The organism is Pseudomonas sp. EA_15y_Pfl1_P101, from assembly GCF_963970835.1.
GTDB lineage: Bacteria > Pseudomonadota > Gammaproteobacteria > Pseudomonadales > Pseudomonadaceae > Aquipseudomonas > Aquipseudomonas tritici.
Genome location: NZ_CAXAPA010000012.1, coordinates 1 through 57,671 on the forward strand (window position 1 = coordinate 1; position 57,671 = coordinate 57,671).

Below are 57,671 nucleotides of genomic sequence, written 5' to 3' on the forward strand. Positions count from 1 at the left end.
TGCGCACGCCAGCCAACAATAAGCTGCGCATGGAAGACCTGCGCGGGCAGGAGCACATCAAGCTCAGTACCGAGCACAGCGGCAAGAGCCAACTCAACCTCGGGCACCTGGTCGATGCGCAGAAGCACAAGCGCGGTGAAGGCTTTGAACTGCGCACTGATGGTTGGGGTGCGATTAGGGGTGGGAAAGGGTTGTTTATCAGTGCTGATGAACAGGGTCAGGCTCGGGGTGAGCAACTCGATATGGAGGCCGCTATTGAGCAACTGGAAAGCGCCTTATCACTGGCTCGCTCCATGGCTCAAGCTGCCCGTAGCGCTGAAGTGAAGTCCAACGATACCGAGAGCCAACTAGCTTTGGTTGAGGCACTCAAGGGGTTGGTACAACCAGGTGTTCTGCTGCATGCACCAGCGGGTATCGGCGTGCTCAGCCCTAAAGCCGTATGCCTGTCGTCCGGTGGGGAAAGCGTGGGCATCATGGCCGCCCACAACACTGACATCAGCGCCGGGCAAGACATCACCGCAGCCGCCGAGGGCGGCGTCAGCGTGCTCGCACAAACTGCCGACCTGCAACTCAAGGCCGCTCAAGGCAAAGTCGAACTGCACGCTCAGGGCAACGACCTGCACGCTCTGGCAAAGACCGACATCAAGATCGAAAGCGTCGAAGGCCGTATAGAAATCAGCGCCCCGCAAGAGCTGGTACTTAACTGTGGTGGCGCCTACATCCGTCTCAAGGACGGCGATATAGAGTTGGGGGCACCCGGAAACATCTATCTCAAGACTGCCAATGTGCAAAAGCTTGGCAGCGCCAGCCTTAATACCCCGGCGTCACTGTTGCCGTCTGGGTACGCCGGCGGCTACACCTTGAAAGACGAAGCCCAAGCACCGATGCCATTTGCTCGCTACCGAGTAACCACCCAACAAGGCGAGGTATTCAGCGGGGTGACTGACAAGGACGGTCTGACCATGAGCGTCCACACCTTGGTGCCAGGTGGCTTGAAGATTGAACTGCCAGAGTCCGAAAAATGGATCAGTTTTTCTGCCCCGCCTGAATTGAATTACGAAGGCATAAAGTGCACTGCGACGATGGATGACGGAACGGTTCTACAGGGTGAGTTTGATAGTGAGAACAAAGCGAGTTTTTATTCTTTTACCGGAAGCTCCTGCATAAAGTTTGAGGTGGAACGTCTGAGCGATCAAGAAAATGTACCCAGTGGTGCGGAAAGTCTACTAAGAAAATTGGCGAAATAATCAAAATGGTAATTTTGAAGATTTTTGCATTAATTATTTTTCCATTTCTTATGTTTTTCGCTTCTGCAGGAGTGAATACTTATATTGTGTGTCGAGATTTGAATAAGGTTTTAGATAATTTTAGAGAGAGTATTATCGTCAGCTCTTATGGGGATATATGGCGTGATGGCTCGTTTTTGACGCGCTTTACATTATCTTATATCGTGATGGGAAGTGTGATTTTTTCTGGTAAGCATATTCGTAGTGGAATGTTTAATCCTAAAAAACTTGCTCGCTTGCCAGGCGCTATAAGGTTGCGCATGAAGTTGTCTGCTGGCTTTTTGGTGGGTGCGTTTTTATGGGTTATTTTAGCCGTTGTCGTGATGGAAGTTTTGAAGATAGCCTGAAGCTGTCATATTTTTTATCATGGGTTTAGTGATTCTGGTGGTGTAATTTCGGTGTCGCGGTTGTCGTCGGGTTATGCTGGTGGTTATACCCTGAAAGATGAAGCTCAAGTACCGGTTGTATTGGATTATGCGAGTAAGAAGTGTACTGCGATCATGGGCGACGGAACGGTTACAGGGCACGTTTTATAGTGAGGGTAAAGCGGGTTTTATTATTTTTCCGGAATCTCTTGCGTTCAGCTGAGAGTGGAGGACCTAGAGTGTCAAGAGTCTGGAGTCAGCGGCGCGGAAAAATATAAAATAATATTTCTGGGTGAAGATATGATTGTTTTGAAAATGTTCTTCCTGTTTTTTTTCCTGCATTACTGTTTTCTGCATCTATAGGGGTGAATCTTTACATTGTTTATCGTGACCTGGTCAAAGTTCTGGATAATTTTAAAGGGAGTGTTGTTGTAAGTTCTTATGGTGATATGTGGGGGCGCGGCTCGCTCTATGCGAGGTGCACATTGGTTTCCATTGTCGCTGGTGGCTTGGTGTTTCCTCGTAAGCATCTTCGTAATGGTACGCTTGATCGTCAAGAGTTTGCTCGTCTATCTGGCGCTATCAAATTTCGTATGCGGTTGTATATTGGACTTTTAGTGAGTGCGTTTTTTTGTTTTTTTCTGACGGCAATCGTATTGGCGATTTTGAAAGAAACTAAATGCTGTTAGATTTAATGTTTAATGGCTGGATCTGAGCGGTGAAGGTTTTTTATTGGTGCGGGAACGTTATTAAGGACATTTGCGGAGTGTGTTATGGATGTTTTTTATCGGGATTATTTGGCTGGAACGGATCATCTGATTGACGATGAAGCTCTGCATCAGGCTCTTCAGTCACTAGAGGGCGCTGCCCTTAAGTTTTCTACGGATGTGATAAGTGATGCGAAACAACGCGATAACTACAATCGCAATGTAAAAAGGGTCAGGGGCGAGGTGCTAGCTCAAGTGAAGGCCGGTGAAGTTTCGGTAAAAGACGCAGCGGAGTTTTGCTATGAAGCGCGTAATAAGATTATGGCGGAAGTGAGAGCAAAAACATCCGTGCACGGGCTGGCGGTTGCGGAGGATCGAAAAAAAGTTCCAGCCAGTCTCGAAAAATTATCGGATGAAAAGTCCATTAAAGAATTTGGTGAAAAGTTTGCAGAGCTTGATGATAAGCGAAAAAAAGCAATGTACTACGAAATCGTGGAGTCCTCGGCCAGACCAGCCGCTAAATTCAACACGCTGAATAAGGTACTGAAGGTTTCGGGCAAGGTTTTGATTGTCGTTACGATCGCTTATGCAACGTATGAAATTGTAAATGCTGATAATAAACCTAAAGAGGCATTTAAGCAGGGTGCTGTTATTAGTGGTGGGATCATTGGAGCTTTTCTTGGAAGTGCGGCCGTAATCCCGTTGTGTGGTCCAGGCGCACCGATTTGTACTGTCGGGTTAATGTTGGGCGCCGGCGTTGCAGCAGGGTGGGCGGCCTTAGAAGCCACGGAGTACTTTGATGAAGAAATAGAGGAATTCACTAAATGGGGCGTGAACTAATTGATTGGATTGAACGAATTCCCGTTCGCCCAATAACACTCTTTATATAAGGACCGTCATGAACGACACCCTGCACCGTACGGACACCCTCAACCCGCGTAAAGACGTGATCGGGGGGAAGCAGAAACAGCATTGGGTCGAATTCCAGCTGCTGGACGAGCAGGGCGATCCCTTGGCGAACATGCCGTATCGCGCGGTGAACGACGCCACGCGCGCGGCGTGTGCCCCAGAGTGCGCAGGTCAAAGCGATGCCCAAGGCGTAATCCGCATCGACGGCCTGCACCCGATACCCATCACGTTGCTGATGACTGCTGATCCCCTGGCAGAGCAATTGCAAACCCGTCGTCTGCGCGCGCAGCGGTCTGAGCCGCCCCGACCTGTAATCGGTGACCGTTCTCCGCTGTATGGTCCGCAGCGTTCGGGATTCTCTCCGATAGAGAAGCAGGCGCTTGCGGCAGGCCATGTCTATCATTACCTGCGCATCGGCCAACTGTGCGACCAATTACCAACCTTTGACCCGCCTGTCATAGACCCGAAGCGCCCCCCAGCCTTTCACTTCCCGGATCAGACATACAGCGGTTTCACTGTTGATTACGAAGCACTGAATCGCCGTCACGTACTGGAAGTATGTCCCCTCCGTGCATGGTCGTTGGTGCTGCATCACCAACCTGAATACAGCATGGCCAACGCCTATAACCTTGGACTGATGGCCAACCTGTCCTACAGCGTCGCCGCCCAGAACATGTTGAAGCAGCGTCCGGACTCCGACCCCAGTACGGTGTCAGGCTCGGTGGAGGAGTTCTTTTTCCGTCAGTGCCTGGACTTGTCGCGTACGCCGGAGATGATCGACCCCAAAGGGACACGTCTGCCGGCACTGGTGGTGGACGTACCTTTTGACCAGCGTTACACCACGGCGGTCATGCTTGATTCGCTGACGGCCGAAGTACCGCCGGATGAGCCGGACATCCCATGGCACATCATCGAAAACACCCAACTGTTCTATTTCATCAACCAGACTCAGGTGGTGGTGGCGTGGCGTGGAACTCAGGAACCCATGGATTGGGTGACCGATGTGATGTACCGCCCGATGCCGGCCGATGGCAGTGGCTGCGACGTGAAGTCATCGTGTACGCCCCTGACTGATGTCGGCAGCGCGCATTACGGTTTCTTGCAGTCGTTTGAGGTGGCTAAGAAGCTGTTTCCAAAAGATTTTGATGACATTCAGGAAGCTTTGGAGGGTAGGAAGTTATTTATTTGCGGCCATAGCTTGGGCGGTGCCCTGGCACTGATCCACTCCGCAGAGCTGAAAGATCTCAATCCGCTGCTCTATACCTACGGCATGCCTCGCACCTTCACGGCCAAGGCACTGGAACGTCTGAAATCAGTGATGCACTTCCGCCATGTCAACGATGCGGACACCATCACCAGCGTACCGCCTGAGGCGGAGCTGGATAACTGGCTATATAGCGCCTTTGGCCCGCTAGGTCCCAGCCTCGGATATATCTGGTCCGTGGGTGAACTGGCGGCCGGAAAGCTGATCCGCTTTGGTGATCCCTACTGGCATCATGGGCAGATTGCGATGTTCTACCGGGCTGATCAGCATGTGGAATCCCGGGGCTCCAACTATCCTGCCTATCGCAGCAAAGAAGGCTTGGGCGCGCCCTACCACACCACCATTCTTACGCGTTTGCCGCACCGCACGCGTATCTATCTGGTACCCAGCCTGAACGATGAGTTCAGCCGTTTCGCCAGTGAGGATCAGAAGACCCTGATCCGGTCATTGAACCGGGAAAGCCTGGTGCGTTTCTTTCCATCACATACCAACCCCGAGCGTAGTACTTCGCGCAGCAGCCCGTGGGATCACTCGATGATCCAGGCTTACCTGCCCTTCTTGCACAACCAGTTGCTGGAGTTGAGCGACCCCGAGCGGCCGTTGCAGCGCAAGGAGGATCGGGCGAAGTTCGAGGAGCAGCTGTATAGGCAGGGCATCCCCGAAGAGGAAAAACATCGTAATGAGCAGTTTCTCGCCTTGCAGAAATTGTTACCCATGGCATTGCACACGACCCGAGAGCTGGAAGGTGGCACTGAAGCCCTGCAGCGTTTTTGCCGCGAGCGCGAATTCGGCGTGATGATCGAGATCACCCAGGCCTGAAGCAGTGTTCTGATACGCCGAAGACAGTCAAGCGCTTCAGTTATAGGGAAAGAAGTTAAATCATGAATATTCTGATCCATCACGAAGGGACAAAAGTATGAATGCTTCCCTAAGCCGCATGAGCGGCGTTCTGTTGCTGCTATTCAGCCTCAGTGGCTGTGCCCAGAACAGGACCCTGTCGCCGCCACCGGGCGGCGAGCAGGTCAGCGTGACGATAAAGGTCCCCGAGAACCTTGCAGCAGAACCTATGCGAGTGATGTACCGCTCAGAAAAGTGCCCGATCAAGCGATCCGGGCCGGACTGGACCAGTTATGAAGAAGATGGCTATCTCTCCACCACGGTACAACCGCAACGGCAGGGGCAGAGCGACGTGTACGAAGCGAAGCTGCCCATCAATGGCGGTGGCAGGTGCCAGTGGCAACTGAGTAATGTGACCTTTGGTGTCACCTACGCCAACACAACACACTTTGGGGAGAACGTTAAAGCGGGCCCTGGGGGTGGGGTGATCGTAATGTTCGATCAGCATCTGCCACAACGACGTTCTGCGTTTGAGCCGATTATAAAGGTCAGTGGCGACGCCCTGATTAGCAAGGATTATTACCCCTGGGTTAGCGAACGATTCATTGGAGGGCATAAAAAACTCGCTTGGCTAGTCGGTGAGGGTGAAATGTATTCGTACTATCGCGCCCCAACTGCTCGAAAGGTGACGTTCGAGCCCTCGCTGCATGCCAGCTACGTCGTTTATTCTTTAGGTTCGAAGGTGCATAAAGTGGGCGTCTACCCCGAGCTCACCTACCCCGATGGCAGTGTTACAGCGACTGGCAGCAAGCCAAGCTTCAAGAAGCTGCAAACCATTCGCCTGGCTGCGGAGAAGGCTCGATGAATCGCATGCCTCCTTCTATTCAGACCTTACCATCAACTCTTAATGTTTTATCCCTAATGTCGATTGGTGTGAGGATTATTTTATAAAGGCTAGTCATGTATTTGCATTGGAGTTGCGATGTTTTATTTGGCATTAATTGCGGGCGCTGCCCGGTCTCGCTTTAAAAATATTTCGAGAGTTAGTCTAGGGGTGGTTGCGTAAAGCGTTTAAAATTCGGGATTTTAGGATTTATTGTCGGACTGCAATCGGGCTGTGCAGCAGTAGGTGCGGTAGTTATGAATGGTCCGACTTGCCCCTACCAGGGAGTTCACCTGGATGTTCACGCAGCAACTGACTGGAGTATGATTAAGGGGACCTACGGTTTAGTTATTCCCTTGGCTATCATTGACTTACCTTTTTCTTTTGTTTTTGACACGCTTACCCTTGGATCGGCTTTAGATGCTGATAATGGGGCGCTGCATTGTCCGCGAAACTATACGTAGCGCTTAGGCGCTGGAAAGTTAAAGGTAGTGCATTTTTGGGATAGAGTTATTTTTATTGGTCGAGACCATCCCTATAACGAATGGTCTGATCGTTTTTATGGAAGCCTATCTTTCAATGGGCGAGTTTTGGAATATTTTAATATGCCCCAAGGTTTTGTTTTATTGGGTGATAAAACCACCCACGGCGGAGAAGTCATATCGGCCTCATCCACGACTATCGTTCATGGCAAGCGAGTGGCATTGGTTGGCGACGAGGTTCGTTGTCCGCTGCCGGGGCATGGCGTAAACCGGATTGTCGATGGCTGCCCGGACTGGTCTGAGGATGATCGGGCGATGGTGGTCAACGGCTGCCGATGTGAGTGCGGTTGCCAGGTGATCTCCAGCGCCCCTGATTGCGGGCTGGGTTAACCATGGGCTGGGATCGTCATCCACCCGAAGTAGTGGAAGCTCCAGAGCCCCCTGTGCTGGGCCGTTGGGTATTGGCGGCAGTCGTGGCGGTGCTCGCCTGCGTGCTGCTGTTTTTGTTGCATGCCTCCGAACGTATGCCGCTACTGCATACGTTCAATATCTGGGTATTTTCCGGCTCGCCGTTGCTGGTCTGGTTACTGACGTTTGGTACTCGTGCCCATGCCTATGGAGGAGCACTGAGCCGTTACCAGTTTCTTGAGGAGGAGGCGCAAGGTGCACAACAGTCCTGGCAGGGCTGGGCGCAGCGCTACCTGGCAGTGTCTGCCAGTTGTGTGCTGTTGCCGGATCAGGTGTCTGCCAGCGTACTGACTCAAACTCCCTCTGGCTTGCCTCCCCGTACAGGGCAGGCACGGCGTATTGCGGCCTTGCCTGTACAGGCGGAGCGCGCGCAGACCGGATTGCAACTGTTGATCCTGGGACTGGCGCCGGCACTGCAAGCGTTGCCGACGGGCCAGGAGCTGCGGGTCACCCTACTGAGCGATGTCGATCCCGGGCAATACGATGCCTTGCGTGATGCCTTGCAGCAGACGTGGTCCACCACAGTTAGCCAACCTCTACCAGCGATGATCACTCTGGCTGGCGAATTGTCATACCGGTGGATCGATGAAACGTTGAAGACTGCGAGCGCAGCCATCGAGTTGATTCTGGTGCTACAGGTACACGGTGAGGAAGCGTACTCCGACGGGCTTGCAACCTTGCTTTTATGCCCGGACAGCCTGGCACTCGCCTTGAAGCTACCTGTGACGGCTGGCTTGTTACGGCCAATGCCGTTGGACATCGACGCGCTGGACAGCGAGTTTCCGCTGTTCCTGCAAACTCAGACAAGTGCTTGTCAGGCGACCGGCTTGTTGGCCGACTACGCGGATTGGCTGCCACTGACCGGCAAAATGCTTGCTGTCGCAGGTGGTCATGACGCGTCGCTCAAGGTGGAGTCGCAGTGGATTCAGGAGAGCCTGTGTGGAGTGTCGGGGCCGCTCGGTCACTGGCTGGTGACTGCGCTTGGAGTGGAAATGGTCCGGCATCAGCGCAAGCCTTTGTTGGTCTTGGCCCAAGAAGAATCGCGGCACTGGATTAGCACTGTTACCACGGGAGAGTTGGCATGAAAGCTTGGAGTAATTCATGGCGTCGCGCGGGCGCAGCAGTGTGGATCATTACACTTGTAACCGCGCTGGGCTGGGTGATCTGGAAATACGGTGATCGGATAGGGTTAGTCGAGAATCACCATAAGCTGTTCGCTTTTTTACTGATCATCACCATCGCGATGGTGGGCAGTTTGGTACCACGGCTGTTGGCGCATCTCAAACGCCAAAACCACCAAGAGCAGGGTCGCACGGATAAGGTCTATGCCCCAACAGACGCACAGATGGTTTTGCCTCGCCAACCAGTTGTTGATCTCTCAGCGCTGCGTGACCACCTGCGCGAACGCTACGGCCTCTTCTGGCGCCGCCAAGTTCGCCTCCTATTGGTCGTCGGCGAACCCGAGCAAATCGACGCCATCGCCCCGACCCTAACCGAACAATGCTGGCTGGAAGGCCAAGGCACCGTCCTATTGTGGGGCGGTAGTACCCATGAGCCGCTGGATCAGTCATTCCCTCAGCAATGGGCTGGCCTGAGCCGCTGGCGTGCGCTCGACGGCGTGGTCTGGGCACTGAACAAAACCCAGGCTGCCGATGATGCCGCGATGGGCGCGGGCGTTCGCCAATTACAGAGTCTGGCCCGCAGCCTGAGCTGGCAGTTGCCGTTGTACCTGTGGCAGGTCTGCGACAGTGAGTGGCCCCAGGACACCCGCAAGGCACGGCCGGTAGGCTGCTTGTTGCCGGCCCGCTTTGATGCGCAGGCGTTGCAAGGTCGTTTGAATAGTTTGCTGGAGCCTTTGCGTCGCGAAGGCCTGGCGCAGATCAACAATATGATGGGCCATGACTTTCTGCTGCGCCTGTCCCGGGATTTACAGGGCGAGGGCATTGCGCGTTGGCGTCACACGCTGGCACCGCTGGCGGGTGAGTTTGCCCGTGGCGTGCCGTTGCGCGGGTTGTGGTTCAGCCTGCCGGTACCGCGCACGAAGCAAGTGGAACATATCTGGTCGGCAGCCCCGGTATGGCGTGGCGTACTTGATGATAAAACCACCAGCGGCAGTCGACTGGGCTGGAGCGTTCCACGCGTCAGTTATGCACTGGTACTGGTGCTGGCTGCGTTGTGGGGGGCAGGCTTGTTGCTGTCGTTTGTCAGTAACCGTGTGCAGATTGCCCACGTGCAAACTTCGTTGGCGGCGTTGCAACAGCCGGGAAACAGCGACGAGCAACTGAGCGCGTTCAACGATCTGGTGCGCGAGCTGGCACGTCTGGATTACCGCGCCAAACACGGCATGCCCTGGTACCAGCGCTTTGGCCTGAATCAAAATCAAGCCCTGCTCGATGCCCTGTGGCCACGTTATGTCGACGCCAACAACCGCTTGATACGTGACCCGGCAGCGGCCAATTTGCAGCGCCAGCTCAACGCCTTGATCAGTCTGCCCCCGGGCAGCGAGCAACGGGCTGAGCGGGCCCAGGGCGCCTACGAGCAATTGAAGGCGTACCTGATGATGGCGCGCCCGCAAAAAGCTGACGCGACCTTCCTGACCAAAGCCTTGACCAACGCCGAGCCATCACGCGCCGGGATATCTCCGGGCCTCTGGCAAGGCCTGTCGCCCACCCTGTGGCGGTTCTATGGCGAGCACCTGGCAGCGCATCCGGACTGGGCCATCAAGGCTGACCCGACGCTGGTGGCACTGTCCCGACAAGTGCTGCTCGGCCAATTGGGCCAGCGCAATGCCGAAACCACCCTGTACCAGCAGGTCCTCGACCTGGCAGCTAACCAATATCCTGAGTTGGGTGTGCAAGGCATGGTCGGTGAAACCGACGCCCTGGCGTTGTTCTACACCGAATCCAGCGTGCCGGGGGTGTTCACCCGCCAGGCCTGGGAAGGCCAGGTACGCCAGGCCATTGACGATATCGCCGAGGCGCGCCGCGAGGAAATCGATTGGGTACTCAGCGACAACCAGACCGACATCGCCACCGAACTGACCCCAAGTGTGCTCAAGGAACGCCTCACTGAGCGCTACTTTCAGGACTACGCCAACGCCTGGCTGGATTTTCTCAACAGTTTGCGCTGGCATCAGGCCAACAGCCTGCCTGATGTGATCGACCAGTTGACCCTGATGACCGATGTGCGTCAGTCGCCGCTCATTGCCCTGATGAACACCTTGGCCTATCAAGGGCAGGCCGGCACTCGCAGCCAGGCGCTGGCCGACTCGCTGATCAAGTCCGCACAAAAGCTGATCGACCAGGACAAGGTGCCAGTGATCGACCAGCAAACCCAGATGCCACGCAGCCCGCTGGATGCCACTTTTGGGCCGTTGCTGACGCTGCTGGGCAAAGCCCCCGAGGGCAAGGCCGATAACGACCGGTTGAGCCTGCAAGCGTTCCTCACCCGGGTCACGCGGGTGCGTTTGAAACTGCAGCAAGTAAGCAATGCACCCGACCCGCAGGAAATGACTCAGGCTCTGGCGCAGACGGTTTTTCAGGGCAAGAGCGTGGACCTGACTGACACCCAGTCTTACGGTAGCCTGATTGCTGCCAGCCTGGGCGCGGAGTGGAGTGGGGTCGGCCATACGCTCTTTGTGCAGCCGTTGGATCAAGCCTGGCAGCGGGTTTTGCAACCCTCTGCGGCTGGGCTCAACAATCAGTGGCAGCGGGCAATTGTTACGGACTGGCAAGGCGCCTTCGCCGGCCGCTACCCGTTTGCTGACACCGCCAGTGACTCCTCGCTGCCGATGCTGGGGCAGATGATCCGCGCCGACTCCGGGCGCATCGAGCAGTTTTTGCAGCGCCAACTGAGCGGTGTGCTACGCAAGGAAGGCAGCCGTTGGGTAGCCGACCCTCGTCATAGTCAGGGCTTGCGCTTCAACCCGCAGTTCCTGGCGGCGATCAACCAGCTCAGTCACTTGGCTGACGTGATCTACACCGACGGCGGCATGGGCCTGAGCTTTGAGCTGCAAGGCAAACCGGTGCGCGATGTGGTGCAAACCACCTTTATTCTCAACGGTGTGCAACATCAGTACTTCAACCAGAAAGAGCTCTGGCAACGTTTCAGTTGGCCGGGACGTGGTGACCATCCGGGCGCCAGCCTGAGTTGGACCAGCATCCATACCGGCGAGCGTTTGTTCGGTGACTACCAGGGCACTTGGGGCCTGATTCGCTTGCTGGAAAAAGCGCGAATAACCCCCTTGGACGACGGCGATAGCCGCTACCGCTTGGTCCTCAAGGCCCCCGATGGCCTGAATCTCACCTGGAACCTGCGCACCGAGCTGGGCGCGGGTCCGTTGGCCTTGCTCAACTTTCGCAACTTCACGCTGCCGTCGCAGATTTTTCTCAACGAAGGTGCCGCAGAAGTGCCCTATGCGCAAAACGGGAGTTTTGAATGAGCCTGCGCACCCTGATCACACACTGCTTGGGTGAGCGCGATGCCTTGGCCCTCGGCCGCGACCAGGCCGAACGCTGGCAGCCGTGGCTTCTGCCCATCAGTGCGGACTCACCCGTAGGCGAAGATCCAGGCTATGACGATGACTTCCAGCGCATGCGCGAAGAGGTCAACAAACTGTCCGGGGCGGATGCCGAGCGGGTGGTTCAACTGGCCGAGAAGCTGCTTACTCACACCAGCAAGGACCTGCGGGTGGGGACTTATTACCTGTGGGCGCGTTTGCAAAAGGACGGTGAGGCCGGGTTAGCTGACGGGCTGACCTTGTTGGCCGCGCTAGTGGAGCGTTATGCCGCCCAAGTTCTGCCGACGCGGCCCAACAGCCGCAAGATGGCGTTGGAATGGTTGGCCAGCAGTAAGGTGCTGGACAGCCTGTCGCTATACCCCGAGGTGGTGCGCAGCGAGGCCGAGCGCACGGTCGCGGCCCTGGCCTGGCTGGAGCGCGGGCTTGAGGCGTGGCCGCAGGACCAGCGTCCGGCCCTTGGGGCGCTGTACGGCGCATTATCCGCCCGGTTGACCCAGTCCGGTGGGGTGGATGCACTGGTGCCGCAGCACAGTGTCAGTCATGAGTCGAACGTGCAGACGGCGGCGCCGACCGCCACGGCCATCAAGTCCGGGCGCGACCTGCTGGACAACGGTCGGGCGTTGGCGGGGTATTTGCGCGAACAGCCCCAGGGCTGGCTGGCGGCCCATCGACTGATGAAGAGTTTGCGTTGGGACACGGTACACCAGGCACCGCCTGAGGAAGCCAGCGGTAATACGCGTCTGGCGTCACCTCGTGGCGATTATCGGGCACAACTCAAACGCCTGTACCTGCAACAGAGTTGGGCTGAATTGCTCGATCAGGTCGAGCGGGTGTACGCCGAGGGGGTGAATCATTTCTGGCTGGATCTGCAGTGGTACCTGTACCAGGCGCTGAGTAAACAACCGGCGCCACAAGACAGCTGGGCCGATATCGTCAAGCGTGATCTGGGGATGTTTCTCGAACGTCTGCCGGGCTTGGAACTGTTGCACTGGAACGACGGTACGCCCTTCGCCGATGAGACTACCCGCGACTGGATCACCCAACACGTCAGTGGTAATCGTGCCCAGCAATGGCTACCGGCACCGAAGGCGGTACTGACCACGGGAGACGCTGACATCCTGGCGCTGGAGGGCGAAGCCCTGGTCCAGGCCGACAACGACGGCGTGGAAGTGGCGCTCGCCTGGTTGGCATCCCGGCCTGGAATACAAACCGGGCGTCAGCGCTGGCTGCTGCGCCTGCTGATGGCGCGGGTAGCCGAGCAATATGGCAAAAGCGATCTGGCCCTGCACCTGCTGGGGGAGTTGGACGCTACCGCGCAGCACCACGCCCTGGCGGTGTGGGAACCAGAGCTGAACTTTGAGGTTAAGGCTCGCCTGCTCAAGCTGTTGCGCATGAAAGCACAGCGCAACGATGCGGACAAACCCACCCTGGCCCGGCGTACCGAGGCGCTATTGGCAGGACTAGTAGCGATTGACCCGGTACGCGCTGCAGTGCTTTGCGGTTAACCCTTATTCATCTGGAATCTTTCTGTGAGCTTGGACAATTTAACACTGCGCTACTTCGATGCCGAGATGCGTTACTTGCGCGAAGCCGGCAAGGAGTTCGCCGAAGCGTTCCCGGATCGGGCGGCTCAGCTCAACCTGGATAAACCGGGCGCGCAAGACCCGTATGTGGAGCGTCTGTTCGAGGGCTTTGCCTTCTTGATGGGGCGCCTGCGCGAGAAGCTCGACGATGACTTGCCGGAGCTGACCGAGGGTCTGGTCAGCCTGCTGTGGCCGCATTACCTGCGCACCATCCCTTCATTGTCGGTCGTCGAGTTGGTGCCTGAGCTGGCGCAGATGAAACGCAGCGAGGCCATCGCCACGGGTTTTGAGATCCTCTCCCAACCCATCGGCCCGCAACGCACACGCTGCCGTTACACCACCACCCAGGACCTAATGTTGCAACCGTTGGCCCTGGAGTCGGTACGACTGGCTTACGAGCCAGACGGTCGTTCTCTGCTGCGCCTGCGTTTTGCCTGCGGGGCGTTGAGCGACTGGAGCCAGATCGACCTCAGTCGCCTGCCGCTGTACCTGAATGCCGACGCACCGCTGGCCAGTGCTTTGCACCAGGCACTGACCCTGAACACGCAGGCGTTGTACGTACGCTTGTCGGGGCAGGAGCGCCAGGCGCTGGACGGTCATTTTGCGCCCAAGGGGTTCGCCGATGAAGATCGCCTGTGGCCCAAGGGCGATAGCGCGTTCAGCGGTTACCAGTTGCTGCTGGAGTACTTCACCTTTCGTGAAAAATTCATGTTTGTGACCCTTTGTGGTCTGGAACAACTGAACCTCACCGTCGGTACACCCTGGTTCGAATTGGATGTGGTGCTGCGCGAGGCATGGCCGCACGAATTTAGTGTGAGCAGCGAACACATTCGCCTACATGCCGTGCCGGTCATCAACTTGTTCCCGCTGGAGGCCGACCCGCTGACCCTGGCGCCGTTGCAAACCGACTACCTGTTGCGGCCTATGCGCTTGCAGGACGGCCACACAGAAATTTATTCGGTCGACCAGGTGACCTCCTCAAAAAACGCGGTGCGCCAGGACTATGTCCCGTTCACCAGCTTTCGCCACAAGGGCGGCATGCTGCGCGACGAGGCTCCTGAGCGTTATTTCCATACACGGTTGAAGCGTTCGGCCAACGGCTTGCACGACACCTGGCTGATCCTGGGCGGTGACGGCTTCGACAAGGATCGGTTGCAGGGCAGCGAAAGCCTTTCCCTGCGCTTGACCGGCACCAATGGGCTATTACCGCGCAAGGCCCTGCAAAGCACCTTGCTCGACACCCTGGTGCAATCGACTCAGACCGGCCTGCGGGTGCACAACCTGTGTGCGCCGAGTTTGCCGCAGTACCCACCGAACCGCGACCGCTTTCATTGGCGCGTGCTCAGCCATCTGGGTTCGAACTTCCTGCCGATGCTCGACAGCGCCGAGGTGCTGCGCGGCACCCTGGCGTTGTACGACTGGACCGGCAGCGAGCTGAATCGCCGGCGCCTGGAGGCGATTGTCGACGTTCGCCATCATCTGGTACAGCGTTTTGAGAAAGGTTTTCTGCTACGCGGGGTGGATATCGAAATCACCCTGGATGCCAATGGCTTTTCAGGGGAAGGCGACATCAGCCTGTTTGGCGAGATGCTCCATCGCTTCTTTGGCCTGTATGCCGACATTCATTTGTTCAACCAGCTCACGCTGATCCTGCAACCTACCGGAAAGTGCCTGCGATGGAACGAGAACCACAGTCAGCGTATTCCCGGCTGAAAGCCGCTGGTTTACTGCAAGCGCTGGACGGGCGGGTCGCTGAGGCCAGCCTCTACCGTTTCTGTCAGTTGCTGGAACAGGCGTTGCCCAATCACCCGCCCTTGGGTAGCACCGCGCACCCGGCGGATGACCCTGTGCGCTTTCGGCCGGACCCTGGTATGGGTTTTCCTGCGGGAGAACTGAAGGCCATCGAAACCGACGAGGACCATCCCGAACGTCCGGCGACGGTACGCACCCGTCTGCTGGGCCTGTACGGCGTCGACTCACCGATGCCGACGAGCTTCCTGGACGACATCGCCCAGCGCCGCGAAGGCCATGAGGCGCTGGAGGCGTTCCTGGATATTTTTAACCACCGGATATTTACCCAGTTCTATCGCATCTGGCGTAAGTACTCCTACCCTGCGACGTTTGAGGCGGGCGGCAGCGATGCGACGTCGCAATGCCTGCTGGGGCTGATCGGCCTGGGGATTCCTGGCACCGCCCAGCAGATCGCCACGCCGATCTCGCGTTTCCTGGCGCTGCTCAGCGTGATGCGCCTGCCCACCCGCAACGCCGAAGGCATCAGCGCGCTGGTCAAGTTACTGGCACCCAACACCAAAACCCGGGTGACGCCGCATTGGCCACAGAAAGTGCCCTTGGCGCAGCCGGCGAGCCTGTCAACAACTCACCCGGTGAGTTTGTCCCAGGGCACGCCGTTGGGCAGCGTCGGCTTTGATGCCAACAGTCAGTTGCACCTGGCGCTGTTCACCGAGGACCTGATTGAGGCGCGTGGCTGGTTGCCGGGCAGCCAGCTGCATAACGACTTGCTGGTGTTGCTGCGGGTCTACCTGGGCTGGCGTTGCACCGCAAAATTGCAGCTGTCGCTACCGATACACAGCCTGCCCAAACCGGTGCTGGGCGGCGCGCCCGTGCTGCTGGGCATGACCGGCGTCCTGGGCCTGGGCAGCGAGGCCTGGCAGATCGGCGAACACGACACCATCACCATCAACCTGGGCCGATACCAAGGCCTGCACAGCACCCCCCAGTACAGAGAGGCACAGCATGTCGCGTACCGTTTTTAATCTATTGAAGGTGGCGCTGCTCGGTGCGTTATTGAGTGGGTGCGGGCTGACCCAGACCGTAACCGACGGCACCGCGTCCATGGCCAAGGCCATTTTCTACAAACAGGTAAAAGTCCTGCACCTGGATTTTACCGGCCGGGCAGCGATGAACACCGACGTGACGGACATGAGTGGTTTATCGGTGCCTACCGTGGTGCGGGTGTATCAGTTGCGCGACAACAAAGTCGTGGGCAAGACGACCTACGACAGCGTGCTGAGCGATGCTGACAACCTGCTGCGCGCTGACCTGTTGGACCAACGAGCGGTGGTGGTTAAACCCGCAGAGGGCGCACAGCTGGATGTGCCCATGCACAAAGACGCCCAGTTCGTGACCGTGGTGGCGTTGTTTCGCACCCCCGATACGCAGATGAACACCTGGCGCCTGACGCTGACCCGCGATGACCTGGACCCGGACCGGGCGCGGGTGATCGAACTGGGCAACAACCGCCTTACCCTGCAACCCCTGGAAAAGGACTAACCGTGAGCGAGCTGAACCCGTCGCTCTACGAGATGCTGTTGCAGAACTTCGACGGCGAGTTGGACCTGTACCGAGTGCGGGAAGAAGACCAGCACACCCTGTCGGTGCTGGACAATCTGCAACGCATCCTCAACAGCCGGGCGGGCTCGATCAGTCACCTACCGGATTACGGTTTGCCGGACATGGGCCTGATCCTGCAAGGACTGCCCGCCGCCGCACATGGGTTGATGGGCACGCTAACGAGCACCTTGCTCAAGTACGAGCCGCGCCTGGCAGCAGTGAATATCGAACTGCTGCCGCAGACCCAACCGGGCCATCTGGAGTACGCCCTGGACGCGCAACTGCAAGGCGGCGAGCGCGTGACCTTCGGTACGACCTTGGCGCCTGAGGGCAAGGTATTGGTGCGTCACCTGAAACGGCAGCACTACCTGCCCAAGCCGTAAACCTATAAGGAAAGGATGCTAGATGACGGCGTTATTTGAAATGCGTATTCGAGTCGGCGGTGACCCGCGTGACTTCGACGGGTTTACTGCGCTGGGTGACGAGATGGCCAAGCTGAGCCACCCGGCGTGTCCGGACGTCGACTGGGCCAAGGTCGAGCAGTTGTGCCTGACGTTGTTCCACAACAACGGCGCAGAGCTGCAAACTGCCGCCTCCTTTGCGCTGGCCCGCAGCCAACGCCACGGGCTGGAGGGCATGGCACAAGGGGTGGCATTGATTGAGGCGCTGTGTAACGAATGGTCACGCGTGTGGCCGCCCATGGCCTCCGTGCGCCTGGACATCTTGGCCTGGTTGTTTGCTCAATTGCAGCCGTTGCTGCGCAGCCTTCAAATAACGACGCAAGCGCTGCCCGTTCTGGAGCGCGTGGACAGTGAGCTGGAGCGGCTGGCCACGCAATTGAATCGCCACGGGCAAGTGCCGTTGGTCACGTTGCAGGCGCTGCGTCATCAGATCAGTGGGCTGATGCAGCGCCTGCAACGCAACGTATCTTCGGGCGAAATATTGCCGATATCGACGAGGGTTCCGCAGCCGGCCTTCGTGATGCCGGTGGTGGTCCTGCCAGTCCATCCTATGCCTGAGGTGCCGCCTGTGGTTTCGAAAACCCGCAAGCGGCGTATTGCCCTGTGGCTGTTTGCACTGGCCGCCACAGTCGCCCTGGCGTGCGGGTTTTGGTGGTGGAGTCAAATGGCAGGAAACGACCAACCGCAACAGGCCATGCCCACCCCGGTGCGCCTGGACAGCCTGTCGCTGTTCGATGCCGGCAGCACTGAACTCAAGCCCGGCTCGACCAAGGTGCTGATCAATGCCCTGGTCAACATCAAGGCCCAACCCGGTTGGCTGATCGTCATCGTCGGGCACACCGACACCACGGGTGACGCCGAGCAGAACCTGCAGCTTTCCTACGCCCGCGCCTCGGCAGTGCGCAACTGGATGCAGCGCATGAGCGACATCCCCAATAATTGCTTTACCGTCCAAGGCGCGGCAGGCAGTCAGCCGATTGCCAGCAATGACACCACGTCCGGGAGAGCGGCCAATCGTCGGGTGGATATCCAGTTGGTACCGCAAGTGGGCGTCTGCGCGTAGTCGGCTGTAGAGGTGGATACCTCCTTGGTTGATTGAGCATGCGTCCACGGGCTCGGGGCACTCTTGGGTATATTGCGGAATAGGGAAAGATCCTCATGTGCGGACGACACGGCGCAACGGCTGAATTCAGTTCACGATGCAGGTGTGAGTTTTGGGGACAAAAATGCGATTTTTTCGAAATTAATGCGACGGACTAACACGTATTCCGGTATGTAAACAAGGTGTGAAAATCATAGTATTTATTAACTTTTTACGATTTATTTTTGTTTTTGTTTAATTAAATCAAATAGTTGGAATTGGTGTTTACATTTTTAGTCGGCATAACGTCAGTAAGCGGGTGATGACGGCTATGTTCGCGCCGATCCTTGGCGCGGTGATCGGCGGTTTTTCCTATCGATGGCTGGGCAAGGAGGAGCCGGGCTGAAGTGAAGTGCATCAGCCCTGTCGATAAGGCAGGGCTGCCCGCGCCTCTTCGGCATACGCCACGACCCCCACCCGCTCGCGCTCGAGGAAACCCTCCACGGCGTTTTTCAATCCGGGATGACGCAGGTAATGCCACGAGCGTGTAATCACCGGCTCAAACCCGCGAATCAACTTGTGCTCGCCTTGGGCCCCCGCATCAAAGCGTTGCAGGCCGTGGGCGATGGCGTAGTCCATACCCTGATAGAAGCAGGTTTCGAAGTGCAGGCGGTCGAATTCCGCCAGGCAGCCCCAGTAGCGGCCGTAGAAGCTGCCACCACCGATCAGGCTGAAGGCCATGGCCACCGGGCGGGCACCTTGTTTGGCCAGGACCACGCGAATCGCTTCGGGCATGCGCTCGGCCAGCAGGCTGAAAAAGGCGCGGGTCAGGTAAGGGGCTTGGCGGCGGATCGCATAGGTATTGGCGTAGCAGGCGTAGACAAAATCCCACTGCGCCTCGCTCAGTTCATGCCCTTGCAACCACTCGAACTCGATGCCCTGCCCCGCCACTTGCTCACGCTCCTTGCGCATCTGTTTGCGCTTGCGTGAACTCAAGGCATCGAGGAAATCCTGGAAGTCGCGGTAGCCACGGTTCTGCCAGTGAAACTGACACCCCAGGCGCTGCAACCAACCCGGTTGTTGCGCCAGTGCAGCATCGGCCAGCGCGTCAGTGAAGTTGATGTGGGCACTGGAGAGCCCTTCGATTTCCAGGTAACCCGGCAGGCTTTTCAGCAGTTCAAAACCCTCCTCGGCATTCGCCGCCAACAGGCGTGGCCCGCTCACCGGGCTGAACGGCACAGCTGTCAGCAGCTTGGGATAGTAATCGATGCCGGCCCGCTCGCAGGCATCCGCCCACCCATGGTCGAACACGTACTCGCCATAGGAATGCCACTTACGATAACTGGGTAATGCTGCCACCAGCCGATCGCTGTCCCAATGCAGCAAATGCTCCGGCTGCCAGCCGGATTGCGGGCCCAGGCTGGCGCTGTCTTCCAGGGCACTCAGGAAGGCATGCCGCACGAAAGGCTGGGCGTCCGGCACCAGTGCATCCCAAATCTGCGGGGCGATTTCGGACAGGCTGTCCAGGCGTTGCAACGGCATGTGCATCCTCACTGATCGGGGGCGTGAAAGCCTCGCGAGTATCGCCTATCGCCGGTCCGAGCACACCCCCGAATCGCGCGACAAGGCTCTAAACCAATAGTTCCGACCCTAATTAATTTGTCATCTAGATGACATCGCTTAGCCACTTCGCCGTCATAAACGATCGTGATACTGACGCCTGTTTTTAGAGCGCCTGGTTCTAGCAGGTGGTTATTTTTCCGTCCCTCATCGGTCGGTTGTGTCCTGGATGGTTTGCCATCCCTCCTCACCTTCGGAGATTGATATGCGTCTTGCTTCCACTAAAACTGCGGCGGTCCTGTGCGGCGGCCTGTTGCTGGCCCTGAGCGTTCCGGCCAGCGCTGCAGTCGACGCTAAATTGCTCGACATGCTCAAGGCCAACGGCCAGATCACCGCTGCGCAGTACACTGAACTGCAAAGCGAATTGGCTAAAGACCAGAAAGAACAGCAGATCGCACGGCAAGCTCAACAAGAGACCAACGAACAGATCGCGGCCACCGCGAAGAAAACCAATGAGCTGAGCAGTTTTGACCAGAAACTGGCCTGGGCTGCCAAGACCCAGCTCAAGGGTGACGTGCGCTTCCGCCACGAAACCATCAAGATCGACGGCACCCCGAACAACGGCGGCAAGGACAAGGATCGTGAGCGCATCCGTGCTCGTCTGGGCGCCTACACCGAGATCAACTCGCAGGTCGACACCGGCATCCGTATCGCCACGGGTAGCAGTGACGACGCCCGTTCCACGAACCAGGACCTGGACGGCTACTTCAACAAGAAGTCGATCTGGCTGGACCTCGGCTACATCGACTACCACCCGGACCAGATCAAGAACCTGCACGTCATCGGCGGCAAAATGCTGCAGCCGTGGGTCAGCATGGGTGATGTGATCTGGGATAGCGATATCAACCCGGAAGGCCTGGCCCTGACTTACAAATACCCACTGGGCAGCAGCACCGAACTGTTCGGGAGCCTGGGTAACTACAACCTCAAGGACAACGTCAACGGCGACGGCGTGCAGTTTCGCAATGACCTGCGCATGACCGCCGGCCAGTTGGGGTCGCGCTTCACCCTGACCGACAACCTGAAACTGACACTGGGCGGCAGTGTTTATGCGTTCCAGAACGATGAGGACAGCCGCTGCCCGACCGCCGGCTCTAGCGCTTGCCTGACCCCAGCCGAAACGGTCGCCAATACCACAGCCGGCAATGCCAGCGAGTACCGCTTGTATGAAGGCTTCAGCCAAATCGATATCGGCGGCCTGGCTGTACCGTTGTCGTTCTATGGCCAGTACGTGCAAAACACCAAAGCCACGGATAAAGACAAGGACACTGCCTGGTTACTCGGTGCCAAGTCCAAAGTGTTCGGCTTCAACCTGGACTACAACTACCGCGACGTACAGCGTTATGCCGTGGTCGGCGCCCTCACTGACTCGGACTTCGCAGGCGGTTTCACCGGTGCACGCGGTCACAAGTTCAAAGTCGGCTACGACATCGACAAGAACTTCGCTATCGGCGCCACTTACTTCCTGACCAAAGCGGACTACGCCAGCGCCGCAGGCTACCGCGATGCCAACGCCAACACCCTGCAGTTGGACGCAGAAGCCAAGTTCTAAAAAAGCAGCTTTGAGCGGCAAGCGACAAGCTTCAAGGAGAAGCGCGTCACTTGCCGCTTTTCACTTGCAGCTTGCAGCTTGCAGCTACATCACTCCCCCTTGAGCCGCTCGGCAGCCAGCCGCTGCGCCAAGGCATCCACACCTTCAACCGGCTCATCCGGCATTATCTTCAGCGTCGCCTGCATCAGACGCATCTGGCGGATAAACCGTCGGCAGTTCGGGCAGAACATCAAGTGATGACGCACCAGCAGACGCTCGCGAAAGGTCAATTGCCCATCGAGATAGTCACTGGAACGTGCCACTTGTTCTTTACAGGTCAGCATTCGCCCGTCTCCTCAAAATGCTCCACCGTGGCGAAGACTTTAAGCCGCGCTCGGTGCAACAGCACACGGACATTGGAGAGCGACAGCGTCAGGAGATTACAGATCTCTTCCAGCTCCAGGCCCTGGCGTTCACGCAGCACCAGCACGCTGCTTTGCAGATCAGACAGACTCAGCAACGTGTGTTCCAGGCATTCACGCAATTCATCTTCGGTCAGCAAGGCTTCCGGGGTGTCCTGATGCCAGGCGTAGGGGGCGACGGCCCAGTGGCCATCGTCCGGGGTGAAACGGTCATCACCAATGGTGCCGTGGGGTGAAGGCAGATCATCGAGCAATACCTCGCGACGATTCTGCTTGTAGCGTCCCTTGGCCGCGTTGGCGGTGATGGTCAGCAGCCAGGTCTTGAGGCTGGAACGCCCTTCGAATTTAGCCAGGTTGCGTACCACCGACAGCCAGGCATCCTGCACGATTTCGTCGGCGTGGCGCTGGCCGACGATGGCATAAGCCACCGCACGCATGGCGCTCTGGTAGGTGGCGACCAACTCCTTATAGGCCCGCTGCTCACCCTTGAGCAGACGTTCAAGCAGGTGCGCGTCGTCCGCTGCTGCCATTGATTAACCTCGATTTCACTGTCGAAATCCGATTCCTGTGGGAGCTGGCTTGCCTGCGATGCAGGCACTTTGGTGTATCAGTCACACCGCGGTGATGCCATCGCAGGCAAGCAGCACCCACATTTGACCGTGATCGACCGGTAGATCAGCGTTTACGCAGGATCACGCTGCCAATCGAATAGCCCGCGCCAAACGAACTGAGCACGGCCACGGAACCCTTGGGCAAATCATCCTGATAGGTGTGAAACGCAATCACCGAACCTGCGGAGCTGGTATTGGCGTAGGTGTCGAGAATCACCGGCGCTTCTTCAACCGTGGCCTCGCGGCCGAGCAGTTTCTTCACGATCAAGTGGTTCATGCTCAAGTTGGCTTGATGCAGCCAGAAGCGCTTCACATCGGCCACGTTCAGCTGGTTTTCAACCAAGTGCACGCCGATCAACTCGGCCACCATCGGGCACACATCACGGAAAACCTTTCGGCCTTCCTGCACGAACAGCTTGTCGGGCGCGCCGATACCCTCTTGCGCTGCGCGATTGAGAAAGCCGAAGTTGTTGCGAATGTTATTGGAGAACTTGGTCAACAGCTTGGTGCTGACCACGTCAAACTGATGCTCGGAGGTGGCCAGGTCGGCGCGCTCGAGGATCACAGCCGTGGCGGCGTCACCAAAGATGAAGTGGCTGTCACGGTCGCGGAAGTTCAGGTGACCGGTGCAGACTTCCGGGTTGACCATCAGGATCGCCCGCGCCTGGCCCAGTTGGATGCTGTTGGCGGCGTTCTGGATGCCGAAAGTGGCCGAGGAACACGCCACGTTCATGTCAAACCCAAAACCCTCGATGCCCAGGGCTTCCTGGACCTCAATGGCGATGGCCGGGTAGGCGCGCTGCAGGTTCGAACAGGCGACAATGACACCGTCGATGTCAGCGGCGGTCTTGCCGGCGCGTTGCAAGGCCTGTTCGGCAGCACCGACGGCCATCTGGCAGAGCACCGACCACTCGTCGTTGCTACGCTCGGGTAGGTGCGGGGCCATGCACTGCGGGTCGAGGATGCCGTCTTTGTCCATCACGAAGCGGCTCTTGATGCCCGAGGCTTTTTCGATGAAGGCTGCGCTGGATTCAGTCAACGCCTGCACTTCACCGCGCTCGATGGCGGCGGCGTTATCGCTGTTGAACTGTTGCACGTAAGCATTGAAAGACTGCACAAGCTCTTCGTTGGAGATGCTGTTGGCTGGGGTGTACAGGCCAGTGCCGCTGATGACGACGTTATGCACGGTCGTTCCTCTAAATCTGTCAGGCAGAAGATATTGGTACCGTCGTACCAAACTGTAAATAGTCCGATTCCGCACCGCGGACACCAAACTGGCATCGCTTTATTCCATCGCGTCGTGACGCTTCACGACGATCCCGGCATTTATAACGGCGAAGTTTGCCACAAACCCTAGGATTTGGCGCCATCTCGCAGATATGCCCATTTTAATGTGGGACCTGCTATGCCTGGAAAACCGGGAAAGGGGTCAGGCTTCCACCAGACTCCATTGCTTGCTCAAACGCTTATCGGAAATCGGCACTTTGGTACCCAACTGCTGAGCAAACAACGACACCCGATACTCCTCCAACCACCAGCGATAGAGCGCCAACTGGGGATCGCGCTTGCCTTCCTGGGCGTGCTTTTTCAGGCGGTTTTCGTATTGCGTCCACAAGCCTCCCATCTCGCCGCTCCACACCCGATCCTTTTGTACTTGGCTGGGCAGTTTTTCCAGGCGCAACTCGATAGCCTTGAGGTAACGCGGCAGTTCCTTGAACCACTGCGCCGGGGTTTCCCGCACGAAACCGGTGTACACCAGGCTGCTCAACTGCTGCTTGATGTCATTCAGGGCCACGGCCTGGGCCAGGTCGATCTTGCCTTTGAAGCACTTCTGCAAGCCATGCCAGAGTTTCAGCACCTCCAGGGTCAAGCGCGCCGTGCGTTCGGCGTGTTCAGTCCAGCTGCCACGCTTGCGCTCAGCCAAGGCAGCCAAACCGGCACCGTCACGCGGCAGGCTGGCTTCGCCTTCGAGTACGCAGGTGTCGAGGCTGGCCAGCAGGATGTCTTCCACCAGCGCGTCGATACGCCCTAATTCGCGGTACATCAGCGCCAGCTCGGTCAAACCAGGCAACTTGCCGCGCAGGAACTTGGCCGGTTCCGCCAGTTGCTGCATCAGCAGACGCTGCAATGCGCGGCGATGCTGGAATTCAGCCTCGGCAGCCGTCGAGAAGCGCCCCTCCTTGACCGTGCCGTTTTCTTCCACCAGCGCCGGATACACCGTCATCGAAAGCCCGGCGATCTTCTGTTGAGTTTTTTCCGCCACCGCCGCAAACACCTTGGCCTCCACCGGCTGCTGGCTTTTCGCGGTTTGCGGCACGGCCAACGCAGCCTGGCTGGCCTCGGCAAAGCGCGCCGTTAGTTCAGCCAGGTCGCGGCCTTCGCCGAGGAACTTGCCCTGGCCGTCGACCACTTCAAGGTTCATCTTCAGGTGGCTTTCCACCTGTTGTGACGCTTCGGCCCAGGCTTCATCGCTGACCCGCGCGCCGGTCATGCGCAGCAGTTCGCGGCCCAACGCCTGAGGCAACGAGCCCTGGCCGAATTCGATGCGTTGCAAAGCGGCCTTGACGAAGTCTGGCACCGGCACAAAGTTTTTGCGCAGCGCCTTGGGCAGGTTGCGCACCAGGGCGATGCACTTGGCCTCGATCACCCCGGGCACCAGCCATTCCAGACGCTCCGGCGGCAAGGCCGGCAACAGCGGTGCCGGCACGCGCAGGGTCACTCCGTCGCGCGGGTGATTGGGTTCGAAGTGGTAACTCAACGCCAGTTCCAGGTCGCCCAAGTGCAGGGTGTCCGGATAATGCGCGGCGGTGACCTCACTGGCCTCGCGGGCCAGCACGTCTTCCTCGCGCATGATCAGCAGTTGCGGGTCTTTCTGGCTGTTGACCTTGTACCAGCTGTCGAAGGTCGCGGTCTGGTGGATCTCTGCTGGCAGGCGCGCATCGTAGAAAGCGTAAAGCGTTTCTTCATCCGCCAGGATGTCACGGCGGCGCGCCTTGGCTTCCAACTCGTCGAGCTGTTCCAGCAACTGCTGATTGGCCGTCAGGCACTTGGCCCGCGACTGAATCTCGCCACGCACCAGACCTTCGCGGATAAACAGCTCGCGCGACACCACTGGGTCGATCGGCCCGTAATGCACCGGCCGCCGCCCGACCACAATCAGCCCGAACAGCGTGATCTGCTCAAAGGCCACGACTTGCCCGCGCTTCTTCTCCCAATGGGGCTCAAAATGGTTTTTCTTGATCAAGTGCCCGGCCAGCGGCTCGATCCAGTCGGCGTCGATCTTGGCGACCATGCGCGCATACAGCTTGGTGGTTTCCACCAGTTCGGCGGTCATCAGCCATTGCGGGCGCTTCTTGCCGATGCCCGATGAGGGGTGAATCCAGAAGCGGCGCTGGCGTGCGCCGAGGTAATCGCCGTCTTCGGTTTTCTGGCCGATCTGGCTGAGCAAGCCGGACAACACCGCCTTGTGCAGCTTTGGAAAGTCCGCCGGCTCTTTGTTGATGGTCAACTGCATATCGCGGCAGATCAGGCTCAACTGGCGATGGGAATCGCGCCACTCGCGCAGGCGCAGGTAGTTGAGGAAGTTCTTGCGGCACCAGTTGCGCAGCGGGCTGGCCGTCAGTTCCTGGCGCTGTTCTTCAAAGCCGCGCCACAAATTGACCAAGCCGGCGAAGTCCGAATCCGGATCTTTCCACTGCGCGTGGGCCTGGTCGGCGGCTTGCTGACGCTCGGGCGGACGCTCGCGCGGGTCCTGGATCGACATGGCACTGGCGACGATCAACACTTCCTGCAAGCTGCCGAGTTTGGCCGCTTCCAGCAGCATGCGGCCCATGCGCGGGTCCACCGGCAGGCGCGCCAGTTGGCGACCCAAGGGCGTGAGCTGGCTGTTGCGGTCGACCGCCGAGAGCTCTTGCAGCAGGTTGAAACCGTCGCTGATGGCCTTGCCGTCCGGCGGCTCGATAAACGGGAAGTCGGTGATTTCGCCGAGGCGCAGGTGCAGCATCTGCAGGATCACGGCGGCGAGGTTGGTGCGCAGGATTTCCGGGTCGGTAAATTCCGGGCGGCCGATAAAGTCTTCTTCGCTGAACAAGCGGATGCAGATCCCCGGCTCAACCCGGCCGCAACGGCCTTTACGCTGATTGGCGCTGGCCTGGGAAATCGCCTCGATCGGCAGGCGTTGCACCTTGGCGCGGTAGCTGTAGCGACTAATGCGCGCAGTGCCGCTGTCGATCACATAACGGATGCCGGGCACGGTCAGCGAGGTTTCCGCAACGTTGGTCGCCAACACCACGCGCCGGCCCGGATGGGACTGGAAAATGCGCTGCTGTTCGGCCGGCGACAGGCGTGCGTACAGCGGCAAAATTTCGGTGTGCTTGAGCTGGGCTTTGCGCAACATGTCGGCGGCGTCGCGAATCTCGCGCTCACCCGGCAGAAACACCAGCACGTCGCCGGGGCTGCGCCGTTCGCTGCGCTCATAAGCGGCGATTTCATCGAGGGTGGCAAGGATCGCCTGGTCAACCGTCAAGTCGTCTTCGACGCGGTTGCCCTCCTCGTCCTGCTCCAGGGTCAGCGGGCGATACCACGTGTCCACCGGGAAGGTACGGCCCGACACCTCGACAATCGGCGCATCGTCAAAGTGCTTGGAAAAGCGCTCCAGGTCGATGGTCGCCGAGGTGATGATCACCTTCAGGTCCGGGCGACGCGGCAGCAGGGTTTTCAGGTAGCCCAGCAGGAAGTCGATGTTGAGGCTGCGCTCGTGGGCTTCGTCGACGATGATCGTGTCGTAGCGTTCCAGGTAGCGGTCGTTCTGGGTTTCCGCCAGCAGGATGCCGTCGGTCATCAGCTTGATCAGGGTGTTGGAATCGCTCTGGTCTTCGAACCGAACTTGATAGCCGACCAACGCGCCCAGCGGCGTAGCCAACTCTTCGGCCACCCGGCTGGCAACGCTGCGCGCAGCGATCCGGCGTGGCTGAGTGTGGCCGATCAGGCCGAACTGGCCGCGACCGATTTCCAAGCAGATTTTCGGCAACTGGGTGGTTTTACCCGAACCGGTCTCACCGGCAATGATCAGCACCTGATGCTTGTTCAACGCCGCCTTGATTTCATCGCGCTTGGCGGCAATCGGCAGGCTGTCGTCGTAGCGAATCACCGGCAGGCTGGCACGCCGCGCCGTGACCTGGGCGCAGGATGCCTGCATCCGCGCAACCCACTGCGCCAGCTTTTCCTCATCGGGTTTCTTGCGCAGCTCAAGTAACTGCCGCCGCAAGCGGTTGCGGTCGGCAAGCATGGCGTGATCGAGGGTTTTGAGCAGTTGGTCGATAGTGGGCGCTTGGTCAGTCATCAGGGCGGCAAGGGTCTTTTGGGTAAGGCAGGCGAGACCTGCACAGCATTAATCGATTGAGTGGGAGGGATTGTCGCAGATTTCGACACATCGGGAGACGTTCCATCACGTGGCGATGGTCTTTAGCGCCCAACCCAATAGCGACTTTTACTACACAGCTGTGGAGGCCCTTCTCACTGTTAAAAAGCGAAAGTCCGATTTGATGGATGAGATATACAGGCTTCAATAAGTCTCCAGGTACGCCTCGCAAATCAGACCGCTCAACCCTGAAAAAGGCGCTTTATATGCCAATCGATTCCGTCACGTCACGCTTACCAAGCTATGAAGAATCCATGCGAGCACAACCGCGTTCGGCAGATACGCAGCCACCGCCCCGCTATGAGTTCCCTCCGGCCTACACGGAAAAGCCGCCCTCAACACCCCCCAACAGCCAAGTCTCGTCGGAGCCGACTACCAACCTGAGGGCAAATAGAATTTCGAACTATCACGTTACAAGCCAAGCAGCACGAGGAATGAGTTTCATGAGTGGTCTATGACGCATTTGGCGAATGGCAAGACAACGCATGACTGTTTTCGTCTTTGACTCTCGAGGATTTTCATATGCCTATCGACTCCAGCCGTTACTCCAACACTTACACCCGTCATTTGCATAATTACGCCGACAAATATCAAGACATTGCTCCTCAATCTTTTTCAACAACTTCCTCTTGGTCGTCAAACCCCACTGGCGCTCACGACGCCTCTACAAAAAACGGATATGAGGGCTATCCGAAACTGACCAATACAAGAGCGAAAGACCTGAACGCGGAGATGCACCTGGCGGGCGCGGCGACGAACCCCAGAAACCCGATAGCCACCGTCACAACCATAAAGAAACCAGACGATCTGAACATCGCGAAGAGACCGAACACAATCACCAAGTTCGTCGTGACTGGAGACGGCCAGATGGTCGTTGCCAACATCAATAAAAATGTAGCGCCAAAGATGGTCTCCCACCCCGCTGTCGCGGAAATGGGGGCCGGTGCCGGACAGTCGAGTAATGTCGTCAGTGCCGGCTACTTGAAACAAACCCTAACGGGCAAAACGTACTTATCCAATACCTCAGGCCATTACCAACCCGCGAAAAATGACATGAAGCCCGCGCAGTACCACTTGGAAAAAATAGGCGTCAAGTCGACCAACAGCAAATTTGGCGTTTTCTGAAGAGCGCTCCCCAAAAATCCGGCTCAGGGACAGATCACACCTTATAAATGATCGCGCTCCCTGCGCCGGTAAGGAAACACATCAATGACCTTACCGGCGCGAATCGCTTCCTGAAGCCCTTTCCAGTAGTCCGCGTTGTACAACTCGCCATGCAGCTCATCAAACAGTTTGCGCTGGCCGGCGTCGGCGAACAGGAACGGCGGGAACTCTTCGGGGAACACATCCAGCGGGCCGATTGAGTACCAGGGCTCGGAGGCCATTTCATCCTCGGGCGTACGTGGTGTGGGAATGTGGCGGAAGTTGGCTTCGGTGAGAAAGCAGATTTCGTCGTAGTCGTAGAACACCACGCGGCCGTGACGGGTGACGCCGAAGTTTTTCAGCAGCATGTCGCCGGGGAAGATATTCGCCGCCGCCAGTTGCTTGATTGCCAGGCCGTAATCTTCCAGGGCCTCGCGCACCTGGGCGGCGTTGGCATTCTCGAGGTAAAGGTTGAGTGGGGTCATCCGCCGTTCGGTCCAGCAATGGCGGATCAGCACGGTGTCGCCTTCCACTTCGACAGTGCCTGCGGCGACTTCCAACAGCTCGGCCAGGCACTCGGGTTCGAATTTGCTCAGGGGAAAGCGGAAGTCGGCGAACTCCTGAGTATCGGCCATGCGCCCTACGCGGTCGACACTTTTAACCAGGCGATACTTTTCGATCACCGTGGCGCGGTTGACGTTTTTCGACGGTGAAAAGCGGTCCTTGATGATTTTGAACACAGTGTTGAAGCCCGGCAGGGTAAACACGCTCATGACCATGCCGCGCACACCGGGGGCCATGATGAACTGATCGTCGGTGGTCGCTAGGTGATTGATCAGGGCACGGTAGAACTCTGACTTGCCGTGCTTGTAGAAACCAATGGAGGTGTACAGCTCGGCGATGTGCTTGCCCGGCAGGATGCGCTTGAGAAAGCCGATGAATTCCGCCGGCACCGGCACATCAACCATGAAGTAGGAACGGGTGAACGAGAAGATGATCGACACATCGGCTTCGTCGGTGATCAGCGCATCGATCTGGATGCCCTGGCCTTCGCGGTGCAGCAGCGGGATCACCAGGGGCCATTGTTCATCGCGGGTATAGATGCGCCCGACGAGGTAGGCGCCTTTATTGCGGTAGAGCACCGAGGAAAACAGCTCGACCTTGAGGTCCGGGTCCTTGCATACCCAGTCCGGCATGTTTTCCCGCAGTTGGGCTTCAAGGCGGCGCAGGTCGGCGGCGAGGTCGGCGTAGGGTTCGCTGAAGCGGTAGTCGGCAAAGATCTGCGCGAGCATTTCCGGGATTTTCCCGGCGGGCGTGTAGGTGCGCGTCTGCGCGGCCCTTGCCCGGCGCAGGCTGGGCCGAGTGGTGTGGATAAACATGCAGCCGTCGCTGATCAGGTCGTGACTGAACAGGCCGCAGAAGATCGAGTTGTACCAGGTCTCGGACAGCTCATCGTCAAAACGCAGGTCGATCAGGCCAATGTAGGCGCTTTTCACCACGGGCCACACATTAATGTCGAGTAAGGCGGCCTCATCGAAGTGCTCGCGCAGGCGTGCGGTCACTTCACTGACCTTGTCTTCATAGAGGTTGATCCGCGCCGCCGACGCCGCCTGCCCCTGCTGCCACTGAGCCTTTTCAAAACGCTCGCGGGCGCCATCGGTGATATGGCGGAAGTGCTCGCGGTAGTCGTCGAAGCCATCAAGGATCATCTGGGCGACAGCGAGGGCGAACTGCGACATGCGGGAAACCTCTATGGGCATCTGGAAGCCCTGAGCTTAGCCAGTGTACGAGTGCAGGAGAAGGGTCATTTTGGGAATGCCTCGTACACCTTCGTTCATTTCGTCCATTTATTTTCAATTTTTTAATTCGACCAATCGGTCAATAAACGCACCGTTTAGTCGCACTGCGTTTTATCTGCACGCTTGAAACGGCGGGCCTTGTCAGCCTGAGCCTGCAACATCGTTTTGCGCACGGGTCTGGGTGAACGACCAAGGGCATCGGATCCAACTAAGGGAAACCCTGATCACTACAGTGATAGCACTTTGATATACAGCGCGCCCTCTCCCTCCCTAACAAGGTCCTAAGACCGATCCGGGAGCAGGATCTAATCGCCCAAGGAGCACTGAGATGTCATTGAGGAACATAAAGATCGGTCTGCGTGCCAGTCTGAGTTTTGCGGTTTTGGCCAGCTTGTTGGTGATCGTCGGGATGTTTGGCCTGGGCCAGATGGCCAAGCTGCGGCAAAGCGCGCTGATCATTGAGGAGGTGTGGATGCCGAGCATCGAGAGCATCCACGACAGCGCAACCTGGTGATCGCCAGCGCCGCCGAGCAACAGGCGCTGGTGGCACGTGATGTGGACCCCAGCCTGGTGAATATTCGCGACCTGTCCACCCAGAACGCCGCTGGCGCCACTCAAACTTCGGCGGCCAGCCAGGAACTGTCGCGTTTAGCGGTGGACCTGAATGGGATGGTGACGCGGTTTGTTCTGTAATCATTAGAAATGTCATGCAACACTCGCCGCCTATTTATGTGGGAGTGATCCGTGAGACCTGTCGACACCCTTTACTTGCTGGGGCTCGCTGCCATCTGGGGCGCGAGTTTCCTGTTCATGCGCATTATTGCGCCGGAAATCGGCACGATGCCGACTGCGTTTTTCCGCGTGTCGATTGCCGCCGCCGGGTTGCTGGTGATCCTGGCAATGATGCGCGTAAGCTGGGATTTCCAGGGCAAGTTCAAGACTGTATTGCTATTGGGGGTGATCAACTCCGGGATTCCGGCAACTATGTATTCGGTGGCCGCCCAGGTGCTGCCAGCGGGTTACTCGGCGATCTTCAATGCAACCACGCCGTTGATGGGCGTGCTGATTGGCGGGCTGTTTTTCAGCGAACGCCTGACGCCCTCGAAAGTCGCTGGGGTATTTCTCGGCTTGTTGGGCGTGGGTGTGCTGACCCGCGCGGGGCCGGTGGCGTTTGACTTGGAGTTATTGATGGGCGCGCTGGCCTGTTTGCTGGCAACCACCTGTTACGGCTTTGCCGGGTTCCTGGCACGGCGCTGGCTGGATCAGCGCGGCGGCTTGGACAGTCGCCTGTCGGCCCTGGGCAGCATGCTTGGGGCGACGTTGTTCCTGCTGCCGTTTTTCGCCTACAGCGCGATCAGCCAGCCTCCAGCGAGTTGGGGTGGTTGGCAGGTGTGGTTGTCACTGTTGGGATTGGGGCTGGTGTGCACGGCGTTTGCCTACATCCTGTACTTCCGCCTGCTGACGTCCATTGGGCCGGTGAGGTCGATGACTGTGACCTTCATGATCCCGCCGTTCGGCGTGCTGTGGGGTGCGTTGTTGCTGGATGAGCCATTGTCCATGGCGCACGTGTATGGCGGGGTGCTGATTGCCGGCGCGTTGTGGTTGGTGTTGCGCCCGAAAAAACTGTGAGCGAAGCCCTTCGCTCACAGTTTGATTGGATCAGTTTTTACGGAAGACAAACATCAACCCGATGATGATCAACCCCATCCCCAGCAGACTCAGCACAGCGAGCGTGTTGCCAAAGATCAAGTAGTCCATCACCGCCGTCACCGCCGGCACCAGGTAAAACAGACTGGTGACATTCACCAGGTTGCCCCGGGCGATCAGGCGGTACAGCAACAGCGTTGCCAGCACCGACACCACCAGCGCCATCCACAACACCGGCAGGTAAAACCCGCTGTTGTGCTCAAAGTGGAACGGCTGGAACGGCACCACCACCGAACACAGCAGCAGCCCCGCCAGGTACTGCACCGGCAGCGTGCCCAAGGGGTTGTCGGCGATACGCTTTTGCATGATCGAGCCGAAGGTCATGCTTGCCAGGGCCAGCAGCCCGAACAGCATCCCGGCCAGGGACATACCGGACAACCCGATGCCCTGGTAAACCACCATGATCAGCCCCGCCAACCCCAGCCCCAGGCCGAACAGCCGGCGCCACGAGCGCTGACGTTCCATCAGCACCACCGTCAGGATCGGCTGCACGCCCATGATGGTTGCCATCATGCCGGGAGTGACTTTCAGGTCCAGGGCCAGCACATAAAAAATCTGGTAGGCCCCCAGCAACACCAGGCCGGTCGCCGCCGCATACACCATGGGTTTGCCGGGGCGTGGCAATTTCAGCTTGAGGATCGGCACCAGAATCACCAACCCCGCCAGGGCAATGGCAAAGCGGATCAACAGAAACGCGAAGGGTGAAGCATGGGCCAAGCCCAATTTGGAGAAAATCGCCCCGCTGCTCCACAGCAAGACAAACAGGCTCGTCGAGGCCGCCGCGGCCACGGATTGTTTCGAAAAAATAGACATGGATACCACCTGTCATCAGGCAAAAAAAAGCCGCTTCAGCAGTTGCTGAAACTCAGTAGGTTTTTTTCAGGCGGGCAGACGGGAACAGCAATCAGCTGATCAGCCCGAAAGGCCAACACCCGGCGGTGATACGACTGCGTACACCGGCGTGCGACTGACAGGTGGGGGGTAGTGACTGATCTGCGCAGGCTGCTGGTTCCCGCACGGCACGACTGCAGCGTTGGACGCTGAATCGACTACCGCTATGCGCTGGAAAGCTGGCATGGGCTGATCTTGTGTGAAGGGATGAAGAGGCCTGGACTATAACCAGTCGTTACCAGGGTTGGCAATCACTTCACCCACGCGCAGTGCGTGGAGGCGTTTTCATGCGGGCCTTGGCGGACCGGTCGCTATGCCGGGGCAGGATATGGCCTGGCTTATCGCTTCGGCGGCCTGGGCGCGGCAATAGCCACACACTTTGGTTTGAACCTGCTTCACTTCGGGTTGTTTACCTACCCGATGCTGGCCGGGTGATTGTTGCAAAAATAAGTTAAATAAACCGCCATTCCTGCCGACAACCCTTGAAAGCCTTGCGGATTGAACAACCATGCGTAATAACCAACCCGTTACCCAGCGCGAACGTACCTTCCCCGCTCAGCAACGGTTGATCTCCACCACAGATGCCAAGGGCGTGATCACTTACTGCAACGACGCGTTTGTCGAAATCAGTGGGTACACCCGCGAAGAACTGGTACGTGCCCCGCACAACCTGGTGCGTCATCCGGATGTTCCGGCGGCGGTGTTCGCGCACATGTGGTCGACGCTCAAACAAGGCTTGCCATGGATGGGCATCGTCAAGAATCGCTGCAAGACCGGTGATCACTACTGGGTTAACGCCTATGTGACGCCCGTCTTCGACGGCAACCAGGTGGTCGGCTACGAATCGGTGCGCATCAAGCCCACCTCTGAGCAAATCCGCCGGGCCGAAGCGCTTTATCACCGCATCAACCAGGGCAAGTCAGCGATCCCCCAGCGGGACAAATGGCTGCCGGTGTTGCAGGACTGGCTGCCGTTTATCCTGGTGAGCCAACTGAGCTTCATGATCGGCGCGTCACTCAACTCCCACTGGGGCTTTGCCCTGGCGGCGGGGTTGTCGGTGCCGTTGGGCCTGCTGGGCTTGAGTTGGCAACAGCGTGGCCTCAAGCGTTTGCTGCGCCTGGCCGAGCAGACCACGTCCGACCCGTTGATCGCGCAGATGTACACCGACAGCCGTGGTGCCCAGGCGCGCCTGGAGATGTCGATCCTCAGCCAGGAGGCGCGTCTGAAGACCTGTCTGACGCGCTTGCAGGACACTGCCGAGCACCTTAACGCCCAGGCGGCGCAGTCCAACACCCTGGCGCATAACAGCTCCAGCGGCCTGGAACGCCAGCGTGTAGAAACCGAGCAGGTGGCGACGGCGGTCAACCAGATGGCGGCGACGACCCAGGAGGTCGCCAGCCATGTGCAGCGCACCGCCGATGCGACCCAAGAGGCTAACCGCCTGACCGGTCGCGGTCGCGACATTGCCGGGGAAACCCGCGAGGCGATTCAGCGTCTGTCGGTGGCGGTTGGGGAGACGGGCGTGACCGTCACTCAATTGGCCAAGGACAGCGATGAGATTGGTGGTGTGGTCGATGTGATCAAAGGGATCGCTGACCAGACCAACCTGCTGGCCTTGAACGCAGCCATCGAAGCGGCGCGTGCCGGTGAGATGGGTCGAGGCTTTGCCGTCGTTGCCGATGAAGTCCGTCAACTGGCCCAACGCACCGCCGAGTCGACCGGGCAGATCCATGCCCTGATCGCCAAGCTGCAGCACACCGCTGCTGCCGCTGTGCAAACCATGGACGCCGGGCATCGCCAGGCCGAAGAAGGCGTAGCGCGGGTGATGGAAGCGGATCAGGCGTTGGTGGGCATCAGCGAAGCGGTGGCACATATCACCGACATGACGACCCAGATCGCTGCTGCCACTGAAGAGCAAAGCTCCGTGGCCGAAGAGATCAGCCGTAATATCAGCACGATTGCGCTGTTGGCGGACCAGACGTCGGAGCAGGCGTTGAACTCGGCGCAGTTGAGTGAAGAGCTGACGCATACCGCGCATACCCAGTATTCGCTGGTGGAGCGGTTTAACCGGTAGGCCGCTTTCGCGAGCAAGCCCCCACATTTGAATGCATTCACACATCTAAATGTGCGGGCTTGCTCGCGAAGGATCCCTAAGAGGCGCCGAGAAACTCAGCGACCTTCACCGCCGCAGCCTCCAAGTGCTGCTCATGACTAAACCCCGACGTCTTCAACGGCTTCAAATCATGATCCCCCGCCACCAGCCACATCACCTCGATGCTCGGCGACACGTCGTACCCCTCCACCGCCGCCCGATTGCCCAGCGCATCGCGCTCGCCCTGCACAATCAACGTCGGCGCCTTCAACCCAGCCAGGTGTTCGACCCGTGGTTTTTCCGGCTTGCCCACCGCATAGAACGGATACCCCAGGCACACCAGCCCATCGGTGCCCAATTCATCGGCCAACAAACTGGCCATGCGTCCGCCCATGGACTTGCCGCCAATCGCCAGTTTCCCAGCGACATGACGTCGCACCTCGACATACACCTCGCGCCATGCTTCCAGCAGTTTGGGCGCAGGGTTCGGTGGCCGCCTGCCCCCGTCCACCCGGCGCTGGGCCATGTACGCAAACTCGAAGCGCAACACGTTCACGCCATGCCCCGCAAGGCGTGCAGCCATGTCGTTCATAAACCCGGAATCCATTGGTGCACCGGCGCCGTGGGCCAGGATCAGCGTGACTGGAGCGGCTGAAGTCGTCCTCGACGCCGCATCCCACAGCCACCCATGTTCCCGCACACACTGCACCCATTGATCCCCGTCAATACTGGCCTTGTGCTCTTTGGCCATGCTTGCCTCGCTTTTTAGTCTGCCTATAACTCCAGCCCAAGTGTCGCATCTGCTTGGGCTGAACCGTGGATGGGGAACCATGAACACTACTTTAAGTACCGCCTATAACTACAAGGTGGTCCGCCAATTCGCCATTATGACGGTGGTGTGGGGCATCGTCGGCATGGGGCTCGGGGTTTTTCTCGCGGCTCAATTGGTTTGGCCTGCACTCAACTTCGACTTGCCCTGGACCAGCTTCGGCCGCCTGCGCCCGTTGCACACCAATGCGGTGATCTTCGCCTTTGGTGGCTGCGCGCTGTTCGCCAGCTCCTTCTACTCGGTGCAACGTACCTGCCAGACGCAGCTGTTCGCGCCGAAAATCGCCGCATTCTGCTTCTGGGGCTGGCAGCTTGTCATTCTCTCGGCCGCCATCTCCTTGCCACTGGGCTACACCAGTTCCAAGGAATACGCAGAACTGGAATGGCCGATCGACATCCTGATCACCATTGTCTGGGTGGCGTATGCCATCGTGTTCTTTGGCACGATCATGAAGCGCAACACCAAGCATATCTACGTCGGCAACTGGTTCTTCGGTGCGTTCATCATCACCGTGGCCATCCTGCATATCGTCAACAACCTGGAAATCCCGGTTAGCCTGACCAAGTCCTACTCCCTCTACGGCGGTGCGACGGATGCCATGGTGCAGTGGTGGTATGGGCATAACGCGGTAGGCTTTTTCCTCACCGCCGGTTTCCTCGGCATGATGTATTACTTCGTGCCGAAACAGGCCGAGCGCCCGGTGTATTCCTATCGTTTGTCCATCGTGCACTTCTGGGCACTCATCACCCTGTACATCTGGGCCGGCCCGCACCACTTGCACTACACCGCGCTGCCGGACTGGGCACAGTCGCTGGGCATGGTGATGTCGCTGGTGCTGCTGGCACCGAGCTGGGGCGGCATGATCAACGGCATGATGACGCTCTCGGGTGCATGGCATAAGTTGCGCAGCGACCCGATCCTGCGCTTCCTCGTCGTCTCCCTGGCGTTCTACGGCATGTCGACCTTCGAAGGCCCGATGATGGCGATCAAGACCGTCAACGCCCTCTCCCACTACACCGACTGGACCATCGGCCACGTACACGCCGGTGCCCTTGGCTGGGTAGCGATGATTTCCATTGGCGCGCTGTACCACATGATCCCGAAAGTTTTCGGTCGCGAGCAGATGTACAGCCTTGGCCTGATCAACGCGCACTTCTGGCTGGCCACCATCGGCACCGTGCTCTACATCGCCTCGATGTGGGTCAACGGCATTGCCCAGGGCCTGATGTGGCGTGCGGTCAACGAAGACGGCACCTTGACCTACTCCTTCGTCGAAACCCTGGTGGCCAGCCACCCTGGCTTCATCGTGCGGTTGGTGGGCGGTGCGATCTTCCTCAGCGGCATGTTCCTGATGGCTTACAACACTTGGCGCACCGTGCGTTCGGCGCAACCTGCCGAAGTTGCCGCTGCGGCGCAGATGGCCTGAGGAGTCTGTGATGAAACACGAAACGATTGAAAAGAACGTCGGCCTGCTGATGCTGCTCATGGTGCTGGCCGTGAGCATCGGCGGCCTGACCCAGATCGTCCCGCTGTTCTTCCAGGACGTGACCAACAAACCGGTTGAAGGCATGAAGCCCTACACCGCGTTGCAACTGGAAGGCCGTGACATCTACATCCGCGAAGGCTGCGTACAGTGCCACTCGCAGATGATCCGCCCGTTCCGCGCCGAAACCGAACGCTACGGCCACTACTCGGTCGCCGGCGAAAGTGTGTGGGACCACCCGTTCCTGTGGGGTTCCAAGCGCACCGGGCCGGACCTCGCGCGCGTTGGCGCACGCTACTCGGACGACTGGCACCGCGCGCACTTGTACAACCCGCGCAACGTGGTGCCCGAGTCGAAAATGCCGGCCTATCCGTGGCTGGTCACCGCGCAGGTCGACAGCAGCCACACCGAGACCAAGTTGAACGTGATGCGCACCCTCGGCGTGCCCTACACCGACGACGACATCAGTGCCGCCGTGGCCAGCCTCAAAGGCAAGACCGAGATGGACGCGCTGGTTTCGTACCTGCAAGTGCTCGGCACTGCCATCAAGAGCAAGAGGTGAGCCATGGGATTTGAATTCGATGCGGGCACCATCCGCGGCCTCGGCACGCTGGTGGTCGCCATCGCCTTTATCGGCCTGTCGCTGTGGGTGTTCAACAACCGGCGCAATGCGGAATTCGAGCAGGCGCGCCTGTTGCCGTTCGCCGATGAACCTTCTCCATCCGACGCTCAAGAAGAGCCTGCAATAAGGAGCACTCGGCCATGACCCTGTTTTGGAGTACATGGATCTGCGTACTGACCCTCGGCAGCCTGATCGGCCTGACCTGGCTCTTGATCGGCACCCGCAAGGGCGAGACCAAGGGCAGCGTCGACCAGACCATGGGCCACGCCTTCGACGGTATCGAGGAATACGACAACCCGCTGCCCCAGTGGTGGTTCATGCTGTTCGCCGGCACCCTGGTGTTTGCGGTTGGCTACCTGATCCTCTACCCGGGCCTGGGCAACTGGAAAGGTGTGTTGCCGGGCTATGAAGACGGCTGGACGTCGGCCAAGGAGTGGGACAAGGAGATGGCCAAGGCTGACACCAGGTTCGGGCCGATCTTCGCCAAATTCTCGGCCATGCCGCTGGAAGAAGTCGCGAAGGACCCGCAAGCGCTGAAAATGGGCGGTCGCCTGTTCGCTTCCAACTGCTCGGTGTGCCACGGCTCGGATGCCAAGGGCGCGTTTGGTTTCCCAAACCTGGCGGACAACATCTGGCGCTGGGGCGGTTCGGCTGAAGCGATCAAGGCCACCATCCTGAACGGCCGTCACGCGGCGATGCCGGCCTGGGGTGACATGCTCGGCGACAACGGCGTGAAAAACGTCGCTGCCTACGTCCGCCACGACATGGCCAAGCTGCCATTGCCTGCCGACAGCACCGCTGACCTGGCCGCAGGCCAAGCGGCTTTCAACACCACCTGTGTCGCTTGCCACGGTCCGCAAGGCCACGGCATGGAAGCCATGGGCGCGCCCGACCTGACCAAACCGGCCGGCTACATCTACGGCACCAGCCTTGCGCAGTTGCAGCAAACCATCCGCCACGGCCGCCAAGGCCAGATGCCAGCGCAGGAAGCGCTGCAAGGTAACGATAAAGTGCACTTGTTGGCCGCGTATGTTTACAGCCTGTCCCACAACGCTGATGGTGCAACGCCAGAAAGCCAGCCCCAATAACATCTGACTGCCTCCTCTGATCAGGGGAGGCTCCGCTTACCTGTGGCGAGGGAGCTTGCTCCCTCGTCACAGGTTCATGCTCACTTTTGAATGAGCCACATCATGAGCGACCAAGTGTCGCACCCTTCCAAAGCACACCTTTCCCCTCCTCACTTTCGGGTCTACGCTTGTTCCCACAGTGGACCATTCCCGGCCTACGCGACGGCAGCCGTTGCGCCCCCGAAATTTCCTGTCCACTCGATCAGCTTTCCATTTCGGATTTTATCCCTACACCAAACATGGAAAGGGCGCAGAATCTGGCGTGGAACGTATTGATACAGGTCAGCCATTGCGTTGCATTGGCCCCTCGCTTTCTACATACTTGCGGCCGATTTTACCTATAAAAAAACCTAAACCGTGGAACCTTAGAATGAGCACAGCAATCAGTCCGACTGCTTATAACTATAAGGTAGTCCGCCAGTTCGCCATCATGACGGTGGTCTGGGGGATCCTTGGCATGGGGCTCGGGGTGTTCATCGCCTCGCAACTGGTTTGGCCGGAATTGAATTTCGGTTTGCCATGGACGACCTTTGGCCGCCTGCGCCCGCTGCACACCAACCTGGTGATCTTCGCCTTCGGCGGATGTGCATTGTTTGCCACCTCCTACTATGTCGTGCAGCGAACCTGCCAGACGCGACTGATCTCCGACAGCCTCGCGGCCTTCACCTTCTGGGGTTGGCAAGCGGTCATTGTCGGCGCCATCGTCACCCTGCCACTGGGGTACACCACCACCAAGGAATACGCCGAGCTGGAATGGCCCATCGCCATTTTGCTTGCCATTGTGTGGGTGACCTATGCCGTGGTGTTCTTTGGCACCATCGTCAAGCGCAAGACCAAGCACATCTATGTGGGCAACTGGTTCTACGGGGCGTTTATCCTGGTGACGGCGATGCTGCACATCGTCAACCACGCCTCGTTGCCGGTCAGCCTGTTCAAGTCCTACTCGGCCTACGCCGGGGCCACGGACGCAATGATCCAGTGGTGGTACGGCCACAACGCCGTAGGGTTTTTCCTCACCACCGGTTTCCTGGGGATGATGTACTACTTCGTGCCGAAACAGGCCGAACGTCCTATTTACTCCTATCGCCTGTCCATCGTGCACTTCTGGGCACTGATCACCCTGTACATCTGGGCCGGCCCGCACCACTTGCACTACACCGCGTTGCCGGACTGGGCGCAGTCCCTGGGCATGGCCATGTCGATCATCCTGCTGGCCCCGAGTTGGGGCGGCATGATCAACGGCATGATGACCCTGTCGGGTGCCTGGCATAAATTGCGCACTGACCCGATCCTGCGCTTCCTCGTGGTATCGCTGGCGTTCTACGGCATGTCGACCTTTGAAGGGCCGATGATGGCGATCAAGACCGTCAACTCGCTGTCCCACTACACCGACTGGACCATCGGCCACGTACACGCCGGTGCACTCGGCTGGGTAGCGATGATCTCCATCGGCGCGCTGTATCACATGATCCCCAAACTGTTCGGCCGTGCGCAGATGCACAGCGTCGGGCTGATCAACACGCACTTCTGGCTGGCGACCATCGGTACCGTGCTCTACATCGCCTCGATGTGGGTCAACGGCATCACCCAGGGCCTGATGTGGCGTGCAATCAACGATGACGGCACCCTCACCTACTCCTTCGTCGAAGCGCTGCAGGCCAGCCATCCGGGCTTTATCGTCCGCGCGTTGGGCGGTGCGTTCTTTGCCTCCGGCATGCTGTTCATGGCCTACAACGTCTGGCGCACTGTGCGTGCCTCCAACCCTGCCGAAGCCGAAGCCGCCGCCAAGATCGCCGTTGTGGGAGCCCACTGATGAAGCATGAAGTAGTCGAGAAGAATATCGGCCTGCTGGCCTTCTTCATGGTCATCGCCGTGAGTATCGGCGGCCTGACCCAGATCGTTCCGCTGTTTTTCCAGGACGTCACCAACAAGCCGGTGGAAGGCATGAAGCCGCGCACCGCGCTTGAACTGGAAGGCCGCGACGTCTACATCGCCAACGGTTGTGTCGGCTGCCACTCGCAGATGATCCGCCCGTTCCGCGCCGAAACCGAACGCTACGGCCACTACTCGGTCGCCGGCGAAAGCGTATGGGACCACCCATTCCTGTGGGGTTCCAAACGTACCGGCCCGGATTTAGCGCGTGTCGGCGGTCGTTACTCTGATGACTGGCAACGTGCGCACTTGTACAACCCGCGCAACGTCGTGCCTGAGTCGAAAATGCCGGCGTACCCGTTCCTCGTGGAAAACAAGCTCGACGGCAAGGACACCGCGAAGAAGATGGAAGTCTTGCGCACCCTGGGCGTGCCCTACACCGACGAAGACATCGCCGGTGCAGCCGCAGCCGTGAAGGGCAAGACCGAAATGGACGCATTGGTGGCCTACTTGCAAGGCCTTGGCACCATCATCAAAAGCAAACGGTGATTCTTCATGGATATCGGGATGATTCGTGGGCTGGGCACCGTTGTGGTGATGGTGGCCTTTATCGGCCTGGCGTTGTGGGTTTTCAGCCCCAAGCGCAAGTCGGAGTTTGAAGACGCGACCTTGCTGCCCTTTGCGGATGATCCCGAAGCCATCAAGCACGTCGAGCAAGCTTCTAGGAGTAACAAAAAATGACTACGTTCTGGAGTCTGTACGTCACAGTCCTCAGTCTGGGTACCATCTTCGCCCTGACCTGGCTGCTGCTGTCGACCCGCAAGGGCCAGCGGGCCGAGCAAACCGACGAGACTGTCGGCCACTCGTTCGACGGCATCGAGGAGTACGACAACCCGCTGCCCAAGTGGTGGTTCATGCTGTTTGTCGGCACCATCATCTTCGCCCTCGGCTACCTGGTGCTGTACCCGGGCCTGGGCAATTGGAAGGGCCTACTGCCGGGCTACAACTACCTCGATAACGACAAGCAAACCGCTTTCGCCAACGGCCAGACCGGTTGGACCGGCGTGCACGAGTGGGAAAAGGAAATGGCCAGGTCGGACGCCAAGTTCGGGCCGATCTTCGCCAAATTCGCCTCGATGCCGATTGAGGAAGTCGCCAAGGATCCACAAGCCTTGAAGATGGGGGGCCGTCTGTTCGCCTCCAACTGCTCGGTGTGCCACGGTTCCGACGCCAAGGGCGCCTATGGCTTCCCCAACCTCACCGACGCCGACTGGCGCTGGGGTGGCGAGCCCGCCACCATCAAGGAAACCATCATGAAGGGTCGCCATGCCGTGATGCCGGCCTGGCTGGATATCCTCAAGGAGCAAGGCGTCAGCGACGTCGCCGCCTTCGTGGTGACCAACCTTGACGGTCGCAAACTGCCAGAAGGCGTCAAGGCTGACGTGGCCAACGGCGAAAAACTCTTCGCCGCCAACTGCGTGGCCTGCCACGGCCCTGCCGGTAAAGGCACCCCCGCCATGGGCGCGCCTGACCTGACTCACCCGGGCGCCTTCATCTACGGCTCGAGCTTCGCCCAACTGCAACAGACCCTCCGTTGGGGCCGTCAGGGCCAGATGCCTGCGCAGGAGCAACTGCAAGGGAATGACAAGGTGCACTTGCTCGCGGCGTACGTTTACAGCTTGTCCCATGGGGATAAGAAGGCTGAGGAGCAGTAAGACCTTTCAAATGCTCTGAAAACACCGAAGACCTAGTGTGGGAGCGGGCTTGCCCGCTCCCACATTGGATCTCCTTCGATTTGGCGACCGAGCCAGCCAAAACCGACCCTACTTTCCAAGTCAATTGATCCAGATCACGTAGGTCGTCCCCTTTCAGCAGCAACGGGGGCGTATCATCAGGCCACTGCAACACCCTTTAATTTGACCCCGGTTGGCACGTACTGGCCGAGGCAAGTCTCCACCGCCGTGGGATGCAATGATGAGCGACCAGATACCGGTACAAGACGTTACCCCGCCTGCCAAAACCGTCGACCTCTACGCCTCGCGAGAGAAAATCTATACCCGTGCCTTCACCGGCCTGTTCCGCAATCTGCGCATGCTCGGTGGTGCCGGTCTGTTCCTGCTCTACTTCGGCACTGTGTGGCTGAACTGGGGTGGTCACCAGGCTGTGTGGTGGAACCTGCCGGAGCGTAAATTTTTTATTTTCGGCGCGACCTTCTGGCCCCAGGACTTCATCCTCCTGTCGGGCATTCTGATTGTTGCGGCGTTCGGCCTGTTCTTTATCACCGTGTACGCCGGACGCGTGTGGTGTGGGTATACCTGCCCGCAAAGTGTGTGGACATGGATCTTCATGTGGTGCGAAAAGGTCACCGAAGGCGACCGCAACCAACGCATCAAGCTCGATAAAGCGCCGATGGGCGCCAACAAATTCCTGCGCAAAGTCAGCAAGCACAGCCTGTGGCTGCTGATCGGCTTTGCGACCGGCATGACCTTTGTCGGCTACTTTTCGCCGATCCGCGAGCTGGTGTTCGAGTTCTTCACCGGCCAGGCCGATGGCTGGTCGTATTTCTGGGTGGGTTTCTTCACCCTCGCCACCTATGGCAACGCCGGCTGGCTGCGCGAACAGGTGTGCATCTACATGTGCCCGTACGCGCGTTTCCAGAGTGTGATGTTCGACAAAGACACGCTGATTGTTTCTTACGACCCACGTCGTGGCGAACTGCGCGGCCCGCGTAAAAAGGGCGTCGACTACAAGGCCCAGGGCCTGGGGGATTGCATCGATTGCACGATGTGCGTGCAGGTGTGCCCTACGGGTATCGACATCCGCGACGGCCTGCAGATCGAGTGCATCGGCTGCGCCGCGTGTATCGACGCCTGCGACAACATCATGGACAAGATGGACTACCCGCGAGGCCTGATCAGCTACACCACCGAGCACAATCTTTCCGGGCAGAAAACCCACAAGTTGCGCCCGCGCTTGATCGGCTATGCCTTGGTATTGCTGGCGATGATCAGCCTGCTGGCGGCGGCATTCTTCATGCGCTCTCTGGTGGGTTTCGACGTGAGCAAAGACCGCGTGCTGTTTCGCGAAAACGCCGAAGGGCGTATCGAAAACGTCTACAGCCTAAAGATCATGAACAAGGATCAGCGCGACCATACCTACGTGCTCGATGCTTCGGGCCTGCCGGACCTCAAGCTGCAGGGCCGCCGCGAGATCAAGGTGGCCGCCGGCGATATCGTCAGCATGCCGGTGGAGCTGTCGAGTGCGCCGGAACAATTACCATCGAGCACCAACGAGGTGACCTTCATGCTCAAGGATGCCGATGACGCCAGCGTCCAGATTGAAGCCAAGAGCCGATTCATCGGCCCACACGTCCGTTAATCAAGAGAGCCAACAATGCCCCTAGCGACTGCTGCAAGCCCCTGGTACAAGCATCTGTGGCCCTGGATCATCATTGCGATCCTGGCCTGCTCGGTGACCTTGACCCTGTCCATGGTGACCATCGCGGTGAACAACCCGGACAACCTGGTCAACGACAACTACTACGAGGCCGGCAAAGGCATCAACCGTTCCCTCGACCGTGAGTTGCTGGCCCAGACCCTGCAACTGCGCGCCAAGATGCACCTGGATGAGCTGACCGGTGAAGTCGAGGTGAACCTCACCGGCAACAGCAACCCTACCACCCTGGAATTGAACCTGATTTCCCCGACCCAGCCCGAGAAGGATCGCAAGATCAACCTGGCCCGCAGTGACAGTGAGCCCGGCCGCTACATAGGCCAGGTCACCGACAAGGTCGAAGGCCGTCGCTTCGTCGAATTGCTCGGCGTGGAAGGCGACCGCACCTGGCGCATGTTCGAGGAAGAACAGGTCAGCCACGACAAAGACTTGCTGCTAGGTGATGAACCGTTGCAGGGTGCCGAAGACCTGAAAAAGTAAAAACCTGCGCTTCGCGCATCGCGGGCAAGTCGCACCGCCGCTCCCAGCCACTATAGATTCCAGATCATGACCACCCCGTGCTACCACTGCGCCCTCCCCGTCCCCTCTGGCAGCCGTTTTACCGCCGTGATCCTCGGCGAACGCCGCGAACTCTGTTGCCCCGGCTGCCAGGCGGTGGCCGAAGCGATTGTCGCCGGTGGCCTGGAAAGCTACTACCAGCACCGCAGCGAAGCCTCGGCCAACCCTGAGGCGTTACCCGTGCAACTGGTGGACGAGCTGGCGCTGTACGACCGCGCCGACGTGCAAAAACCCTTTGTACGCCACGACGGCGAACTCGCCGAAGCCACGCTGCTGATGGAAGGCATCAGCTGCGCCGCCTGTGGCTGGCTGATCGAGAAACACCTGCGCCGCCTGCCCGCCGTGGCCGAGGCGCGCCTGAACGTGTCCAACCACCGCTTGCTGGTGCGCTGGGCTGACGGGCAGTTGCCGTTGAGCCAGTTACTCAGCGAGCTGCGCCATATCGGTTACGCCGCCCACCCGTATCAAGCGGACCGCGCTGCCGAGCAACTGGCCAGCGAAAACCGCCTGGCCCTGCGCCAATTGGGTGTGGCTGGGCTGCTGTGGTTCCAGGCGATGATGGCAACCATGGCCACCTGGCCGGAATTCAACATCGACCTGAGCCCGGAGCTGCATGTGATCCTGCGCTGGGTGGCGATGTTTCTTACAACACCCATCGTGTTCTACAGCTGTGCACCGTTTTTCAAGGGTGCCCTGCGCGACTTGCGTACGCGTCACCTGACCATGGATGTGTCGGTTTCATTGGCCATCGGCGGTGCATATCTGGCGGGCATCTGGACCGCGATCACCGGCGTAGGTGAGTTGTACTTCGATGCGGTGGGCATGTTTGCGCTGTTCTTGCTGGCCGGTCGCTACCTCGAGCGGCGTGCCCGCGAGCGGACGGCTGCCGCGACGGCGCAGTTGGTCAACCTGCTGCCCGCCTCGTGCCTGCGGCTCAAGGCGGATGGTCAAAGCGAGCGCATCCTGCTTCCCGAGCTGGCGTTGGGTGACCGTGTACTGGTGCACCCCGGTGCCGTACTGCCGGCGGATGGCGTGATTCTCGACGGCCAATCGAGCATTGATGAGTCCCTGCTCACCGGTGAATACCTGCCGCAACCGCGCCAAACCGGGGATGCGGTCACGGCGGGCACGCTCAATGTGGAAGGCGCATTAACAGTCCAAGTGCGCGCCTTGGGCCATGACACGCGCCTGTCCGCCATCGTGCGCCTGCTGGAGCGCGCCCAGGCCGAGAAACCGCGCCTGGCGCAGATCGCAGACCACGCTGCGCAGTGGTTCTTGCTGTGCTCGCTGATCGCCGCCGCCCTGATCGGCTTGCTGTGGTGGGAATTGGATTCTTCGCGGGCGTTCTGGATTGTATTGGCGATGTTGGTCGCGACCTGCCCATGTGCCTTGTCCCTGGCCACACCCACCGCGCTCACTGCCGCCACTGGCACCTTGCACAAACTCGGGTTATTGCTGACTCGCGGACACGTGCTGGAAGGGCTGAACCAAATCGACACGGTGATTTTCGACAAGACCGGCACCCTCACCGAAGGCCGCTTGGCCTTGAGAGCCATCCGTCCCCTGGGCACATTGAGCACGGACCTGTGCCTGAGCCTCGCCGCCGCCCTGGAAAACCGTTCCGAACACCCGATTGCCCGCGCCTTTGGCCGCGCGCCGCTGGCCGCCGATGAGGTGCTCAGTTCGCCTGGGCTTGGTCTTGAAGGCCGCGTTGGCGAGCGCCAATTGCGCATTGGCCAACCGGGCTTTGTCTGCGAACTCAGTGGTTGCGCGATCCCCGCCTCACCGACAGATTCGGGTCAATGGCTGCTGCTTGGCGACCGCGAAGGCGCCCTCGCCTGGTTTGTGCTCGATGATCGCCTGCGCAGTGACGCCCCGGCCCTGCTGGCCGCCTGCAAGGCGCGCGGCTGGCGCACGCTGTTGCTGTCCGGGGACAGTTCGCCGATGGTCGCCAGTGTCGCCGCCGAATTGGGGATCGACGAAGCCCACGGTGGCCTGCGCCCTGATGACAAGTTGCAGGTGCTGCAACAACTGCACAAGGAAGGCCGCAAGGTGATGATGCTCGGCGATGGGGTCAACGATGTGCCTGTGCTCGCCGCCGCGGATATCAGCGTGGCCATGGGCACCGCCACCGACCTGGCCAAGACCAGCGCCGATGCGGTGTTGCTTTCCAACCGTCTGGACGCGCTGGTGCAAGCCTTTTCCCTGGCGCGGCGCACGCGTCGCGTGATCATTGAAAACCTGCTGTGGGCCGGGCTGTACAATGGCCTTATGCTGCCGTTTGCCGCCCTGGGTTGGATCACGCCCATCTGGGCGGCGATCGGTATGTCCCTCAGTTCGTTGACCGTGGTGCTCAATGCCCTGCGCCTGACTCGCCTGCCGAGCGCGCCAGTTGCCCGAGCCCCCTCAGTAACCCGCCCGCTGCCGGTGTGAGCCGTGCGGACATGGAGTGCAGATGCCAGCTTTATACGTGATGATTCCGGCGGCGCTGCTGTTAGTGGGCGTGGCCATCTACATCTTCTTCTGGGCCGTGGACAGCGGCCAATACGACGACCTCGATGGGCCGGCCCATAGCGTGCTGTTCGACGATCAGGACCCGAATCACCTGGCCGGTGTCGAAGAAGCCAACCACCCCGAACAATCGCCCAAAGACCCGCCCCATGCTTGAACTGGCGCCGCTGTTGGTCTCCGCATTGATCCTCGGCCTGCTGGGGGGCGGCCATTGCTTGGGCATGTGCGGCGGGCTGATGGGCGCGTTGACCCTGGCGATCCCCAGGGAGCAGCGCAGCCGCAGGTTTCGCCTGCTGCTGGCGTACAACCTGGGGCGCATCCTCAGCTATGCCGCTGCCGGCGTGTTGATCGGCCTGGCCGGCTGGGCGGTGGCGAACAGCCCGGCCGCGATGTTCATGCGCGTACTCGCCGGGCTGTTACTGATCAGTATGGGCCTCTACCTGGCGGGCTGGTGGAGCGGCCTCACCCGCATCGAAAGCCTCGGACGCGGCCTGTGGCGGCATATCCAGCCCGTTGCCAACCGTTTGCTGCCGGTGTCCAGCCTGCCGCGCGCGTTGCTGCTGGGCGCACTCTGGGGCTGGTTGCCGTGCGGATTGGTCTACAGCACATTGCTGTGGGCGGCGAGCCAGGGGAATGCGTTGGACAGCGGGTTGCTGATGCTGGCGTTTGGACTGGGCACTTGGCCGGTACTGTTGGCCACCGGCCTGGCGGCTGAGCGGGTCACGGCGCTACTGCGCAAACGCAGCGTGCGGATGGCCGGTGGCTTGCTGGTCATACTCTTCGGTATCTGGACGTTGCCCGGTCCGCACCAGCACTGGCTAATGGGCCACTAAGTAGCGCCGCTCCCCGTTGATGCAAATCAAGATGGCACCCGCGACGTGCCCCTAGACTCACCCCACTAGCCAATCCGGGGGAGCGACCGCATGCTCGACGCCATTCGTTGGGACACCCATCTGATTCACCGCTACGACTTGGCAGGACCGCGCTACACGTCCTACCCCACCGCCGTACAATTCGACAGCCAGGTCGGCACGTTCGACCTGCTCCACGCCCTGCGCGACAGTCGCAAGGCTGTGCGGCCATTGTCGCTGTATGTGCATGTGCCGTTCTGCGCGAACATCTGCTACTACTGCGCCTGCAACAAAGTCATTACCAAGGATCGTGGCCGCGCCCAGGCTTACCTGCAACGCCTGGTGCAGGAAATCCAGCTGGTGGCCTGCCACCTCGACCCGAAACAACCAGTGGAACAACTGCACTTTGGCGGCGGTACGCCGACGTTTCTCAGCCACGACGAACTGCGCCAGGTCATGGCATGTCTGCGCCAGCACTTCAATTTGCTGGATGATGATTCCGGCGACTACAGCATTGAGATCGACCCCCGCGAGGCGGATTGGGCCACCATGGGCCTGCTGCGCGAGCTGGGCTTCAACCGCGTCAGCGTCGGCCTGCAAGACCTCGACCCCGAGGTGCAACGCGCGGTCAACCGCCTGCAAAGCCTGGAAGAAACCCGTGCAGTCATCGACGCCGCGCGCACCCTGCAATTTCGCTCGATCAATATCGACCTGATCTACGGCCTGCCCAAGCAGACCCCGCTGAACTTCGCGCGCACCGTGGAGGAAGTGATTAGCCTGCAACCGGACCGCCTGTCGGTATTTAACTATGCGCATCTACCGGAACGCTTCATGCCGCAGCGGCGCATCAACACCGACGACTTGCCTTCTCCGGCAGAAAAGCTGCTGATGCTGCAAACCACCATCGAGCAATTGACCCAAGCCGGCTATCGCTACATCGGCATGGATCACTTCGCCCTGCCGGACGACGAGCTGGCCATCGCCCAGGAAGAAGGCACTCTGCAACGCAACTTCCAGGGCTATACCACCCACGGTCATTGCGACCTGATCGGGCTCGGGGTGTCGGCGATCAGCCAGATCGGCGACCTGTACTGCCAGAACAGCAGCGACCTCAACGCCTACCAGAACAGCTTGGCCGGCGCGCAACTGGCCACCAGCCGCGGCCTGGTCTGCACCTCGGACGATCGGTTGCGGCGGGAGGTTATCCAACAGTTGATCTGCAATTTCAGCCTGGCGTTCGAGAAGATCGAGCCGGCCTTCAACATTGATTTTCGCGGGTATTTTGACGACATCTGGCCGCAACTGGAGGCCATGGCCGAAGATGGCCTGATCGAACTCGACGCCCAGGGCATTCGTGTATTGCCGGCCGGGCGACTGCTGGTGCGTTCGGTGTGCATGGTGTTCGATGCCTACCTGGAGCACCAGAATCGGCAACGATTTTCACGGGTGATCTGATTACATCGACAACGAGGCGGCCTTCATCGAGTCGTTGGCGCTCATACCTTTCATCGACTTGGCCAGGGAGGTCTGAGCCGACATCAGGCCCGCCTGCAAAGAACTGATTTCGCTTTGCAGAGCACTGGTCTTGGCTCGAGCCTCTTCGGGCGAGAGGTTATTGGCGGCCGCGACTGCCGCCAGTTCGGCCTGTTTTTCGGCGATCTGCTGTTTCAGTTGGCGGATCATTTTCAGCACCTGTTTGACGTTGTCGTCCAGGCCACTGTCATCGATATCCGCATTGGAGCTTTTGGCCGCACCCGCGGCTTTGAAGGCATCGGCGGAAATAGTCACGGTTACACCTTCTACCACTTTGGGCGCAGTAGCCGTTTCGGCGCCTGGAACTTCTTCCTTGGCCTCAGCCAATGGCTTTGCATCCGGCACAGTCGGAATGCGGATGGCAGGGTTGTAGGCGGCTATAACAGACATGATCCAGGCTCCGACTAATAGGTATGCCTGCTGTATCGACCTTGGTACAAAAACCTTTATACCGTTACCGGTTTTTTGTACACGCTGGCTTCAGCGGCCTCCAGTGCGTTACCCTTACGTCTTATGTGTGTTTTCCCACAAGGATTAAAAAATGTCCGAGCCAGTCAAACTGCGCGCTCACAGCCAGGCCCATTGCAAGGATTGCAGCCTGGCCCCCCTCTGCCTGCCACTTTCGTTGAATTTGGAAGACATGGATGCGCTGGACGAGATCGTTAAACGCGGTCGCCCGCTGAAAAAAGGCGAGTTTCTGTTTCGCCAGGGCGACAAGTTCGACTCCGTTTATGCAGTGCGTTCGGGCGCGTTGAAGACGTTCAGCCTGAGCGATGGCGGCGAAGAACAGATCACGGGGTTCCACTTGCCCAGTGAACTGGTGGGGCTGTCAGGCATGGACACCGAGATTCACCCGGTGTCGGCCCAGGCGCTGGAGACTACGTCAGTGTGCGAAATCCCCTTCGAGCGCCTGGACGAACTGGCCCTGCAATTGCCGCAACTGCGCCGTCAGCTGATGCGCGTGATGAGCCGCGAGATTCGCGACGACCAGCAAATGATGCTGCTGTTGTCGAAGAAAACCGCCGACGAGCGCATCGCCACCTTCCTGGTCAACTTGTCCGCGCGGTTCCGCGCCCGTGGTTTCTCGGCCAACCAGTTCCGCCTGAGCATGTCGCGCAATGAAATCGGCAACTACCTGGGCCTGGCGGTGGAAACCGTGTCCCGCGTGTTTACCCGTTTTCAGCAGAACGAGTTGATCGCTGCCGAAGGCAAGGAAGTGCATATCCTCGACCCGATCCAACTGTGTGCATTGGCCGGCGGCACGGTCGACGCCTGATCCAGACGCTGCGGCCGCGCCAACTGGCGAGGCCGCAGGTATACTTCGAGTCCGTTTCCAGCCCAGGACTCTTCGACGATGACCTTTGATTCGTTCGACATCAAATCCCTGATCCGCCCTGTCATCGACTTCCCCAAGCCTGGGGTGATCTTTCGTGACATCACCCCGCTGTTCCAATCGCCTCGCGCCCTGCGGCTGGTGGCCGACAGCTTTGCCCAGCGTTATGTCGAGGCTGACTTCACGCACATCGGCGCCATGGATGCGCGGGGGTTCCTGATCGGTTCGATCATCGCCTATCAACTGAACAAGCCGCTGATCCTCTTTCGCAAGCAGGGCAAGCTACCAGCCGACGTGCTGGCCGAGGGTTATCAGACCGAGTACGGCGAGGCCTTCCTGGAAGTGCACGCTGACAGCCTGTGTGAGGGTGACTCGGTATTGATCTTCGATGATTTGATTGCCACAGGCGGCACCCTGATCGCGGCGGCGAACCTGGTGCGGCGCATGGGTGCGCAGATTTTTGAAGCAGCGGCGATCATTGATTTGCCGGAGTTGGGTGGGTCGCAGCGGTTGGAAGATATGGGGATTCCGACGTTTTGTTTGACGCAGTTTGCGTTGACTGAGCGTTGACCGCTTGAACTGATTACTTAGTTGTCCGGTCCGGCCTCTTCGCGAGCAAGCCCGCTTGCTCGCGAAGAGGCCAAGAAGAACACAAGATCACAACCCCATCTGCTTGCTGATGATTTCATTCATCACTTCCCGAGTCCCTCCCCCGATGGACAGGATACGGTTGTCCCGATACAGGCGCTCCACCAGGTTCCCACGCATATAGCCCTGGCCCCCGAGTATCTGCACGGCGTCAAACGTCACACGGTCCGCCGTGTCAGTGGCGAGGTTCTTGGCCATGGAAATTTCCTTGATCACACTCTTTCCCGCGGCCATCTTTGCCGCCTGGCGGTAGGTGAATTCGCGGGAGACTTCAACGGCAGTGGCCATTTCCGCCAAGCGATGCTTGATCACCTGGAATTTGCCGATGGGTTTGCCGAAGGCTTCGCGTTGCGCGGCCCATATAAGGCTTTCCTCAAGTGCCAGCTGTGCGGTCATGTTGGCCATAAGGGCCAAGGCCAGGCGTTCGCTCTGGAAGTTGCCCATGATGCAGGCGAAACCCATGTTCTCGGCGCCGATCAGGTTGCCAGCAGGCACCCGGCAATCGTCGAAGAATAATTCAGCCGTGTCCGACGCCCACCAGCCCATTTTCTTCAGAGGTTGGCCGACGGTAAAACCGGGGGTGTCTTTTTCGATCAGCAGCAGGCTGATACCGGCAAAACCCGGCTCGCCGGTGCGCACGGCCACGGTGTAGAAATCGGCGCGGATGCCGCTGGTGATAAAGGTCTTGCTGCCGCTGACGCGGTAGTGATCGCCGTCGCGAATGGCGCGGGTTTGCAGGCTGGCCACGTCGGAACCGCCGCCCGGCTCTGTGACAGCCAGGGCGATGATCTTCTCACCCGACAACACCAACGGCGCTACGCGCTGGCGTACGTCGGGTCGCGCCCACTTGACGACAGGCGGCAGGCCGATATCCAGCGAACCCAGCCCCGCCACCACGCCGCCGGAGCCGCAGCGCATCAACTCCTCGCTGGCGGCCACTTTGGCGAACAGATCACCTTCATGACTGCCACCCAGGGCTTCGGGGTAACCGATGCCCAGTATCCCCGCCGCGCCGGCCTTGAGGTACAGCTCTCGGGGAAAACTCTCGGCCTCTTCCCACTGCTCGACGCCGGGCAACATTTCGCGTTCGACAAAACGGTGCACGCTGTCGCGGACCAATTGATGGCTGGGGTCGAAGTAGTCCTGATAGGCAGACATCGGCAAGCTCCACTGTGAGGTAGAGCGAACTTACCAAGCGCTTGCTTGGTTATCAAGTTGACTGCAGATTTCACCCACAACACAAAACCAATGTGTGTGGGGCTTGCTCGCGAATGCGGTGGATCAGTCAATATCTTTGTTGACTGCTACCCTGCATTCGCGAGCAAGCCCGCTCCCACCTTTTGATCTGTGTGGCCCCTTAAAGGGCGATGGGTTTGCGACCGGCGAAGGAATGCGCCAGCGTCCCACCGTCCACCAATTCCAACTCGCCACCCAGCGGCACGCCATGGGCGATGCGCGAAGTGATCAGGCCTTTGTTGCTCAGGAGTTGGGCGATGTAATGCGCGGTCGCCTCACCTTCCACCGTCGGATTGGTGGCCAGGATCACTTCGGTAAAGGTGCCCTGCTCTTCAATACGCGCCACCAGTTGCGGAATGCCGATGGCTTCCGGGCCCAAGCCGTCCAGCGGCGACAGGTGGCCCTTGAGCACGAAGTAGCGCCCGCGATAGCCAGTCTGTTCCACCGCGTACACATCCATCGGCCCTTCCACCACGCACAGCAGCGTGTCGTCGCGGCGCGGGTCGGCGCATTGCGGGCAGAGCTCCTCTTCGGTGAGGGTGCGGCACTGGCGGCAGTGGCCCACACCGGTCATGGCCTGGCTCAGGGCCTGGGCCAACCGGGTGCCGCCGCTGCGATCACGCTCCAGCAGTTGCAGCGCCATGCGCTGGGCAGTTTTCTGGCCCACGCCCGGCAAAGTGCGCAGGGCGTCGATCAGTTGGCGAATCAGGGGGCTGAAGCTCATGGGCGAAGGGTCCGACAAAACAACGAGACGCGGTTTATACCCGCGCCTCGGATTAGCGTCAAATGCTCAATCCTGTGCGACGCGCACCACCAACTTGCCGAAGTTGCGTCCCTCCAGCAAACCGATGAAGGCTTGCGGCGCCTGCTCCAGGCCGTCGACCACATCTTCGCGGAACTTGATCTTGCCATCGCGCACCCACGGCGCCATGGCGCTGAGGAACTCGGGCTGGCGATCACCGTAGTCATCAAACACGATAAAGCCCTGAATGCGCACACGCTTGGTCAGCAAGGTGCGTTGCAGCGCCGGCAAGCGATCCGGCCCGCTGGGGGCTTCATGGGCGTTGTAGCCGGCGATCAACCCGCACAGCGGAATGCGCGCCTTGGGGTTGAGCAAAGGCACCACAGCGTCGAAGACTTTGCCGCCGACGTTCTCGAAATAGATGTCCACGCCCTTGTCGCACGCCTGCGCCAATTCGTTGGCAAAGTCCGCGCTCTTATGGTCGATGCAGGCATCAAAGCCCAATTCGTCTACCACGTAGCGGCACTTGTCCGCCCCCCCGGCGATCCCGATGACGCGCAAGCCCTTGAGCTTGGCCACCTGCCCCACCACCGAGCCGACCGCGCCGGATGCCGCTGCCACTACCAGGGTTTCCCCTTCCTTGGGCTGGCCGATGTCCATCAGCCCCATGTAGGCGGTCATACCCGGCATGCCCAGCACACCCAGGGCCATCGACGGGCTGGCCAGACCTTTTGGCACCGGGATCAGGTTGCGACCATCGGAAATGCTGTGGCTCTGCCAGCCGGTAGCACCGACCACCAGGTCGCCCACTTCGAATTTCGGATGACGCGACTGCTCGATACGGCTGACAGCGCCGCCGGTCATCACTTCATCGATTTCCACTGGAGCTGCGTAGGACGGTGCGTCGCTCATGCGGCCGCGCATGTAGGGATCAAGGGACAGGTACAGCGTCTTAAGCAGGACCTGGCCGTCTGCCACGTCCGGCAGACTCACCCGCTCCAGGCGGAAGTTCTCCGGGGTGGGTGCACCCTGGGGGCGTGAGACCAGGACGATGCGCTGGTTCAGTATCGGTTCTTGAGGCATGAAGGTGCTCCTTTAACGGTAATCGAATTCATCGCTATCAAGTGCAGACACCGGCTGATACCCCGAGGTTCTATAGAGTTACCGTCCCGTAGGGCGAGTAAAAAAAATGCCAGGCACGAGGCCTGGCATTTGAGTCTAGCTAAGGCTTGCCGATCAGAACGGCAGCTTCATGCCCGGTGGCAGTTGCATGCCAGCGGTCACGCCACCCATTTTTTCCTGACTGTTGGCTTCGATCTTGCGCACGGCGTCGTTGACGGCCGCGGCGAACAGCGCCTCGAGCATTTCCAGATCATCTTCGCTGGTGCCTGGCAATACGCTTGGGTCGATGCTCACGCGCTTGATGTCGTGACGACCGGTCATTACCACACTGACCATATCGCCACCGGCCTTACCGGTGACTTCGGCGTTGGCCAGTTCTTCCTGCATCTTGGCCATCTTTTCCTGCATCTGCTGCGCCTGCTTCATCAGGCCGGCCATGCCACCTTTCATCATGGGAATCACCTCAAAAGTACGTGGATCAATGATTGGCCCGGTGTTATGACGCTTGGGGCACCGGGGCTTCGACGGGTTCAATAGTATCGTGACGGACGACCGCACCGAACTGTTGCATCATTTGCTGGATGAGCGGATCAGCGTGGATCGAGTCTTGCGCTTCACGCTGGCGGTTGATACGCCGGCGGCTCGCGGCCTGAGCCGGGGTTTCCTGCTCAGGCTTGATCAGCTCGATGGCGATGGTCAACGCGCGCTCATGGTACTGGTTCAGCGCATCGTTCAGGCGGCGCTGCTGGGTCGCGTTGAACAGGGCGCTGTGGGCCGGGTCCAGGTGCAACAGCCAGTGGTCGCCTTCAATGGAAATCAGCGTGCAGTTAGCGGCGATGCTGCCGGTCATGCCGGAGATCGGCAGTTTCGGGAACAGCTCCAGCCATTGCAGCGCCAGGCCGGTGGCCGGGGCTGAAGCGGGTTCCGCCTCGGGCTCAGGGGCCGGCTCGGCGGTGTGTTCGCTGGCCAGGTCGTCCAGGTAGCTGTAGGCCGAATCCATGTCCGGCTCAATGTAGTCTTCGTCCAGCGGCGGTTCGTCGTCAAGGTCGATGCCTGGGGTGGCAGCTTCCACCTGGGCCACGGTTGGCTCGGGAACAGGCGCAGAGGCCCACTCAGGGGCATCCGGCACCACGCTGTCCGGGGTCGGCTTGGGCATCGGCGTCAGCTCGGGCTGCTCGCTGCTGGTTTCCAGCACAGGCTCCACGGCAGGCACCTGCTCGACTTCAGCGTCGGCGTCTACCGGATTATTCCAGGGCAAATCGACGACCGGCTCAGGCTCGGCGATCGGTTCCGACTCGACCACTGGCGCAGCAACCACAGGCTCTGGCTCAGGTACCGGCGCGACCGGCGCGACCGGCGCGGGTGCAGCCACCACTGGCGCAACCACTGCCGCGCCAGCCACTGGTTTGGCGGAATCAACTGTGGCCTGGCTGATCCCCACTGGCTTTAGCGGCTGTCTCGGCGCATCGGCAGCGTCCGCGGGCCGGAAGGCCAGCATGCGCAGCAGCACCATTTCAAAGCCACCGCGCGGGTCCGGCGCCAAAGGCAGGTCCCGGCGACCGATCAGGCCCATCTGGTAATAGAACTGCACATCTTCGGCCGGCAACGCCTGGGCCAGGGCCAACACGCGGTCGCGGTCGCCATGACCGTTGTCGACCCCTTCCGGCAGGGCCTGGGCGATGGCAACGCGGTGCAGCACATTGAGGATTTCCGAGAGCACGCCGTTCCAGTCCGGGCCTTGCTCCGACAGGTGGCGCACGGCTTCGAGCAACGCCTTGGCGTCGCCTTCGATCAGCGCGTGCAGCACGTCGAATACCTGCCCGTGGTCGAGGGTGCCGAGCATGGCGCGCACGTCGGCGGCCATGACCTTGCCTTCACCAAAGGCGATGGCCTGATCGGTGAGGCTCATGGCGTCCCGCATCGAACCATCGGCGGCGCGGCCGAGCAGCCACAAGGCATCGTCTTCAAACGGTACGTTCTCGACGCCCAGCACGTGGGTCAAATGCTCGACCACTCGCTCGGGGGTCATGTTTTTCAGGGAGAACTGCAGGCACCGCGACAAAATCGTTGCAGGTAGTTTCTGCGGGTCGGTGGTGGCCAGGATGAATTTAACGTAGGGCGGCGGCTCTTCCAGGGTTTTCAACAAGGCGTTGAAGGAATGGCTGGACAGCATGTGCACTTCGTCGATCAGGTAGACCTTGAAGCGGCCACGGCTCGGCGCGTACTGCACGTTATCCAGCAGCTCGCGGGTGTCTTCGACCTTGGTACGGCTCGCGGCGTCGATTTCGATCAGGTCGACGAAACGCCCTTCGTCGATTTC

Annotated in this window: 50 protein-coding genes and 2 pseudogenes (1 of these 52 running past the window's edge); 38 read left to right on the top strand and 14 right to left on the bottom strand. The window is 59.4% G+C overall.

Annotation, left to right across the window (positions count from 1 at the left end; all coding sequences use genetic code 11):
* The 15 genes from AACY36_RS19130 to AACY36_RS19195 all read left to right on the top strand — a co-directional run.
* On the top strand, window positions 1-1,247 hold a 1,247-nt coding region (locus AACY36_RS19130; protein ID WP_339418692.1), incomplete at its 5' end, for a DUF2345 domain-containing protein.
* Window positions 1,248-1,252: 5 nt separating this feature from the next.
* Window positions 1,253-1,633: a hypothetical protein gene (locus AACY36_RS19135; protein ID WP_339418693.1), complete on the top strand. Its 381-nt coding sequence runs from the start codon at window positions 1,253-1,255 to the stop codon at window positions 1,631-1,633.
* 791 nt (window positions 1,634-2,424) lie between these two features.
* A complete protein-coding gene (locus tag AACY36_RS19140) occupies window positions 2,425-3,198 on the top strand; it encodes a hypothetical protein (RefSeq protein WP_339418695.1) in 774 nt (257 codons plus the stop codon).
* A gap of 58 nt (window positions 3,199-3,256) precedes the next feature.
* Window positions 3,257-5,350, top strand: a complete 2,094-nt coding sequence (locus tag AACY36_RS19145) for a lipase family protein (protein ID WP_339418696.1) — start codon at window positions 3,257-3,259, stop codon at window positions 5,348-5,350.
* A 97-nt stretch (window positions 5,351-5,447) separates the two neighbouring features.
* Window positions 5,448-6,233, top strand: coding sequence for a hypothetical protein (locus AACY36_RS19150; protein WP_339418697.1), 786 nt, complete (start codon window positions 5,448-5,450; stop codon window positions 6,231-6,233).
* A gap of 341 nt (window positions 6,234-6,574) precedes the next feature.
* Window positions 6,575-6,715: a YceK/YidQ family lipoprotein gene (locus AACY36_RS28360; protein WP_445261720.1), complete on the top strand. Its 141-nt coding sequence runs from the start codon at window positions 6,575-6,577 to the stop codon at window positions 6,713-6,715.
* 27 nt (window positions 6,716-6,742) lie between these two features.
* Window positions 6,743-7,123 carry a PAAR domain-containing protein gene (locus AACY36_RS19155; protein WP_339418698.1) on the top strand — a complete coding sequence of 127 codons (381 nt, stop codon included), beginning with the start codon at window positions 6,743-6,745 and terminating at the stop codon, window positions 7,121-7,123.
* Window positions 7,124-7,125: 2 nt separating this feature from the next.
* Window positions 7,126-8,286 (top strand): hypothetical protein, encoded by a 1,161-nt coding sequence (locus AACY36_RS19160; protein ID WP_339418699.1) that lies wholly within the window; start codon window positions 7,126-7,128, stop codon window positions 8,284-8,286.
* Window positions 8,287-8,546: 260 nt separating this feature from the next.
* On the top strand, window positions 8,547-11,642 hold the full coding sequence (locus AACY36_RS19165; RefSeq protein ID WP_339418888.1) for an ImcF-related family protein: 3,096 nt from the start codon (window positions 8,547-8,549) through the stop codon (window positions 11,640-11,642).
* Window positions 11,639-13,225, top strand: a complete 1,587-nt coding sequence (gene tssA, locus AACY36_RS19170; RefSeq protein WP_339427949.1) for a type VI secretion system protein TssA — start codon at window positions 11,639-11,641, stop codon at window positions 13,223-13,225. The genes AACY36_RS19165 and tssA overlap by 4 nt, the downstream gene beginning before the upstream one ends.
* A 24-nt stretch (window positions 13,226-13,249) precedes the next feature.
* Window positions 13,250-15,016 carry a type VI secretion system baseplate subunit TssF gene (gene tssF / locus AACY36_RS19175; RefSeq protein WP_339418701.1) on the top strand — a complete coding sequence of 589 codons (1,767 nt, stop codon included), beginning with the start codon at window positions 13,250-13,252 and terminating at the stop codon, window positions 15,014-15,016.
* Window positions 14,980-16,077 carry a type VI secretion system baseplate subunit TssG gene (gene tssG / locus AACY36_RS19180; RefSeq protein WP_339427948.1) on the top strand — a complete coding sequence of 366 codons (1,098 nt, stop codon included), beginning with the start codon at window positions 14,980-14,982 and terminating at the stop codon, window positions 16,075-16,077. Before tssF ends, tssG begins: the two co-directional genes overlap by 37 nt.
* Window positions 16,058-16,594, top strand: coding sequence for a type VI secretion system lipoprotein TssJ (gene tssJ, locus AACY36_RS19185; RefSeq protein ID WP_339418704.1), 537 nt, complete (start codon window positions 16,058-16,060; stop codon window positions 16,592-16,594). Before tssG ends, tssJ begins: the two co-directional genes overlap by 20 nt.
* 2 nt (window positions 16,595-16,596) lie before the next feature.
* Window positions 16,597-17,037, top strand: coding sequence for a type VI secretion system baseplate subunit TssE (gene tssE, locus AACY36_RS19190; protein ID WP_339418705.1), 441 nt, complete (start codon window positions 16,597-16,599; stop codon window positions 17,035-17,037).
* A gap of 22 nt (window positions 17,038-17,059) precedes the next feature.
* Window positions 17,060-18,178 carry an OmpA family protein gene (locus tag AACY36_RS19195; protein WP_339427947.1) on the top strand — a complete coding sequence of 373 codons (1,119 nt, stop codon included), beginning with the start codon at window positions 17,060-17,062 and terminating at the stop codon, window positions 18,176-18,178.
* A 435-nt stretch (window positions 18,179-18,613) separates the two neighbouring features.
* Here AACY36_RS19195 and AACY36_RS19200 read toward each other — a convergent pair whose 3' ends face one another.
* A complete protein-coding gene (locus tag AACY36_RS19200) occupies window positions 18,614-19,738 on the bottom strand; it encodes a GNAT family N-acetyltransferase (protein WP_339427946.1) in 1,125 nt (374 codons plus the stop codon).
* 283 nt (window positions 19,739-20,021) lie between these two features.
* Here AACY36_RS19200 and AACY36_RS19205 point away from each other — a divergent pair, with 283 nt between their 5' ends.
* On the top strand, window positions 20,022-21,368 hold the full coding sequence (locus AACY36_RS19205; protein ID WP_339418711.1) for a putative porin: 1,347 nt from the start codon (window positions 20,022-20,024) through the stop codon (window positions 21,366-21,368).
* An 89-nt stretch (window positions 21,369-21,457) separates the two neighbouring features.
* Here AACY36_RS19205 and AACY36_RS19210 read toward each other — a convergent pair whose 3' ends face one another.
* From AACY36_RS19210 to hrpA, 4 genes are all read right to left on the bottom strand, one after another.
* Complete coding sequence (locus tag AACY36_RS19210) at window positions 21,458-21,691, bottom strand: anti-sigma factor family protein (RefSeq protein ID WP_065881214.1); 234 nt, start codon at window positions 21,689-21,691, stop codon at window positions 21,458-21,460.
* Complete coding sequence (locus AACY36_RS19215; RefSeq protein ID WP_339418713.1) at window positions 21,685-22,299, bottom strand: RNA polymerase sigma factor; 615 nt, start codon at window positions 22,297-22,299, stop codon at window positions 21,685-21,687. Before AACY36_RS19215 ends, AACY36_RS19210 begins: the two co-directional genes overlap by 7 nt.
* A 145-nt stretch (window positions 22,300-22,444) precedes the next feature.
* Entirely contained in the window at window positions 22,445-23,566 is a 1,122-nt protein-coding gene (locus AACY36_RS19220) for a beta-ketoacyl-ACP synthase III (RefSeq protein WP_339418715.1), read from the bottom strand.
* Window positions 23,567-23,809: 243 nt separating this feature from the next.
* Window positions 23,810-27,721: an ATP-dependent RNA helicase HrpA gene (gene hrpA, locus AACY36_RS19225; protein WP_339497426.1), complete on the bottom strand. Its 3,912-nt coding sequence runs from the start codon at window positions 27,719-27,721 to the stop codon at window positions 23,810-23,812.
* A 600-nt stretch (window positions 27,722-28,321) separates the two neighbouring features.
* Here hrpA and AACY36_RS19230 point away from each other — a divergent pair.
* Window positions 28,322-28,924: a hypothetical protein gene (locus tag AACY36_RS19230; RefSeq protein ID WP_339418719.1), complete on the top strand. Its 603-nt coding sequence runs from the start codon at window positions 28,322-28,324 to the stop codon at window positions 28,922-28,924.
* A 41-nt stretch (window positions 28,925-28,965) separates the two neighbouring features.
* Here the strand turns inward: AACY36_RS19230 and aceK are convergent, their stop codons facing one another.
* Window positions 28,966-30,681 carry a bifunctional isocitrate dehydrogenase kinase/phosphatase gene (gene aceK, locus AACY36_RS19235; protein WP_339418721.1) on the bottom strand — a complete coding sequence of 572 codons (1,716 nt, stop codon included), beginning with the start codon at window positions 30,679-30,681 and terminating at the stop codon, window positions 28,966-28,968.
* Window positions 30,682-31,069: 388 nt separating this feature from the next.
* On the opposite strand from aceK, the gene AACY36_RS19240 reads away from it, so the two are divergent.
* The 3 genes and pseudogenes from AACY36_RS19240 (at window position 31,070) to AACY36_RS19250 (ending at window position 32,370) form a co-directional block, all read left to right on the top strand.
* Window positions 31,070-31,255, top strand: a complete 186-nt coding sequence (locus AACY36_RS19240; RefSeq protein ID WP_339418722.1) for a hypothetical protein — start codon at window positions 31,070-31,072, stop codon at window positions 31,253-31,255.
* Window positions 31,240-31,434: pseudogene (locus tag AACY36_RS19245) on the top strand (methyl-accepting chemotaxis protein); the annotation flags it as partial. The gene AACY36_RS19240 and the pseudogene AACY36_RS19245, both read left to right, overlap by 16 nt.
* Before the next feature lie 51 nt (window positions 31,435-31,485).
* Complete coding sequence (locus tag AACY36_RS19250; RefSeq protein WP_339436432.1) at window positions 31,486-32,370, top strand: DMT family transporter; 885 nt, start codon at window positions 31,486-31,488, stop codon at window positions 32,368-32,370.
* Window positions 32,371-32,400: 30 nt separating this feature from the next.
* Here AACY36_RS19250 and AACY36_RS19255 read toward each other — a convergent pair whose 3' ends face one another.
* A complete protein-coding gene (locus tag AACY36_RS19255; protein WP_339493469.1) occupies window positions 32,401-33,261 on the bottom strand; it encodes a DMT family transporter in 861 nt (286 codons plus the stop codon).
* A gap of 393 nt (window positions 33,262-33,654) precedes the next feature.
* On the opposite strand from AACY36_RS19255, the pseudogene AACY36_RS19260 reads away from it, so the two are divergent.
* Window positions 33,655-33,774 (top strand): annotated as a pseudogene (locus AACY36_RS19260) (CPBP family intramembrane glutamate endopeptidase); the annotation flags it as partial.
* 73 nt (window positions 33,775-33,847) lie between these two features.
* Entirely contained in the window at window positions 33,848-35,413 is a 1,566-nt protein-coding gene (locus AACY36_RS19265; protein WP_339418727.1) for a methyl-accepting chemotaxis protein, read from the top strand.
* Window positions 35,414-35,489: 76 nt separating this feature from the next.
* On the opposite strand, the gene AACY36_RS19270 is transcribed toward AACY36_RS19265, so the two are convergent.
* Entirely contained in the window at window positions 35,490-36,182 is a 693-nt protein-coding gene (locus tag AACY36_RS19270; protein WP_339436433.1) for an alpha/beta family hydrolase, read from the bottom strand.
* Between the two features lie 79 nt (window positions 36,183-36,261).
* On the opposite strand from AACY36_RS19270, the gene ccoN (AACY36_RS19275) reads away from it, so the two are divergent.
* The 14 genes from ccoN (AACY36_RS19275) (at window position 36,262) to hemN (ending at window position 50,192) form a co-directional block, all read left to right on the top strand.
* Window positions 36,262-37,686: a cytochrome-c oxidase, cbb3-type subunit I gene (gene ccoN, locus AACY36_RS19275; protein ID WP_339418731.1), complete on the top strand. Its 1,425-nt coding sequence runs from the start codon at window positions 36,262-36,264 to the stop codon at window positions 37,684-37,686.
* Window positions 37,687-37,696: 10 nt separating this feature from the next.
* Window positions 37,697-38,305, top strand: a complete 609-nt coding sequence (ccoO, locus tag AACY36_RS19280) for a cytochrome-c oxidase, cbb3-type subunit II (protein WP_065881223.1) — start codon at window positions 37,697-37,699, stop codon at window positions 38,303-38,305.
* A gap of 3 nt (window positions 38,306-38,308) precedes the next feature.
* Complete coding sequence (locus tag AACY36_RS19285; RefSeq protein WP_010208563.1) at window positions 38,309-38,509, top strand: cbb3-type cytochrome oxidase subunit 3; 201 nt, start codon at window positions 38,309-38,311, stop codon at window positions 38,507-38,509.
* Window positions 38,506-39,453: a cytochrome-c oxidase, cbb3-type subunit III gene (ccoP, locus tag AACY36_RS19290; RefSeq protein WP_339427943.1), complete on the top strand. Its 948-nt coding sequence runs from the start codon at window positions 38,506-38,508 to the stop codon at window positions 39,451-39,453. The genes AACY36_RS19285 and ccoP (AACY36_RS19290) overlap by 4 nt, the downstream gene beginning before the upstream one ends.
* 409 nt (window positions 39,454-39,862) lie before the next feature.
* On the top strand, window positions 39,863-41,305 hold the full coding sequence (gene ccoN, locus AACY36_RS19295; protein WP_339497427.1) for a cytochrome-c oxidase, cbb3-type subunit I: 1,443 nt from the start codon (window positions 39,863-39,865) through the stop codon (window positions 41,303-41,305).
* Entirely contained in the window at window positions 41,305-41,913 is a 609-nt protein-coding gene (ccoO, locus tag AACY36_RS19300; protein ID WP_003193167.1) for a cytochrome-c oxidase, cbb3-type subunit II, read from the top strand. The genes ccoN (AACY36_RS19295) and ccoO (AACY36_RS19300) overlap by 1 nt, the downstream gene beginning before the upstream one ends.
* 6 nt (window positions 41,914-41,919) lie before the next feature.
* Window positions 41,920-42,105, top strand: a complete 186-nt coding sequence (locus AACY36_RS19305; RefSeq protein ID WP_339439010.1) for a cbb3-type cytochrome oxidase subunit 3 — start codon at window positions 41,920-41,922, stop codon at window positions 42,103-42,105.
* A complete protein-coding gene (ccoP, locus tag AACY36_RS19310; protein ID WP_339418737.1) occupies window positions 42,102-43,079 on the top strand; it encodes a cytochrome-c oxidase, cbb3-type subunit III in 978 nt (325 codons plus the stop codon). The genes AACY36_RS19305 and ccoP (AACY36_RS19310) overlap by 4 nt, the downstream gene beginning before the upstream one ends.
* A gap of 259 nt (window positions 43,080-43,338) precedes the next feature.
* Window positions 43,339-44,742: a cytochrome c oxidase accessory protein CcoG gene (gene ccoG / locus AACY36_RS19315; protein ID WP_339418738.1), complete on the top strand. Its 1,404-nt coding sequence runs from the start codon at window positions 43,339-43,341 to the stop codon at window positions 44,740-44,742.
* A 15-nt stretch (window positions 44,743-44,757) separates the two neighbouring features.
* On the top strand, window positions 44,758-45,297 hold the full coding sequence (locus AACY36_RS19320) for a FixH family protein (RefSeq protein WP_339418740.1): 540 nt from the start codon (window positions 44,758-44,760) through the stop codon (window positions 45,295-45,297).
* A 66-nt stretch (window positions 45,298-45,363) separates the two neighbouring features.
* Entirely contained in the window at window positions 45,364-47,808 is a 2,445-nt protein-coding gene (locus AACY36_RS19325) for a heavy metal translocating P-type ATPase (RefSeq protein WP_339418742.1), read from the top strand.
* 22 nt (window positions 47,809-47,830) lie between these two features.
* Window positions 47,831-48,043 (top strand): cbb3-type cytochrome oxidase assembly protein CcoS, encoded by a 213-nt coding sequence (ccoS, locus tag AACY36_RS19330; RefSeq protein WP_339418744.1) that lies wholly within the window; start codon window positions 47,831-47,833, stop codon window positions 48,041-48,043.
* Complete coding sequence (locus tag AACY36_RS19335; protein WP_339418746.1) at window positions 48,036-48,719, top strand: sulfite exporter TauE/SafE family protein; 684 nt, start codon at window positions 48,036-48,038, stop codon at window positions 48,717-48,719. Before ccoS ends, AACY36_RS19335 begins: the two co-directional genes overlap by 8 nt.
* A gap of 90 nt (window positions 48,720-48,809) precedes the next feature.
* Window positions 48,810-50,192: an oxygen-independent coproporphyrinogen III oxidase gene (gene hemN / locus AACY36_RS19340; RefSeq protein WP_339418748.1), complete on the top strand. Its 1,383-nt coding sequence runs from the start codon at window positions 48,810-48,812 to the stop codon at window positions 50,190-50,192.
* On the opposite strand, the gene AACY36_RS19345 is transcribed toward hemN, so the two are convergent.
* Window positions 50,193-50,660, bottom strand: a complete 468-nt coding sequence (locus AACY36_RS19345; protein ID WP_339418749.1) for a hypothetical protein — start codon at window positions 50,658-50,660, stop codon at window positions 50,193-50,195.
* Window positions 50,661-50,811: 151 nt separating this feature from the next.
* Between AACY36_RS19345 and fnr the strand changes: the two genes are divergently transcribed.
* Together fnr and AACY36_RS19355 are read left to right on the top strand one after the other, a co-directional pair.
* Window positions 50,812-51,546: a fumarate/nitrate reduction transcriptional regulator Fnr gene (gene fnr, locus AACY36_RS19350; protein ID WP_049712041.1), complete on the top strand. Its 735-nt coding sequence runs from the start codon at window positions 50,812-50,814 to the stop codon at window positions 51,544-51,546.
* 78 nt (window positions 51,547-51,624) lie between these two features.
* The gene (locus AACY36_RS19355; protein WP_065873845.1) at window positions 51,625-52,173 is read left to right on the top strand and encodes an adenine phosphoribosyltransferase; all 549 of its coding nucleotides are present in this window, start codon (window positions 51,625-51,627) and stop codon (window positions 52,171-52,173) included.
* 87 nt (window positions 52,174-52,260) lie between these two features.
* Here AACY36_RS19355 and AACY36_RS19360 read toward each other — a convergent pair whose 3' ends face one another.
* The 5 genes from AACY36_RS19360 to dnaX form a co-directional block, all read right to left on the bottom strand.
* On the bottom strand, window positions 52,261-53,409 hold the full coding sequence (locus AACY36_RS19360; RefSeq protein WP_339497429.1) for an acyl-CoA dehydrogenase family protein: 1,149 nt from the start codon (window positions 53,407-53,409) through the stop codon (window positions 52,261-52,263).
* Window positions 53,410-53,608: 199 nt separating this feature from the next.
* Window positions 53,609-54,211: a recombination mediator RecR gene (gene recR / locus AACY36_RS19365; protein ID WP_065873846.1), complete on the bottom strand. Its 603-nt coding sequence runs from the start codon at window positions 54,209-54,211 to the stop codon at window positions 53,609-53,611.
* A 66-nt stretch (window positions 54,212-54,277) separates the two neighbouring features.
* Window positions 54,278-55,312 (bottom strand): NADP-dependent oxidoreductase, encoded by a 1,035-nt coding sequence (locus tag AACY36_RS19370; RefSeq protein WP_339436438.1) that lies wholly within the window; start codon window positions 55,310-55,312, stop codon window positions 54,278-54,280.
* A 153-nt stretch (window positions 55,313-55,465) separates the two neighbouring features.
* Window positions 55,466-55,804, bottom strand: coding sequence for a YbaB/EbfC family nucleoid-associated protein (locus tag AACY36_RS19375; protein ID WP_049712036.1), 339 nt, complete (start codon window positions 55,802-55,804; stop codon window positions 55,466-55,468).
* Between the two features lie 43 nt (window positions 55,805-55,847).
* Window positions 55,848-57,671, bottom strand: partial view of a DNA polymerase III subunit gamma/tau gene (gene dnaX, locus AACY36_RS19380; protein ID WP_339436439.1) — the 3' portion only. It continues 240 nt past the right edge of the window; the window shows 1,824 of its 2,064 coding nt (coding positions 241-2,064); its start codon lies beyond the right edge, outside the window — the gene reads right to left on this strand; the stop codon is at window positions 55,848-55,850.

Coding starts and splice junctions, on each gene's coding strand:
- AACY36_RS19270 (WP_339436433.1), bottom strand. CDS start 36,182: ATGGCCAAAGAGCACAAGGCCAGTATTGACGGGGATCAATGGGTGCAG.
- AACY36_RS19205 (WP_339418711.1), top strand. CDS start 20,022: ATGCGTCTTGCTTCCACTAAAACTGCGGCGGTCCTGTGCGGCGGCCTG.
- ccoP (WP_339418737.1), top strand. CDS start 42,102: ATGACTACGTTCTGGAGTCTGTACGTCACAGTCCTCAGTCTGGGTACC.
- AACY36_RS19215 (WP_339418713.1), bottom strand. CDS start 22,299: ATGGCAGCAGCGGACGACGCGCACCTGCTTGAACGTCTGCTCAAGGGT.
- ccoO (WP_003193167.1), top strand. CDS start 41,305: ATGAAGCATGAAGTAGTCGAGAAGAATATCGGCCTGCTGGCCTTCTTC.
- ccoN (WP_339418731.1), top strand. CDS start 36,262: ATGAACACTACTTTAAGTACCGCCTATAACTACAAGGTGGTCCGCCAA.
- hrpA (WP_339497426.1), bottom strand. CDS start 27,721: ATGACTGACCAAGCGCCCACTATCGACCAACTGCTCAAAACCCTCGAT.
- tssA (WP_339427949.1), top strand. CDS start 11,639: ATGAGCCTGCGCACCCTGATCACACACTGCTTGGGTGAGCGCGATGCC.
- recR (WP_065873846.1), bottom strand. CDS start 54,211: ATGAGCTTCAGCCCCCTGATTCGCCAACTGATCGACGCCCTGCGCACT.
- AACY36_RS19135 (WP_339418693.1), top strand. CDS start 1,253: ATGGTAATTTTGAAGATTTTTGCATTAATTATTTTTCCATTTCTTATG.
- AACY36_RS19160 (WP_339418699.1), top strand. CDS start 7,126: ATGGGCTGGGATCGTCATCCACCCGAAGTAGTGGAAGCTCCAGAGCCC.
- hemN (WP_339418748.1), top strand. CDS start 48,810: ATGCTCGACGCCATTCGTTGGGACACCCATCTGATTCACCGCTACGAC.
- AACY36_RS19165 (WP_339418888.1), top strand. CDS start 8,547: ATGGTTTTGCCTCGCCAACCAGTTGTTGATCTCTCAGCGCTGCGTGAC.
- ccoO (WP_065881223.1), top strand. CDS start 37,697: ATGAAACACGAAACGATTGAAAAGAACGTCGGCCTGCTGATGCTGCTC.
- AACY36_RS19360 (WP_339497429.1), bottom strand. CDS start 53,409: ATGTCTGCCTATCAGGACTACTTCGACCCCAGCCATCAATTGGTCCGC.
- AACY36_RS19150 (WP_339418697.1), top strand. CDS start 5,448: ATGAATGCTTCCCTAAGCCGCATGAGCGGCGTTCTGTTGCTGCTATTC.
- AACY36_RS19265 (WP_339418727.1), top strand. CDS start 33,848: ATGCGTAATAACCAACCCGTTACCCAGCGCGAACGTACCTTCCCCGCT.
- AACY36_RS19375 (WP_049712036.1), bottom strand. CDS start 55,804: ATGATGAAAGGTGGCATGGCCGGCCTGATGAAGCAGGCGCAGCAGATG.
- AACY36_RS19370 (WP_339436438.1), bottom strand. CDS start 55,312: ATGCCTCAAGAACCGATACTGAACCAGCGCATCGTCCTGGTCTCACGC.
- AACY36_RS19210 (WP_065881214.1), bottom strand. CDS start 21,691: ATGCTGACCTGTAAAGAACAAGTGGCACGTTCCAGTGACTATCTCGAT.
- AACY36_RS19355 (WP_065873845.1), top strand. CDS start 51,625: ATGACCTTTGATTCGTTCGACATCAAATCCCTGATCCGCCCTGTCATC.
- AACY36_RS19335 (WP_339418746.1), top strand. CDS start 48,036: ATGCTTGAACTGGCGCCGCTGTTGGTCTCCGCATTGATCCTCGGCCTG.
- AACY36_RS19325 (WP_339418742.1), top strand. CDS start 45,364: ATGACCACCCCGTGCTACCACTGCGCCCTCCCCGTCCCCTCTGGCAGC.
- ccoP (WP_339427943.1), top strand. CDS start 38,506: ATGACCCTGTTTTGGAGTACATGGATCTGCGTACTGACCCTCGGCAGC.
- AACY36_RS19145 (WP_339418696.1), top strand. CDS start 3,257: ATGAACGACACCCTGCACCGTACGGACACCCTCAACCCGCGTAAAGAC.
- AACY36_RS19305 (WP_339439010.1), top strand. CDS start 41,920: ATGGATATCGGGATGATTCGTGGGCTGGGCACCGTTGTGGTGATGGTG.
- aceK (WP_339418721.1), bottom strand. CDS start 30,681: ATGTCGCAGTTCGCCCTCGCTGTCGCCCAGATGATCCTTGATGGCTTC.
- AACY36_RS19230 (WP_339418719.1), top strand. CDS start 28,322: ATGCCTATCGACTCCAGCCGTTACTCCAACACTTACACCCGTCATTTG.
- AACY36_RS19240 (WP_339418722.1), top strand. CDS start 31,070: ATGTCATTGAGGAACATAAAGATCGGTCTGCGTGCCAGTCTGAGTTTT.
- AACY36_RS19140 (WP_339418695.1), top strand. CDS start 2,425: ATGGATGTTTTTTATCGGGATTATTTGGCTGGAACGGATCATCTGATT.
- ccoG (WP_339418738.1), top strand. CDS start 43,339: ATGAGCGACCAGATACCGGTACAAGACGTTACCCCGCCTGCCAAAACC.
- tssJ (WP_339418704.1), top strand. CDS start 16,058: ATGTCGCGTACCGTTTTTAATCTATTGAAGGTGGCGCTGCTCGGTGCG.
- AACY36_RS28360 (WP_445261720.1), top strand. CDS start 6,575: ATGATTAAGGGGACCTACGGTTTAGTTATTCCCTTGGCTATCATTGAC.
- fnr (WP_049712041.1), top strand. CDS start 50,812: ATGTCCGAGCCAGTCAAACTGCGCGCTCACAGCCAGGCCCATTGCAAG.
- AACY36_RS19200 (WP_339427946.1), bottom strand. CDS start 19,738: ATGCCGTTGCAACGCCTGGACAGCCTGTCCGAAATCGCCCCGCAGATT.
- AACY36_RS19195 (WP_339427947.1), top strand. CDS start 17,060: ATGACGGCGTTATTTGAAATGCGTATTCGAGTCGGCGGTGACCCGCGT.
- ccoN (WP_339497427.1), top strand. CDS start 39,863: ATGAGCACAGCAATCAGTCCGACTGCTTATAACTATAAGGTAGTCCGC.
- AACY36_RS19345 (WP_339418749.1), bottom strand. CDS start 50,660: ATGTCTGTTATAGCCGCCTACAACCCTGCCATCCGCATTCCGACTGTG.
- AACY36_RS19285 (WP_010208563.1), top strand. CDS start 38,309: ATGGGATTTGAATTCGATGCGGGCACCATCCGCGGCCTCGGCACGCTG.
- AACY36_RS19320 (WP_339418740.1), top strand. CDS start 44,758: ATGCCCCTAGCGACTGCTGCAAGCCCCTGGTACAAGCATCTGTGGCCC.
- tssG (WP_339427948.1), top strand. CDS start 14,980: ATGGAACGAGAACCACAGTCAGCGTATTCCCGGCTGAAAGCCGCTGGT.
- AACY36_RS19255 (WP_339493469.1), bottom strand. CDS start 33,261: ATGTCTATTTTTTCGAAACAATCCGTGGCCGCGGCGGCCTCGACGAGC.
- ccoS (WP_339418744.1), top strand. CDS start 47,831: ATGCCAGCTTTATACGTGATGATTCCGGCGGCGCTGCTGTTAGTGGGC.